The following is a 42537-nucleotide window of genomic DNA, read 5'->3' as shown; positions in this document are numbered from 1 at the left end:
CGCGCCGTTGCCGGCCGGCGCCGTGCTGTTCTCGCCGTGGACCGACCTGGCCGCCACCGGCGCGACGCTCGTGACCAACGACGGCGCCGATCCGATGTTCGCGGGCGCCGCGCTGGGCCGCGCCGCGCGCCTCTACGTGGGCGACGCGAGCGCGACCGATCCCTACGTTTCACCGCTTTACGCCGACGCGGCCGGTTTGCCGCCGCTGCTGATCCAGGCGGGCAGCACCGAAGTGCTGCTCGACGATTCGCGCCGTTTCGCCGAGCGCGCGCAGGCGGCCGGCGTCGACGTCGAACTGCAGGTGTGGCCGCGCATGCCGCACGTCTGGCAGATGGCCGTGCCGTTCGTGCCCGAGGCGCGCCGCGCGCTCGACGACGCGGCCGCGTTCGTGCGCCGCGTCACGGCCCGGCAAACGCAGGCTCAGATCGCGATCGCCTGATAGGCGGCCTCGATCGCCGGTTGCCCATACTTGCGTTCGAGCCTGCGCACCGCGAAGTGGCCGTGCGCGGCCTGTTGGAAGTGATCGATGAACAGCGTGTTGACGGTCGCGCCGAGCACCGCGCCGAGCGCCGGAATCGACTTGGCGGCGATCTGCTCCGTGACCTGCGCCGAGAAGCGCGAGGCGATCGCCTGCACGAGCCGCAGCAGCGCGGCCGAGCCGTGCGTCGCGAAGCCCTTCGACGCGATCTCCGACGACGCCTTCGACACCGCCTGCGCCAGCGCGCCGCGCAGCACGAAATAGCCGAAATCGGCGTCGCGCTCGGCGTCCGGATCGATCTCGCCGCCTTGCCGGCCGGCCGCCGAACCGGCGTTCGCGAAACCGCCGCCCATGCCGAGCACGGCCAGACACTGCAACTGCGCGTCGATCGAGTTCAGATCCTCGCCCTCGCTGCGCGCGATGTCGCAGATCGAGCGGAACATCAGCGTGGTGGTGACGGGCAGCTCCACCGGCAGCGCGAACAGCCCGAACGCGCCGCCCGCCGCGCCGGTGGTGGCCACGGCCAGCTTGTGCAGGAGGTTGCTGGGCTTGTCGGGCGCGTCGCCCGCGCTCGCCACGCCGCCCGACTTGCCGAGCGTGCGCAGCGCCAGATGCAGGCACTTGCGCAGCGCCAGCTCGGTTGCGTCGTTGATCTTGTCGGTGGCGAAGCCGGGCAGCCGAGCGATCATCTTCTCGATGGGCGCGCCCACCACGCTGGTCAGCTTCATCGTCAGCGACGGGCTTTCGAGCGCCAGCTTCGCGCGCTGCAGCGTGTCGAGATCCTCGGGCGACAGCGTCGCGTCGACGGGGTGAAAAATCGGTTCCATATCCCTCCAGCCGGGTTCCGGATGCGTTCGCGGGGGCCATCCAAGCCTGTGTAGCGTACCGCATGCATGGTACTATCTCGCAATTGTTGACTCATCAAACGTTGCGTGAGCAAAAGATGGCCGTCCATACCCGAGCCCACCATTCGAGCGGGCAAGTCCTGCCGTTTCGCGAATCCCTGCTGGCCATGCTTGGCGTGTCGTTCGTCACGATGCTGGTCGCCTTCGATCAGACCGTGGTGGGCACCGCGTTGCCGACCATCGTCGCCGAGCTGCGCGGGTTCGATCTCTATGCGTGGGTCGCCACGTCGTACCTGCTGACCTCGGTGATCACCGTGCCGATCTTCGGCCGGCTCGGCGATTACTATGGCCGCAAGCCGTTCGTGATCGCCTCGATCGTGGTGTTCACGGCGGCCTCGATGCTGTGCGGGATGGCCGGCAGCATGACGTTCCTCGTGTTCGCGCGCGTGCTGCAGGGCGTCGGCGGCGGCATGCTGGTGGGCACCGCGTTCGCCTGCGTGCCCGACCTGTTCCCCGATTCGATGGTGCGGCTGCGCTGGCAGGTGCTGATGAGCACGGCGTTCGGCATCGCCAACGCGATCGGCCCGTCGCTCGGCGGGTTCCTGACGCAGTTCTGGGGCTGGCGCTCGGTGTTCTACGTGAATCTGCCGTTCGGGCTGCTGTCGCTGTATTTCGTGATCCGCTACCTGCCGCACCTGCGCCACGCCAAGCACGAGGGCAAGATGCGGCTCGACTGGCCCGGCGCGCTGCTGATCGCGGCGGTGCTCGGCTCGCTGCAACTGTTCGTGGAATGGCTGCCCAAGCGCGGCTTCCTCGGCTGGCCGGCCGTGCTGCTGCTGATCGCGGTGGCCGGCGGCTTCGCGCTGTGGCGCTGGGAGAAGCGCAGCCCGCACGCGCTGCTGCCGCTCGACATGTTCGCGAACCGTTCGCTCGCGATGCTGTTCTCGCTGGCGATCCTGGCCGGCTTCTCGATGTTCTCGCTGCTGTTCTTCGCGCCGCTGCTGTTCCAGGGCGGCTTCGGGATGTCGCCGAAGGCGGCCGGCGTGGTGATCACGCCGCTGGTGGTGTTCATCACGATCGGCAGCATTCTGAACGGCCGCATCGTGACGCGCATTCCGAGCCCGAACGCGATGCTGCCGGCCGGCTTCGCGCTGCTCGCGGTGGCCTGCGCGGGCGTGGCGCTGTCGTCGCACACCACGCCGCAGGGGCTGCTGCTGGCCGTGATGGTGGCGGGCGGCATCGGCCTGGGCTTCGTGCTGCCAAACCTGACCGTGTTCGCGCAGCAGACGGCCGGCCGCGAGCATCTGGGCATCGCCACCGCCTTGCTGCAATCGCTGCGCATGGTTGGCGGTATGATCGGCACCGCGCTGACCGGCACGCTGGTCAATCAGATGTACGCCGGCGGCGTGCGCGACGCGCTCGGCAGCGATCGCGCGATGCAGTGGTTCGGGCGGCTGTCCGATCCGCAGATCCTGATCGACCGCGACGCGCAAACGCGCGTGGTGGCCGAACTCGTGCAGCAGGGCCATCCGGGCCCGTTGCTGCTCGAGACCGCGCGCACCTCGCTGGTCGGGGCGATCCATCTCGGCATCGCCGTCGCGGCCGTGGTGGCCGTGCTGTCCGTTTGGCAGAGTTGCCGCGTGCCGCCGATCCGGCTGCGCGGCAAGATCGAGCCGACCGTCGTCGCCGAATGAGCGGCGCGGTCGACGAATCAACCGTTACCGTCGTTCGAAACATGGAAGCCCAAGACCGCGTCGCGATTCTTCAACAATTCGGCCGCACCTATCGCGCGTTCCTCTCCGCCTTCGAGGCGCACGTCGGCCAGCCGATGCCGCGCTGGCGGATCCTGCTCGCGCTGAATAACGAAAGCGGCATGGCCTCGCAGAAGCGGCTCGTCGAGCTGGTGCGCACCGATCCGGGCGCGCTGACGCGTCAATTGAAATCGATGGAGGCGCTCGGCTGGATCGCGCGCGCGCCGGACCCGCGCGACAACCGCGTGACCAACGTCACGCTGACGGCGGACGGGCGTGCCGCGTTCGACGCCTGCATGCCGCGCCGTGTGGCGTTTCTCGACGAAACGATGTCGGCGCTGCCCGACGAGGCGCTCAACGCGCTGTCGGGCGCGCTGGCGATGCTGGAGGCGCGGATCGCCGAAGTGGGCGCCGCACCGGCCGAGGCGCCGGACGCGGCCGACGTGCCGGCCGCGCGCCGCGGCGCGAATCGCTCGGCGGCCTGAGCGGAGCGGGTTCGTGGCGCGCCGATTACGCGCGCCGCGCTTCACGCCGCCGCATCAAAGCTCGATGCGCGTGCCGAGCAGCTTGAGGAATTGCGCGAGCCAGGCCGGATGCGCGGGCCAGGCCGGCGCGGTGACGAACGGCGCATCGGTCACGGCCGCATCGACCGGAATGTCGGCATATTCGCCGCCCGCCATCCGCACTTCGGGCGCGCAGGCCGGATATGCCGAAATCTTCTTGCCGCGGATCACGTCGGCGGCCGCCAGCAGTTGCGCCGCATGGCAGATCGCCGCCACGGGCTTGCCCGCCTCGACGAACGCGCGCACCAGCGCAATCACCTTGGGCTCGAGACGCAGATATTCGGGCGCACGGCCGCCCGCGATCGCGATGGCGTCGTAGCGCGCCGCGTCGATCTCGTCGAAGCTCGCGTTCAGCGTGAAGTGGTGGCCGGGCTTTTCGGTGTAGGTCTGGTCGCCCTCGAAATCGTGGATCGCCGTCTTGATCTTGTCGCCGGCGCGCTTGCCGGGACACACCGCATGCACGGTATGGCCGACGGCCTGCAGCGCCTGGAACGGCACCATGGTTTCGTAGTCTTCGGCGAAATCGCCGGTGAGGAAGAGGATCTGCTTGGCTGCCATCATCTGCTCCGCAGGTTGAAGACGAGCGGGCAGTGTACGCCTCGCGCCGGGATGGCGTCGTGACGGGCAGCGGCCCCGGCGCGCGCCCGATGCGGACGCGGGCGCCGGGGCGGCCGGGCCGGGCTCAGAAGTACGTTTCGATCACTTCGGTCACGCGGTACTCGCCGTCCACCACCAGGATCTGCCGCCATTTGTCGAACGTCAGGCACGGGTGCGAGATGTCGAACGCGATCATGTCGCCCACCTTCACGTCCGCGCCCGGCGCGATCTTCAGGTAGGCGTGCTGATCCATCATGCCCGTCACTTCCCAGCCGTCGGCCGGCGTGACGGCGCGCGGCGCGGTTTCCGTGCCGGGGCGGTAATGGCGCGCCGGCTCGGGGTAGCCCGCGTCGAACGCCGCGTCGCGCTTGCCGAGCGCGACGATCGCGCGATCCGGCTCGGGAATCGACTGCACGTAGGCCCACAGCTGCAGCGCCGGCTTCAGCGCCTCGCCCATCCGCTTGGCCACCGGATTGCGCGCGAGGATGTCGGTCTGCGCCTTGCGGTAGATGCCGACGTCGTGCGTCAGATAGCAGCCCGGGCGCAGCACCACGTCGATCACGCCGTCGGCCTGGGCCTGCGCGAATTCGTCGGCCACCACGTCGTACCAGGCCGAACCCGCGCCCGACAGCACCGCCGGCGAGCGCGCGAAACGGCCCTCGGCCGCGAAGCCGCGCGCGAGCGCCACGGCGTCCCGCAGGAACGCGCGCACCTCGCCTTCTTCCTTGAGCACCCCTTCGTACACTTCGATGCCGGCCAGCTTGATCGTGTCGGCATGGCGCGCGATCGCGTCGAGCACGGCGGCGCGCTGCGCTTCGTCGCGCACGCCGGTGCGCCCGCCCGGCACGCCGAGTTCGAGCAGCACCTGCAGCGGCCGGTTGGCGGCGGCGAAGAAGCGGCCCAGTTGCTCGACGTTCTCGGCCGAATCGACGATGCAGAAGAATTCGAAATCGGGATCGGACAGCAGCTCGGCGACGATCGCCATGTTGTGCTTGCCGACCAGCTGATTGGCCATCAGCACGCGGTTGATGCCGCCGTGATACGCGGCGCGCGTCTGATGCGCGGTGGCGAGCGTGATGCCCCAGGCGCCCGTTTCGATCTGGCGGCGGAACAATTGCGGCGCCATGGTGGTCTTGCCGTGGGGGGCGAGCTTGACGCCGTATTCGGCGACGAACGCCTGCATCCACTTCAGGTTGTGCTCGACGAGATCGGCGTACAGCACCGCGGCGGGCAGGCTGACGTCTTCCGCGAGCAGGTTCCATTCGAGCCGCGCCGCGTCCGACAACTGCACGCTCGCGCTCGGCACGCGGCCCAGGCCCTTGCCGGTCGGTTGGATCGTGGCTTCCTGATAGTTTGTAACTTTCATCTTCGAGTGCTCCATCGTCTCGTCATGTTTGTATCGAAGTTGACGGCAGGATAGTACAGAAAGTAGCATCCGCCCGGTGATGTTATTTATTAACACGAACCGACCGTGCGATTGATCCGATGAATGCCGATTCGAGCAACGACGCTCGCCATTTCGCTGCGCCGAACGATGCCGCCGAGCCGACGGCCGGGCAAGCCGCGCCGGCCACGGCCCAGCTCGCGTTCGACATCGTGGCACGGATCGCCGAATGCGCGCCCGCACTGCGCGACGCCGAACGCAAGGTGGCCGCGCGCATCCTCGACGATCTGGCCGCCGCCGCGCATGCCAGCATCGGCGAGATCGCCGCGCAGGCCGTCACATACCAATAGAAATACTGTTCGTGGCCGCTCGCCTTGAACCGCAGCGCGACGAACTCCGTCGTGCCGCCGAGGATCGCCGTGGTCAGCGCATACGGCAGTCCCACCGCGAGCGCGCGAATCCGCACCGGGAACAGTTCGGTCTTCGCCAGCATGTGCACGGACGTGAAGCCGCTCAGCATCACCAGCCCCGCGAACGACAGCAGGAACGCGATCAACGGGCTGTGCGTGCGGCTCAGCGCCGTGAAGAGCGGCACCGAGAACAGCGTCGTCGACAACCCGAACACGATCAGCACGGCGCGCCGCCCGAACACGTCGGACGCAAGCCCGAACAGCGGCTGCAACGGCATGTAGAGCAGCAGCGCGGCGGTCGATACCAGCGTGGCGGTTTCCTTCGTCAGGCCCACCGTGTTCACGAGGTATTTCTGCATATAGACGGTGAACGTGTAGAAGCCCACCGTACCGCCGATCGTGATGCCGATCGCGAGCAGGATCTGCGGCCAGTGCACGAACAACTGGCGCGCGACCGACGGGCCGTCCTCGCGCGCGGCGCGGCGGAACGCGTCCGATTCGGTCACGTTGCGGCGCATGTACAGCGCGAACAGCGCGAGCGCGCCGCCGATCAGGAACGGCAGGCGCCAGCCCCAGCGCTCGATCTGCGCGCCGCTCATCAGCAGGTTCTGCATGACGAGCATCAGCGCGAGCGCCACCAGTTGCCCCGCCACCACGCTGACCTGAAGAAAGCCCAGATAGAAGCCGCGCCGGTTCGGCGGCGCGATTTCGCTCAGGTACGTGGCGCTGGTGCCGTATTCGCCGCCCATGTTGAGCCCTTGCAGCAGCCGCGCCGCGATCAGCACGATCGGCGCGAGCACGCCGATGGTCGCGTAGTCGGGCGTCACGGCAATCATCAGCGACCCCACGCACATCGCCGTCACCGACCAGGTCAGCGCCTTCTTGCGCCCGTGCCGGTCGGCGTACAACCCCACCAGCCAACTGCCGAGCGGCCGCGCCACATAGCCCACCGCCGCGATCGCCGCCGTATTCATCAGTTGTACGGTCGGCTTGTCGCTCGGGAAGAACGCCTTCGCGAAGTAGATCGAAAAGATGCTGTAGGCGAGAAAGTCGTACCACTCGATCAGGTTGCCGGCCAGGCCGCCGACGATCGAGCGGATGGTCGGCGCCGGCACCGGCCCGGCCGCCGCCGCGCCCCGCGCGGCGTCGATCTCCAGGTCGCGCATGTCCGTCATGGTGTCTCCTCGTATTGATGTGTTCTGGATGGACGGGCTCAGCCCTTCGCGGCGTAGTCGCGATCGAGCTGGTCGTAGAACGGCTTGTTGACGAGCCGCTGGCGCTCGGCGAACGGCGCCACGATCGACGGATCCTCGTCGAGCCGGCCGTTGGCGCTCAACTGGCCGAGCGCGCGCTGCATGCCGACCAGCGCGCCCTGCAGCGCCGCGTTCGCGTACAGCACGAGCGCGTAGCCGAGGCCCGCGAGCGTGTCGCGCGACTGCACCGGCGTCTTGCCGCCGATCACGATGTTGATCAGTTGCGGGGCGTCGATCAGTTTCGGCAGGCGCTCGATGTCCTCCAACCGCTCGGTCGCCTCGATGAACAGGATGTCCGCGCCGGCCTCGATCAGCGCATGGCCGCGCTCGATCGCATCCTCGATGCCGTGCACGGCCGCCGCGTCGGTGCGCGCCATGATCAGCAGGTTGGCGTCGTCGCGCGCATCCACCGCCGCACGGATCTTGCCGACCATCTCGCCGCGGCCGATCACCTCCTTGTTGTTGAAGTGGCCGCACTTCTTCGGCATGACCTGATCCTCGAACTGGATCGCGTCCGCGCCGCTGCGCTCCAGCGTGCGCACCGTGTGACGCACGTTCAGCGCGTTGCCGAAGCCGGTATCGGCATCGACGATCAGCGGCAGATCCACCGCGTCGCGCACCCGCGCAGTGTGTTCGGCGATGTCGCTCAGGCCGATGAAGCCGAGATCCGGCAGGCCGAACGACATGTTGGTGACGCCGGCGCCCGTCAGGTACAGCGCCTCGAAGCCGGCGTCCTCGATGACGCGCGCGCTCATCGCGTTGAAGGCGCCCGGCACGAGCAGGCCGCGGCGTTCGTTGACCTTGGCGCGGAATGCGGCGCGTCGCAGGCTGGCAGAGGAAGACATGGCGATTTCCTGATGAGGGGTTGGAGGTGTGCGGCCCTGTGATTGCGAAAAGCGTGCCAATCGCCGGATTTGGCGCGCAACACGGCGGAACGCGGCCGGGAGGACGTCCGGCTGGGCCGAATGCCGGGCGGATTTTTCGCGATGCGTTTCATGGCAGAATCCACGGAACACTTTCGAACGCATCGAAACGTTTCAACATCGTTCCATCCTCATCCGGCCGCCACGCCCATGTCCTCGCCCAACCCGTCGCCGCGCCAGGGCCGCCCCGCCATCGCGCTCGTCAGCATCAGCCGCCTGCAGCACCTGTTCGCGACCGTCGCGCCGCGCTACGACGACCGGGCCCGCCTGATCTATATCCGCGAGGGCTACGGCAACGCGGTGGCCGCCCTGCAGCCGGCGATCGAGGCGGGCACCGTGGACGTCGTGCTGGCCGCCGGCTCGAACGGCGCGTATCTGCGCGACAACCTGAACGTGCCGGTGGTGGTGGTGCGCGTGAACGGCTTCGACGTGCTCGCGGCCATCACGCACGCCAACGCCACCTGGCCCGGCGACGCGATCGGGCTGGTGCTGCACGAAAGCGTGTCGCACGAGCTGGCCGACCTCGGCGCGTGGCTCAAGCTGCGCCTCACGCAGCGCGCCTACCGCACCGTCGACGAGGTGCGCACCGCCGTCGAGACGCTGGCCGCGTCGGGCTGCCGCGTGATCATCGGGCCGGGCATGGCCTGCGATCTGGCGCAGGCGGCGGGCCTCGAAAGCGTGTTCCTGTACTCGATCGGCGCGGTGGGCGAAGCGTTCGAGCGCTCGGTCGAACTGGCGCGCGTGAGCCGCCAGAAGGAATCGAAACGCGTGCGCCTGAACACCATCGTGTCGCACCTGCGCGACGGCGTGGCCGCGTTCGACGACGCCGGGCAGCTCGAGGCCGTGAACCCGGCGATGCTGAATCTGCTGAACCTCGACCGCGGCGCCGACCTGGCCGCCCAGCTGGAGCGCGCGGTCGGCCCGCTGTTGCGCGAAGTGGCGAGCAGCGACGCGCCCGTGGACGAGCGGATCCAGCAGATCGGCGGACGTTCGCTGATCGTCGGCGGCGTGCCGATCGTCGAGCAGGGCGTGCGTTCGGGCACGGTCGTGACGGTGCAGGACGCGCTCGTCGCGCAGCGCATCGACCGGTCGCTGCGCACCACGCAGCGCCCGCGCCATCTGGTGGCGCGCTACGAGCTGACCGACCTGGTGGGCGATTCCGCCGCCATGACGCGCGTGCGCCGGCTCGCGACGATCGGCGCCCGGCACGACGCCACGGTGCTGCTGACTGGAGAAAGCGGCACCGGCAAGGAGCTGGTCGCGCAGGGCATCCACAACGCGAGCCAGCGGCGCGGCAATCCGTTCGTCGCGTTCAATTGCGCCGCGCTGCCCGACGGGCTGATCGAAAGCGAGCTGTTCGGCCACGAGGAAGGGGCGTTTACGGGCGCGCGGCGCGGCGGCAAGCCCGGCCTGATCGAGACGGCCCACACCGGCACGCTGTTCCTCGACGAGATCGGCGAGATGCCGCCCGCGCTGCAAAGCCGGCTGCTGCGCGTGCTGCAGGAGCGCGAGGTGATGAAGCTCGGCGCGAGCCGCGCGACGCCGGTGGATATTCGCGTGATCGCGGCGACGCACCGCGATTTGCGCGCGATGGTGGCGGAGGGCAGCTTCCGGGCCGATCTGTATTTCCGGCTCAACCTGCTCAATATCGCGCTGCCGGCGCTGCGCGAGCGGCGCGAGGATATTGCGGCGCTGGCGCGGCACCTGTTGCGGGCGACGGCCGCGCGCTACGCGCTGGCGCCGGATTCGGCCGAGCGCGTGCTGGCGTGGTTCGCGCCGTATTTCGCGGGTTATGCGTGGCCGGGGAATGTCCGGGAGCTGGAGAATCTGCTGACGCGGGCGGCGCTGTTTGCCGCGGGGGATGAGGGCGAGGTGTCGGTGCCCGCGCTGTTGGCCGGGATTTTTCCGGAGTTCGCGGCGGATGACGGGCTAGGCGACAGGCTGGGCGCCGAGCCGGGCAATGGCGACGATCGGCCGTTATCGGCGGCGCAAGGCGAGGATGCGGCGCGCGATCGCCGCCAGGCACCCCCTGCGCCGGTCACACGCGCGGACATCGAACGCGCGCTTGCGACACACGGCGGCAATCGCGCCGCGGCGAGCCGGGCGCTCGGCATCGGGCGCACGACGCTGTGGCGGATCATGAAGACGCCGCCGTCGGCTTGAGGCTGCCGCCGCGGCTTCCGCGCGGCAGATAAAAAAAGACCTCGACGCACGGTCGAGGTCTTTTTGAGCAGAGGGCGTGTTGCCGATCAGAACGGGATATCGTCGTCCATCTCGTCGAAACCGCCGCCCGACGGCTGCTGGTTCTGACGGCTCGCACCGCCGCCGCCGCCCGATGCACGGCCACCACCGCCGCCGCCACCGCCGCGTTCCATGTCGCCGCCGCGGCTGCCGCCGCCGCTACCGCCACGGTTGCCGCCGCCGTAACCACCGCCGCTGTAACCACCACCACCGCCACCGCCGTAGCCATCGTCGCCGCCGCCGCCGCCACCGCCCGCGCCGCCACGGCCGCCGAGCATCTGCATCTGGTCGGCGACGATTTCGGTCGAGTAGCGATCCTGGCCGTCCTGGCCTTGCCACTTGCGGGTACGCAGGCGTCCTTCGATGTACACCGCCGAGCCCTTCTTCAGGTACTCGTTGACGATCTCGGCCAGACGGCCGAAGAACGCCACGCGATGCCACTCGGTCACTTCCTTGAATTCGTTGCTTGCCTTGTCCTTGTAGCGGTCGGTGGTGGCGAGGCGAATGTTCGCCACGGCATCGCCGCTCGGCAGGTAACGCACTTCGGGATCGGCGCCGAGGTTGCCGACGAGAATGACCTTGTTGACGGATGCCATGTATTTCTCCAAAAAATTCGAAAGCGCCGCGGCGCGCGGCCTGTCAAGCCTTGCGCGGGGGCGCTTTCATGCTGGCGGCGATTATAAGCCACACCGCCACCAAGCCAGAGCAGGTATAGAACACCTCGTTCGCGCCGCCCGTCTTCAGCAGCCAGCCGCCCACCACGCCGCCCAGCGCCAGGCCGATCGACTGCGTGGTGTTGTAGACGCCGGTGGCCGCGCCCTTGCGCGAACCCGGTGCGAGCTTCGAAACGAGCGACGGCTGCGAGGCCTCGAGAATGTTGAAGCCAAGGAAGTACACGAACAGCACCGCCGCGACGATCACTATCGTATGCGGCGTGGAGCCGAGCAACAATTGGCCGATCAGGATAGACGCGATGCCGCCAAGCAGCACGGGTTTCATCTTGCCGCGCTTCTCGGCCACGATGATGGCCGGCACCATCGCCACGAACGCCAGCCCCATCACCGGCAGATACACCTGCCAGTGCGACGCCACCGGCAGCCCGGCGTCCACCAGCAGGCGCGGCACGACGAGGAACAGCGCGGTTTGCGTGGCATGCAGCACCAGCACGCCGAAATTCAGGCGCAGCAGTTCGGTGTTGCGCAGCACCTCGGCGAACGGCGCCTTCACGTGCACCGGCGGCTTCGGCGCGTCGGGCACGACCCAGAACACCACGCCGATCGCGAGCAGCGACAGCACGCCGACGATCGTGAACAGCCCGTTCATGCCGACCCAGTGGAACACGATCGGCGCGCCCACGATCGCCACCGCGAACGACACGCCGATCGAGCCGCCGACCATCGCCATCGCCTTGGTGCGGTTGCGCTCCGAGGTCAGATCGGCGATGAACGCCAGCACCGCCGACGATACCGCCCCCATTCCCTGCACGACCCGGCCGACGATGATCCACGTGATGTCGTGGGCGAACGCCGCGATGAACGCGCCGAGCGCGAACACCAGCAGGCCGAACGCGATCACCGGCTTGCGGCCGAAACGGTCGGACGCCCAGCCGTAGAAGATATAGAGCAGCGATTGCGTCACGCCGTAGGCGCCGAGCGCAATGCCGACGAGCAGCACGTTGTCGCCGCCGGGGATCGTTTTCGCGTAGACGGAAAACACCGGCATGATCATGAACAGGCCCAGCATGCGCAGCGCGAAGATGGCGGCAAGCGAGGCGGTCGCGCGCATTTCGGGCGCACTCATGCGAGCAGAAGAAGCGGACGGATTGGACATCGGGGGAAGCGGGTCGATTTGAGCGGGCATCCGCCCGATTGCGGGCGGCGGGGGATAAGGCCGGCTCCGAGTTGCGCCGCCAGACTGCCTCGCCTGCGCCGCAATGTACGCAGCGCGTGCCCCGAAACTGCCTGCGCAGCAGGCGGAATCGAGAGCCGGGAGCCCGAAACGACGGTCTCGAAAAGCCGTTATAGTAGCAGGTTTGGTTTCCTCCTCTTTCGCCAGGTTCATGGAACAGATCCGTATCCGTGGGGCACGCACCCACAACCTGAAGAACGTCAATCTCGACCTGCCGCGCCACAAGCTGGTGGTGATCACGGGGCTGTCGGGGTCGGGCAAATCGTCGTTGGCGTTCGACACCCTTTATGCGGAAGGGCAGCGGCGCTACGTCGAAAGCCTGTCCGCCTACGCGCGGCAGTTTCTTCAGTTGATGGAGAAGCCCGACGTCGACCTGATCGAGGGCTTGTCCCCGGCGATTTCGATCGAACAGAAGGCCACGTCGCACAACCCGCGTTCGACCGTCGGCACCGTCACGGAAATCCACGATTACCTGCGACTTTTGTACGCACGTGTCGGCACACCGCATTGCCCCGACCACGAGATCCCGCTGCAGGCGCAAAGCGTCTCGCAGATGGTCGACGCCGCGCTGGCGCTGCCGGAGGACACCAAGCTGATGATCCTCGCGCCGGTGGTCGCCAACCGCAAGGGCGAGCACGCCGAGCTGTTCGAGGAGATGCAGGCCCACGGTTTCGTGCGGTTCCGGGTGCGCTCGGGCGGCGGCACGGCCAACGAGGGCGTGGCGAAGATCTACGAGGTCGAATCGCTGCCGAAGCTCAAGAAGAACGACAAGCACACCATCGACGTAGTGGTCGACCGCCTGAAGGTGCGCGCGGACATGAAGCAGCGCCTGGCCGAATCGTTCGAAACGGCGCTGCGCCTGGCCGACGGCCGCGCGATCGCGCTCGAGATGGATACCGATCAGGAACACCTGTTCAGCTCGAAGTTCGCCTGCCCGATCTGCTCGTATTCGCTGCAGGAGCTCGAACCGCGCCTGTTCTCGTTCAACAACCCGATGGGCGCCTGCCCGGAATGCGACGGCCTCGGCCAGATCACGTTCTTCGATCCGAAGCGGGTGGTGGCGCATCCGTCGCTGTCGCTGGCCGCCGGCGCCGTGAAGGGCTGGGACCGGCGCAACCAGTTCTACTTCCAGATGCTGCAGAGCCTCGCGGCGTTCTACGAGTTCGACATCGACGCCGCCTTCGAGGATCTGCCCGAAAAGGTGCGCAAGATCCTGCTGTACGGCTCGGGCAAGCAGGAAATCCCGTTCTCGTACATCAACGAGCGCGGCCGCACGACGATTCGCGAGCACGTGTTCGAGGGGATCATCCCGAACCTGGAGCGCCGCTACCGCGAGACCGATTCGGCCGCGGTGCGCGAGGAGCTCGCCAAATACCAGAACAACCAGCCCTGCCCGGCCTGCGACGGCACGCGCCTGCGCCGCGAGGCGCGTTTCGTGCGCATCGGCACCGGCGAGCAGGCGCGCGCCATCTATGAAGTGAGCGGCTTGCCGCTGCGCGATACGCTCGGCTATTTCGACAAGCTTCAGCTCGACGGCTCGAAGGCGGAGATCGCCGACAAGGTCATCAAGGAAATCGTCGCCCGGCTGACGTTCCTCAATAACGTGGGCCTCGATTACCTGTCGCTCGACCGCAGCGCCGAAACGCTGTCGGGCGGCGAGGCGCAGCGCATCCGGCTCGCCTCGCAGATCGGCTCGGGCCTCACGGGCGTCATGTACGTGCTCGACGAGCCGTCGATCGGCCTGCACCAGCGCGACAACGACCGCCTGATCGCCACGCTCAAGCACCTGCGCGATCTCGGCAACTCGGTGATCGTGGTCGAGCACGACGAGGACATGATCCGCACGGCCGATTACGTGGTCGACATGGGCCCGGGCGCCGGCGAACACGGCGGCGTGGTGATCGCCGAAGGCACGCCGAAGCAGGTGCAGGCCAACGCGACCTCGCTGACGGGCCAGTACCTGGCCGGCAAGAAGTTCATCGAATATCCCGACGAACGCATGGCGCCCGACGAGGATCGGATGCTGCGGATCGGCGACGCGCACGGCAACAACCTCAAGCACGTCTCGCTCGACCTGCCGGTCGGCCTGCTGACCTGCATCACCGGCGTGTCGGGTTCCGGCAAATCCACGCTGATCAACGACACGCTCTATCAGGCCGTGGCGCGCCACCTGTACGGCTCGTCGGCCGAACCGGCGCCGTACGAATCGATCGAGGGCCTCGAGCATTTCGACAAGGTCATCAACGTCGATCAGTCGCCGATCGGCCGCACGCCGCGCTCGAACCCGGCCACCTACACGGGCCTGTTCACGCCGATCCGCGAGCTGTTCTCGGGCGTGCCGGCCTCGAAGGAGCGCGGCTACGATCCGGGCCGCTTCTCGTTCAACGTCAAGGGCGGCCGCTGCGAGGCCTGCCAGGGCGACGGCGTGCTGAAGGTCGAGATGCACTTCCTGCCCGACGTGTACGTGCCGTGCGACGTCTGCCACGGCAAGCGCTACAACCGCGAAACGCTCGAGGTGCTGTACAAGGGCAAGAACATCAGCGAAGTGCTCGACATGACGGTCGAGCACGCCTATGCGTTCTTCAGCGCGGTGCCGGTGGTGGCGCGCAAGCTCAAGACGCTGCTCGACGTGGGCCTCGGCTACATCCGGCTCGGCCAGTCGGCCACCACGCTGTCGGGCGGCGAGGCGCAGCGCGTCAAGCTCTCGCTGGAACTGTCCAAGCGCGACACCGGCCGCACGCTCTACATCCTCGACGAGCCGACCACCGGCCTGCACTTCCACGACATCGCGCTGCTGCTCGAAGTGATCCACCGGCTGCGCGACCAGGGCAACACGGTCGTCATCATCGAGCACAACCTCGACGTCATCAAAACCTCCGACTGGGTCATCGACCTCGGGCCGGAGGGCGGCGCCGGCGGCGGGCAGATCATCGCCCAGGGCACGCCCGAGCAGGTCGCGAAAACCAAGGCCAGCTTCACCGGCAAATACCTCGCGCCGCTGCTCAAGCGTCCCAAGCAGTAAACCCGCAGCCGCCGCGGCCTCCCCGGCCCGGCGGCGCGTTCATCGCTCCCCTGTTCTCGGTAACCGCACCGGCATTTTCTGCCGTCAATCGTTGCTATACTCGCGCGATGCGGGCGGCGTGCGCCTTGTCCACGAGCGCGCGAACCGTACCGACCGAACAGGAACCGTCATGGAGAAGCACACCGAGTCGACGCGCGACGCCCCGTCGCGCGAGCCTCATCTGCGCAGTGTCAGGCTGACGAGCGATTTCAGCCTGCCGAAGCTGTCGGCGATCGAGATCGGCAGCTACCTCCTCGCCGCGCTGGGCCTGTTCCTGGTGCTCCATCTGAAGCTGCTCTCGGGCCTGCTGGCCGGGCTGCTCGTCTATCAACTCGTCCACACCATTGCGCCGGCCATCGAGCGGCACATGTCGAGCGGGCGGGCGCGCTGGCTCGCCGTGGTGCTGCTGTCGGTGGTGATCGTCGGCGGGCTGGCCGGCCTCACGGCCGCGATCATCGAGCACGTCGAGCACACGGTGCCGAACCTGCAGGGCCTGATGGGCCAGATGATGCAACTGATCGATCAGGCGCGCGGGCGCGTGCCGGGCTGGCTCGCGAATGTGCTGCCGGTGGATGCCGCGCAAATGAAGGTGAAGGCCACCGGCCTGATGTCGAAGCACATGGACCAGCTCCAGCAAGGCGGCAAGAGCGCCGCGCGGATCTTCGGTCATGTGCTGTTCGGGATGATCATCGGCGCGATGATCGCGATCGGCGTGGATCGCAACAAGGCGCGCCGCCCGCTCTCCACGGCGCTGCTGGCGCGCGCCGGGCTGTTCGCCGATTCGTTCCGCCGCATCGTGTTCGCGCAGATCAAGATCTCGGCGATCAACGCGGCGTTCACCGCCGTCTATCTGCTGGCCGTGCTGCCGATCGCGCACGTGAAGATGCCGCTGTCGAAAACGCTGGTGCTGATCACGTTCATCGTCGGGCTGATGCCGGTGATCGGCAATCTGATCTCGAACACGCTGATCGTGGCCGTGTCGCTGTCGGTGGGCGTGGGCACGGCGATCGCGTCGCTCGCGTTCCTGATCGTGATCCACAAGCTCGAATACTTCCTGAACGCGCGCATCATCGGCGGCCAGATCGAATCGCGCGCATGGGAATTGCTGCTGGCGATGCTCGTGATGGAAGCGGCGTTCGGCGTGCCGGGCGTGATCGCCGCGCCGATCTTCTATGCCTACATCAAGCGCGAGCTGTCGACGCTGCGCCTGATCTGACGGCGCGGGGCCGCGCGTTACCGCCGCCGCCCCGCCCGCTTCCCCGAATCAGCGGAACACCACCGTCTTGGTGCCGTTCAACAGGATCCGATGCTCGACGTGCCACTTCACGGCACGCGCGAGCGTCACGCATTCCACGTCGCGGCCGATCGCCGTCAGTTGCTCGGGCGTCATGCTGTGGTCCACGCGCTCCACTTCCTGCTCGATGATCGGGCCTTCGTCGAGGTCGGTCGTCACGTAGTGGGCGGTCGCGCCGATCAGCTTCACACCGCGGTCGAACGCCTGGTAATACGGCTTCGCGCCCTTGAAGCTCGGCAGGAACGAGTGATGGATATTGATCGCGCGCCCGGCGAGCTGCTCGCACATGTTCGGCGACAGGATCTGCATGTAGCGCGCGAGCACCACCAGGTCCGCCGAATGCTCGCCGATCACGTCCAGCACGCGCGCTTCCTGCGCGGCCTTCGCCTCGGCCGAGGCGCCGGCCATCAGCGGGAAGTGATGGAACGGCACGTCGTAGCTGGCCGCCAGCTGATAAAAATCCTTGTGATTCGACACGATCGCGACGATATCGATCGGCAACTGGCCGGTGCGATAGCGGAACAGCAGGTCGTTCAGGCAGTGGCCGATCTTCGACACGAGGATCACGACGCGCGGCTTGGCCCGCGCATCGTGCATTTCCCAACGCATGTCGAAACGCTCGGCGAGCGGCGCGAAATCGTTGCGCAGCGCCTCGAGCGTGGCCTCGACATCGCTGCCGGTGGTCTGGTCGAAATGCACGCGCATGAAGAATTCGCTGGTGCGGCTGTCGCCGAACTGCGCGGAATCGACGATGTTGGTATCGCGTTCGAACAGGAAACCCGAGACGGCATGCACGATGCCGTGCTTGTCGGGGCACGACAGTTTCAGGATAAAGCTATGGTCGGTCGACATGACCGCACCTCCATCGTTTGAATCGGTTGAATCCATGCAGCGCCCGCAGCGACGTGCGGGCGCCGGTTGTTTCGGTGTGCGAAGCCCGGCAAGCCCTCCGGCCTCACGCCTCGCGCGGCGGCGCGAACAGCGCGTCGATGCCGGGCGCGGCGTCGGCCGCCAGCGCGCGGTGGCGCAGCAGGCTGTCGAGGATCGCCAGGCTCGCGTCCATCGTCGCCTCGCCGGCCGCGAGCCAGCCGATCACCTCGGCCGCATCGGCCAGCCGGTGCTCGGCCACTTCGCCATCCTGGTTGTGCGGCACGAAATCGTGCGGCAGCGGCAGGTCGTAGACGAAGATCTGCTCGGCCTGGGTGCCTTCCGGAATCTCGCAAAGCACATGCACGGTGCGGCCCGCGATCGCGCGCGCGGCCAGCGCGGCCTCGATCCCCGCCTCTTCCCAGCATTCCTTGGCCAGCGTGTCCTCGACGCCGAGGCCCCAGCCGATCCCGCCCGCCACGACGTTGTCGAGCATGCCCGGATCGGTCGCCTTGGTGTCGCTGCGCCGCCCGATCCACATCCGCAGCGGCTGCGCGGCTGCGTATTCTACGATGCCGTTCAGGTGCACCGCGTACGTCATCGTGCCGAAGAAGCGCGACGCGGCGCGCTCGATATAGGCGACCGGCGGCGCATCGAAGTGATTGCGGATCGCGTAGATCTCGTTGCGCCAGCCCGGAATCCGCCCTTCGGCGGCCAGCGCGCCGATCACGCCGGCGAGCGCCATGCTGCGCGTGTCGGGCGTATCGAGCGCGGCCGACAGCGCAACGCGCGCGGCGTCGATCTCGAACACGTCGGGCCAGCGGCGCAGCGCGTCGAGATCGGCGCGGCGGATCCAGCCGAAGCGCTCGCCGGCGATCGTGAACGGCACATGCGCGGCCGCATCGAAGCGGCGCGCGGCGGCAATGCAGGAAAACGTCATGAGGCGGCTCAATCCTTGAACGCGATGCGCAGGCCGAGCCCGATGAACGTCGCGCCCGCCAGCCGGTCGAGCCAGACGCCCGCGCGCGGCCGGCGCTTGAGCCAGGCGCCGAGCAGGCCGGCGCACAGGCCGAACACCGAGAACACCACGGCCGCCTGCGCCATGAACAGCAGGCCCAGCTCGAACATCTGCAGCGACACCGGCTGCGCGCCGCCCACGTCGACGAACTGCGGCAGAAACACCACGAAGAACAGCGTCACCTTCGGGTTCAGCATGTTGCCGATCACGCTCTGCCGGAAGATCGTCAGCAGCGGCTGCGGCGCGCGCGCGTCGGCCGTGGCCAGGCCCTGGCTGCGCAGCGCCTTGATGCCGATCCAGATCAGATAGGCCGCGCCTGCGAACTTCAGGATATGGAACGCCACCGGCGACGAGCGCAGCAGCGCCGCCACGCCGAACGCGGCGAGCGTGGTGTGAAAGATCACGCCGGCCGCGAAGCCGAGCGCCGACACGAGGCCGGCCGCGCGCCCTTGCGAGATGCCGCGCGCGAGCACCTGGAGGTTGTCGGGGCCCGGCGCGACCGTGATCGCGATCGAGGTGGCGAGGAACAGCAGGAAGTTCGGCATGACCGGGCTAGCTCGCTGAAGGGAATCGGGAAAAGGGCAAAACGGAAAACCGGCGCGCGCCGCGCTCAGTGGCCCGCGAACTCCGTGACCGTGTAGAGCGGCAGGCCGGCGCCGCGCAGCAGCGCCGAGCCGCCGAGATCGGGCAGATCGATGATCGCCGCACCCTCCACCACCGTCGCGCCGAGCCGTTCGAGCAGCTTCTTGCCGGCCATCATGGTGCCGCCCGTCGCGATCAGGTCGTCGACGATGATCACGCGGTCGCCCGGCTTGCAGGCATCCTCGTGGATCTCGACGGTCGCGCTGCCGTATTCGAGTTCGTACGATTCGGATTGGGTCTTGTACGGCAGCTTGCCGAGCTTGCGGATCGGCACGAAGCCGATGTTCAGTTCATAGGCGACGATCGGCGCGATGATGAAGCCACGTGCGTCGAGCCCGGCCACGTAATCGAGCTTGGCGCCCACATAGCGCTCGACCAGCAGGTCGACCAGCACGCGCAGCGCCTTCGCGCTCTGCAGGATCGGGGTGATGTCGCGGAACTGCACGCCCGGCTGCGGCCAGTCCGGCACCGTGCGCACATGGCGGCGGACGAACTCGGCGGGATCGGGCGACACGCCCGACGGCTGGTGGCTCATGAACTTCTCCGAAGCAACGGCGGGCGAACGCGCGCGCCGTTCAGGCAAATGGGGTTGAGTGAATCGAGGGCCGGATCGACGAGCGGGAAACCGGCAGGCTCAGGCGGCCTGGCCGCCCTCCCGGCGCGTGCGCGACAGCCGTTCCTCGGCCATCGACAGCGCTTCCGGCAGGCCGCGCAGCACGAGAATGTCGGCCGCGCGCAGCTTGGTGTCCGGATCCGGCTCGACGCCGCGAATGCCGTGCCGCCGGATCGCCGTCACCTCCAGCCCGAGCGCGTACAGCCCGACCTCCTCGAGGGAGCGGCCGACCGCATCCGAGCGCGCGTCGACCGGCACCGATTGTAGCCGCACCTGCTCGTGGTCGTCGTCGTCCGCGTCGTCCGCGCCGCGGAAATAGCCGCGCAGCAGGCTGTAGCGCGCGTCGCGCATCTCCTCGACGCGCCGCACCACGCGCCGCATCGGCACGCCCATCAGCACCAGCGTATGCGACGCCAGCATCAGGCTGCCCTCGACGATCTCCGGGATCACCTCGGTCGCGCCCGACGCGAGCAGCTTTTCGAGATCGGCGTCGTCGACGGTGCGCACGATCGCCGGCAAGGTGGGTTCGAGTTCGTGGACGTGATGCAGCACGCGCAGCGCCGACGGCGTGTTCGCATAGGTGATCGCCACCGCCGCCGCGCGGTGGATACCGGCCGCGAGCAGCGATTCGCGTCGCGCGGCGTCGCCGAACACCACCGATTCGCCGGCCGCCGCGGCCGCCGTCACGCGATCCGGGTCGAGGTCGAGCGCGACGTAGGCCAGGCCTTCCTGTTCGAGCATGCGCGCCAGGTTCTGGCCCGCGCGGCCGTAGCCGCAGATGATCACGTGGCCCTGCTGCTTGAGGCTCTGCGTGGCGATGCGGGTCATTTGCAGCGATTGCTGCATCCATTCGGTCGACGACACGCGCATCACGATCCGGTCGGCGTTCTGGATCAGGAACGGCGCGGCCAGCATCGACAGCAGCATCGAGGCGAGGATCGCCTGCAGCAGCGTGGAATCGACCAGATGGCGGTCGAGAATCAGGTTCAGCATCACGAAGCCGAACTCGCCGGCCTGCGCGAGCCCGAGCCCGGTGCGGATCGCCACGCCCGGCGCGGCGCCGAACAGCCGCGCGAGCCCGGTGATGGTGGCCGCCTTCAGCAGCACCTGACCGAAGAAAAAGCCGATCACGAGGAACGGATGCTCCCAGATCACGCGCGGGTCGAGCAGCATCCCGGTGGTCACGAAGAACAGGCCGAGCAGCACGTCGCGGAACGGCTTGATGTCTTCTTCCACCTGATGGCGGTACGGCGTCTCGGAAATCAGCATGCCGGCGATGAACGCGCCGAGCGCGAGCGACAGCCCGAACTTGTCGGTGATGAACGCCGCGCCGAGCGTGACGAGCAGCAGGTTCAGCACGAACAGTTCCTGCGAACGCCGCCGCGCGACCACGTTGAACCAGCGCGTCATGAATTTCTGGCCGACGAACAGCAGCAGCGTCAGCGCCACCACGATCTTGACCGCCGCCAGGCCCAGCGTGACCGCCAGATCCTTCGATGATTCGCCGCCGAACGCCGAAATCACGATCAGCAGCGGCACCACGGCCAGATCCTGGAACAGCAGCACGCCGAAGATGTTGCGGCCGTGCGCGGTTTCGATTTCGAGCCGCTCGGCCAGCATCTTCGAGACGATCGCCGTCGACGACATCGCCAGCGCGCCGCCCAGCGCGATGCTGCCCTGCCAGGTGATATGGACCCAATGCTCGAACGCGAACCCCAGCAGCACCGCCACCGCGAGCGTCACCACCACCTGCATCAATCCGAGCCCGAACACCAGCCGCTGCATCGCGCGCAGCTTGGCCAGCGAGAATTCCAGGCCGATCGAGAACATCAGGAACACCACGCCGAATTCGGCGAGATGCTCGGCCCGCTCGAGATCGCCGGCAAAGCCGAGCGCATGCGGGCCGACGACGATGCCCACGGTCAGATAGCCGAGCATCGGCGGCAGGTTCAGCGAGCGGAACACGACGACACCCACCACTGAAGCCAGCAGCAGCAGGAGCGTCATTTCGAGCGGGGAAATCACGTGCGAAGAATCCTCGTTCGTCAGGGCGTCGCAACAGGCGGACGCGGGTGGGGCCGCCACGGGGGCGGCTCGATGGGCGAGGACAGGGCTCCGTCGGGAGCGCAGTCCCGGCGCCCGGCGCGGCGAACAAACGCCTTTGTTATACTCCGCGCATGATAGCGAAAATCAATGATGACCGGGCGCTCGCGCTCGCCCGCGACGTCCTCGACATCGAGGCGGACGCGGTACGCGCATTGCGCGACCAGCTCGACGGCCAGTTCGTCGGCGCCGTCGACCTGCTGCTGAATTGTCGCGGCCGCGTGGTCGTGTCCGGCATCGGCAAATCCGGGCATATCGCCCGCAAGATCGCCGCCACGCTGGCCAGCACCGGCACGCCGGCGTTCTTCGTCCATCCGGCCGAAGCGAGCCATGGCGACCTCGGCATGGTAACCGCCGACGACGTTTTCATCGCAATCTCGAATTCCGGCGAGTCGGAAGAACTCGTCGCGATCCTGCCGCTGATCAAGCGGCTCGGCGCCAAGCTGATCGCCATGACGGGCCGGCCGCAATCGAGCCTCGGCCAATTGTCGGACATCCATTTGTATGCCGGCGTCGAGAAGGAAGCCTGCTCGCTGAACCTCGCCCCCACCGCCAGCACCACCGCCGCGCTCGCGCTCGGCGATGCGCTCGCCGTGGTCGTGCTCGACGCGCGCGGCTTCGGCCCGAACGATTTCGCGCGCTCGCACCCGGGCGGCTCGCTGGGCCGGCGCCTGCTGACCCACGTCCGCGACGTGATGCGCACCGGCGACGAAGTGCCGACCGTGCGGCTCGACGCGACGCTGTCCGACGCGCTGTTCCAGATCACCGCCAAGCGCATGGGCATGACCGTGGTGGTCGACCAGCACGACCGCGTGGCCGGCATCTTCACCGACGGCGACCTGCGCCGCGTGCTCGAACGCGACGGCGATTTCCGCCGCCTGCCGATCGGCGACGTGATGACCCGCCACCCGCGCACCATCGCGCCCGACCATCTGGCCGTCGAAGCCGTGGAACTGATGGAGCGCCACCGGATCAACCAGATGCTGGTGACCGATTCCGACGGCGTGCTGATCGGCGCGCTCAACATGCACGACCTGTTCTCGAAAAAGGTGATCTGATGTCCGCTGCTTCCGCCACGGCCGCCGAACGCGCGAGCCGCGTCAAGCTGATGATTTTCGACGTCGACGGCGTGCTGACCGACGGCGGCCTGCACTTCACGGCCGCCGGCGACACCATGAAATCGTTCAATTCGCAGGACGGCCACGGCCTGAAGCTGCTGCGCGAAGCCGGCATCGACACGGCCATCATCACCGGCCGCCGTTCCGAGATCGTCGCCGCGCGCGCCAAGGAACTGCGCATCAGCCATCTGTATCAGGGCGTCGAGCACAAGCTGACGGCCTTCGCCGAACTGCTGCAGGCCACCGGTGTTTCGTCTGACGAATGCGGCTACATGGGCGACGACTGGCCCGACCTCGGCGTGATGACGCGCTGCGGCTTCGTGGCCGCGCCGGCCAACGCGCACCCGGACGTGCTCGCGCGCGCGCATTTCGTTTCCGCCACGCAAGGCGGCCACGGCGCCGCGCGCGAAGTGGTCGACACCATCCTGCGCGCCCAGGGCCGCTACGACGCGCTGCTCGCCGCCGCGCTGGGGGCCTGATTCATGTCGCAGCGGCTGCACCTGAGCTCGTTCCTGCCGATCGCGGCGCTCGCCCTGCTGGCGGCCGTCACCTACTGGCTGCTGCAGGCCACGCTGCCGCCGCCGGGCGAGAGCGTCGTGCATCCGAAGACGCACACGCCCGATTACTTCGCCGACAACTTCTCGGTCACCGAACTCGATCAATCGGGTGCGACGCAATACCGGCTGACGGCCGTCAAGCTCGTGCACTACGAGGACGACGAAACCAGCCTGCTCACCACGCCGGCCATGCGCGCGTTCCAGCCCGGCAAGCCGGTGGTCACGGCCACGGCGCAGCGCGGCACGGTGAATGGCGACGTCTCGATCGTCGATCTGTACGACAACGCGAAGATCCTGCGCGCGGCCGGCGCCGGCGACCCGCCGATGGAAGCCGATTCCCAACATTTCCGGGTGCTCGTCAACGACGATGTGATCGAGACCGAAAAGCCGGTTAAACTTCAGCGCGGTTTGTCGGTCGCCAACGCGACCAACGGCATGAAGTACAACAATGTCACCCGGGTCATCGACCTTTACGGCAACGTCCGCGGCACGATCGCCGCGTCCGACACCGCCGGCGGCCAATCCCGCCAATCCAAGTAACCCAGCTTGCGTGACTGCATGAACGAATCGTTCCCTTGTTTTTCCTCCGGCAGCGCGCGCCGCGCTGTCCGCGCCGGGCTCGCCGCGGCGCTCGTCGCGCTGACGCTCCCGGGCGTCGCGCCGCTCGCGCACGCGGAAAAAGCGGACCAGAACAAACCGATCCAGGTCGAGGCCGACAACCTCACCTATGACGACCTCAAGCAGGTCACGGTCGCCACCGGCAATGTCGTGATCACCAAAGGCACGATCCTGATCAAGGGCGATCGCGTCGAGGTGCGCCAGGATCCGCAGGGCTACCAGTACGCCACGGCCACCATGTCCGCCGGTAGCAAGAAGCATGCGTCGTTCCGCCAGAAGCGCGAAGGGCTCGACGAATACATCGATGGCGACGCCGAGCGCATCGATTACGACGGCAAGCAGGATCTGACCACGCTCACGCGCAACGCCACCGTGCGCCGCCTGCAGGGCCTGACCACCGTGGCCGATACGGTGCACGGCAGCGTCATCACGTACGACGGCCAGCGCGATTTCTACACCGCCAAGGGCGGCAGCGACGTCGCCGCGCCGGGCAACCCGAGCGGCCGCGTGCGCGCGATGCTGTCGCCGAAGAACGGCGGCCCGGCGCCGCTGAACGGCGCGAGCGCCACGCTCGTGCCGTCGAACACCATGCAGGGAGAGCCGAACCCGTGACCGCCCTGCCGAATCGCCAGCCTGCCGGCACCACGAGCTCGCTCGTGGTTCGCAACCTGAAGAAGCGCTACGGCTCGCGCACCGTCGTGAAAGACGTTTCGCTCGACGTGAAAAGCGGCGAAGTGGTCGGCCTGCTCGGCCCGAACGGCGCCGGCAAGACCACCTCGTTCTACATGATCGTCGGCCTGGTGCCGCTCGATGCCGGCGACATCTCGCTGAACGGCAGCCCGATCAGCCTGCTGCCGATCCACAAGCGCGCATCGCTCGGCCTGTCGTACCTGCCGCAGGAAGCGTCGGTGTTCCGCAAGCTGACCGTCGAGGAGAACATCCGCGCCGTGCTCGAGCTGCAGCACGGCGACAACGGCAAGCTGCTGTCGAAGGACGAGATCGCCTCGCGCACCGAGGCGCTGCTCGACGAGCTGCAGATCGGCCACCTGCGCGAGAACCCGGCGCTGTCGCTGTCGGGCGGCGAGCGCCGCCGCGTGGAAATCGCCCGCGCGCTGGCCAGCAACCCGAGCTTCATCCTGCTCGACGAACCGTTCGCCGGCGTCGATCCGATCGCGGTGCTGGAAATCCAGAAGATCGTCCGGTTCCTGAAGGAGCGCAACATCGGCGTGCTGATCACCGATCACAACGTCCGCGAAACGCTTGGCATCTGCGATCACGCCTACATCATCAGCGACGGCTCCGTGCTCGCGTCCGGCGCGCCGCAGGACATCATCGAGAACGAGAACGTCCGCCGCGTCTATCTCGGCGAGCATTTCCGCATGTAAGCGGGTGCTGCGGCGCCGCCCGGCGCCCAGCCCGCCCACCCGCGGCACCCCGGCATGTCCGGCGCGGCGCGATCGGCCCCGCGGCCCAGCCCTGTGCCCGCACGACGGCGCGCAGGCGTGCCGCTCGCGACCTTCGTGTCATCCCGCCTCCCGCAACGCGCCGCCTACGTGGCAAACTTCAGGTAACGATTCCTTTTTGCCATGAAAGCCAGCCTCCAACTTCGCCTGTCGCAGCACCTCGCGCTCACGCCCCAGCTCCAGCAGTCGATCCGGCTGCTGCAGCTGTCGACGCTCGAATTGCAGCAGGAAGTCGCGATGGCCATCGCCCAGAACCCGCTGCTCGAGAACGACGAGTGGATCGCGAGCCCGCTGCGCGTGGCCGCCGACGGCTCGCTGATCGCGCAGGCCCCGCCCTCCGCCACGCCCGAGCCGATGCACGGCAACGGCTCGTCGAGCAGCAGTTCGGACAGCTCGGGCGAGCGCTCCGACCGCGACGAGCGCAACGGCGACGATTACGATTCCTATGGATCCGACAGCAGCGATTCGAGCCAGTGGAATCTGGAAGATTACGGCCGCTCGTCGGGCGCCTCCGACGACGACGATCTCCCCCCGCTGCAGGTACACGAAGCGTCGACCTCGCTGCGCGAGCATCTGAGCGCGCAGTTGCGCGTCACGCAGGCCGGCCATCGCGACCGCGCGCTCGTCACGTTCCTGATCGAATCGCTCGACGACGACGGCTATCTCGGCGCGGCGCTCGACGAGGTCCTGACCGATCTGCCCGAGGAACTGGAAGTCGACATCGACGAGTTGACCGCCGCGCTCGCGCTGCTGCACAGCTTCGATCCGGCCGGCGTCGGCGCGCGCTCGGCGTCCGAATGCCTGCGCCTGCAACTGCTGCGGCTCGATCCGTCCCCCACGCGCGCGCTGTCGCTCGATATCGTCTCGCAGCATCTCGAACTGCTGGCCGCGCGCGACTTCACGCGGCTGCGCAAACACCTGAAGGCCAACGACGACGAGCTGCGCGACGCGCATGCGCTGATCCGCTCGCTCGAACCGTTCCCGGGTGCGGCCTACGGCAAAGCCGAAGCCGATTACGTGGTGCCCGACATCATGGTTCGCAAGAGCGGCCAGAACTGGATCGCCGAGCTCAATCCCGAGGTCGTTCCGAAGCTGCGCATCAACCATCTGTACGCCAATATCCTGCGCAACAGCCGCGGCGATCCGAGCACCGGATCGCTGAAGCAACAGCTCCAGGAAGCACGCTGGCTGATCAAGAATATCCAGCAGCGTTTCGAGACGATCCTGCGTGTCGCGCAGGCCATCGTGGAGCGTCAGAAGAACTTTTTCGCGCACGGCGAAATTGCCATGCGCCCCTTGGTTTTGCGGGAAATAGCTGATACGCTGGGCCTACACGAGTCGACTGTCTCCCGTGTGACAACCGGCAAATACATGCTGACCCCGTTCGGTACGCTTGAATTCAAGTACTTCTTCGGATCGCATGTTTCGACAGACACGGGGGGCGCTGCCTCTTCCACGGCAATCCGCGCCCTCATCAAGCAACTGATAGGAGCCGAAGACCAGAAATCTCCTCTATCGGACAGCCGAATAGCCGAACTGCTGGCGGAACAAGGGTTCGTGGTCGCGCGCCGTACGGTTGCGAAATATCGCGAAGCCCTCAAGATCCCGGCAGTCAATCTGCGCAAGTCTCTGTAGCCCGCTGCTCGCGGCGGGCGTTTTCCGGCCGCCGCGCTGTCGAAGGCATAGTCCGCCCAAGGCCCGCTCCGTCATCTATCCGATCCACGGAGATCGTCCTGCCGGCAGACATAGCCTCTACATGCACCGGGGTCATCTGCATGGAGAAGCACTATGAACTTGAAGATCAGTGGACACCATCTCGACGTAACGCCTGCCATTCGCGAATACGTGATCACCAAGCTCGACAGGGTGCTACGGCATAGCGACCAGGTGATCGATGGCACTGTGATCCTCTCGGTCGACAACCATAAGGAAAAGGACAAGCAGCAGCGCGCGGAAATCAATCTGCATCTGAAGGGCAAGGATATCTTCGTCGAAAGCGCCAACGGCAGCCTGTATGCGGCGATCGATCTGTTGATCGACAAGCTCGACCGGCAAGTCGTCAAGCACATGGAACGTCTGCAGACGCATGCACACGAGCCGATCAAGCATCAGCATCAACCGGTACTCGATCAGATCGAACTGCCGCCGCAGTAAACCCGGCGCCTCGTGCGCCAGCGAAACCGCCCGTCCCGACGGGCGGTTTTTTTGTTCCACGCATCGTCGGTATTGCGTACGAACCGGATCGATCACGCCACACCACGCGAACGTCCGTGCTCTATAATGTTCGGGTTATTACCGGGATGTGCCGGCAACCCGTTTCCCGACTGGGAGCATTCGTCTACCGCCGCGAGGAGACCCCAGGCCACCCCCTTGCCTGCCAACATGAATCGCCTAGCCAAAATCCTGCCACTGGAGAACGTCGTCATCGACCTCTCCGTCACCAGCAAGAAACGCGTGTTCGAACAAGCCGGTCTGATCTTCGAAAATCAGAACGGCATCGGCCGCAGCATCGTCACCGACAACCTGTTCGCGCGTGAGCGTCTTGGCTCGACTGGCCTCGGCGAAGGCGTCGCCATTCCGCACGGCCGCATCAAGGGTCTCAAGCAACCGCTCGCCGGCTTCGTCCGGCTGGCCGAAGCGATCCCGTTCGAAGCCCCGGATGGCCAGCCCGTCTCGCTCCTGATCTTCCTGCTGGTGCCCGAACAGGCCACCCAGCAGCACCTCGAGATCCTGTCCGAAATCGCACAGCTGCTGTCCGATCGCGACGCCCGCGAACGTCTGCACACCGAACCGGATCGTCACGAGTTGCATCGTCTCCTCACTCAATGGCAACCTTGAGCTGATTCGGGCGGAAGGCTTCCCCGCGACGGGCGGCGCGTACCGCCCGGCCCTGCCGCCCGCAGCCGGTCCGGCGCCGCAGAGCGTCCGGCTCCTTGCCGCACCGGCCATTTGGAGTGACGCACTCAATGGATACGTCCAGCATCAACGCCCAGAGCATCTTCGACGACAACGCAGCCATGCTCAAGCTGAGCTGGCTGACGGGGCATGAAGGCTGGGAGCGCGGCTTTTCCGCCGAGACGGTCGGCAACGCCACCTCGAGCGCCGATCTCGTCGGCCACTTGAACCTGATCCACCCGAACCGGATCCAGGTGCTCGGCGAAGCGGAAATCGAGTACTACCAACGGCAAACCGACGAAGACCGCTCCCGCCACATGGCCGAGCTGATCGCGCTCGAACCGCCGTTCCTGGTGGTCGCGGGCGGTGCCGCCGCGCCGCCCGAGCTGGTGCTGCGCTGCACGCGCTCGTCCACGCCGCTGTTCACCACGCCGATGTCGGCCGCGGCCGTGATCGACAGCCTGCGCCTCTACATGTCGCGCATCCTCGCGCCGCGCGCGACGCTGCACGGCGTGTTCCTCGACATCCTCGGCATGGGCGTGCTGCTGACCGGCGATTCGGGCCTCGGCAAGAGCGAGCTCGGCCTCGAGCTGATCAGCCGCGGCCACGGCCTCGTGGCCGACGACGCCGTCGATTTCGTGCGACTTGGCCCCGATTTCGTGGAAGGCCGCTGCCCGCCGCTGCTGCAGAACCTGCTCGAAGTGCGCGGCCTCGGCCTGCTCGACATCAAGACGATCTTCGGCGAAACGGCCGTGCGCCGGAAAATGAAGCTGAAGCTGATCGTCCAACTCGTGCGCCGCCCCGACGGCGAATTCCAGCGCCTGCCGCTCGAAAGCCAGACCGTCGACGTGCTCGGCCTGCCGATCAGCAAGGTCACGATCCAGGTGGCGGCCGGCCGCAACCTCGCCGTGCTGGTCGAAGCCGCCGTGCGCAACACGATCCTGCAACTGCGCGGCATCGACACGCTGCGCGATTTCATGGATCGCCAGCGCCTCGCCATGCAGGACCCCGACAGCCAATTCCCCGGCAAGCTCGTCTGATCGCACGCCGCCGCGCCCTTACGGGCCGGCGCACCGGTGCTATGATGCAGCGTCTGGTTTCCCGCTTCCCCATGCGCATCGTCCTCATCACCGGCATCTCCGGCTCCGGCAAATCCGTCGCGCTCAATGCGCTCGAGGATTCAGGCTATTACTGCGTCGACAATCTGCCGCCGCGCGTGCTGCCCGAACTCGTGCGCCATGTCGGCGACGACGGCCAGCAGCGGCTCGCGGTCGCGATCGACGCGCGCTCGAGCGCCTCGCTCGACGATATGCCGAACCTGATCCGCGAGCTGTCGCAACACCACGATGTGCGCGTGCTGTTCCTCAACGCCAGCACCCAGGCGCTGATCCAGCGCTTCTCCGAAACGCGCCGCCGCCATCCGCTGTCCGGTTCCCCCTCGCACGACGCCGACGTCGGCCTGCTGTCGTCGCTGGCCGAGGCGATCGAGCGCGAGCGCGAGCTGGTGTCGCCGCTGGCCGGCTTCGGTCACGAGATCGACACCAGCAACCTGCGCGCGAACGTGCTGCGCACCTGGGTCAAGCGCTTCATCGAGCAGCCGGACGGCGATCTCGTCGTGATGTTCGAATCGTTCGGCTTCAAGCGCGGCGTGCCGCTCGACGGTGATTTCATGTTCGACGTGCGCGCGCTGCCGAATCCGTACTACGACCGCGAGTTGCGGCCGCTGACCGGGCTCGATCAGCCCGTCATTGCGTTCCTCGATGCGCTGCCGATCGTGCACCAGATGATCGACGACATCGAGAGCTTCCTCGTCAAATGGCTGCCGCATTTCCGCGACGACAACCGCAGTTATCTGACGGTCGCGATCGGCTGCACGGGTGGCCAGCATCGCTCGGTGTTCATTGCGGAGACGCTCGCCGCGCGTCTGTCGCGGCAGGCGAACGTGATAGTGCGGCATCGTGACGCACCGGTCGATCCCGAGGCGTCATCGCGGCTCGTCAAGTAGCCCGTCGAGCCGCTCCTCGCCAGGGGTGCGCGCCATGTCTTCGCTTTCGACCCAGCTCGTCGATTTGCCGTTGTTCCCGTTGCATACCGTGCTGTTTCCGGGCGGCCTGCTGCCATTGAAGGTGTTCGAGGCGCGCTACGTCGACATGGCGCGTAGCTGCCTGCGCGACAGCGCACCGTTCGGCGTCTGCCTGCTCAAGAGCGGCCCCGAGGTTGCCCAGGACGATCAGGTGGCCGTGCCCGAAGCTGTCGGCTGCATGGCCGAGATCGTCGAGTGCGACACCGGCGAATTCGGCATGCTGTTCTTGCGCACCGTCGGCACGCGGCGCTTCACGGTGCTCTCGCACCGCGTGGAATCGAATGGCTTGCTGGTTGGCATCGCCGAACCGCTGCCCGAGGATCGCCCGCTCGACGGCGAACAGGCGATCGCCCAGTTCGGCGCGTGCGCGGAGGTGCTCGAACGCATCATCGCGGCGCTGCGCAACGTGAAAAACGCCGCGCTGCCGTTCCTCGAACCGTTCCATTTCGACGACCCGACCTGGGTGTCGAACCGCCTCGCCGAAGTGCTGCCGCTCGACCTGCGGATGCGGCAAAAGCTGATGGAGCTTCCCGACGCGGCCGCGCGCATCGACGCCGTGCATCAGGTGCTCAAGCGCCACGACTGGCTGTAGCGCCGCCGCGCACCGTTACCGCGCACCACGCACATCTCAGATCAACGGCCCGCTCAGGCTGTCGAGCAGCTTGCGCACCGGCGCCGGCACGCCGTACGCATCGAGCCGCGCGAGCGGCACCCATTCGCTGTCGGCATCGGCCGCCGTGGACTGCACGCCCACCTCGGCGATGCGCGGTTCGATCTGGAGCCGGAAATGCGTGAAGGCGTGCACGAACGGCGCGAGCGCGCTGACCGCCTCGCCGCCGAAATCGCGCACGCGCTGCAGCGCCGACTCATCGCCGTCGGCTTCGGGCAGGCTCCAGAGTCCGCCCCAGATGCCGCTCGGCGGGCGCCGCTCCAGCAACACCGCGTCGCCGTCGCGCAGCACCAGCATCCAGGTGCGGCGCGTCGGCACCGCCTTCTTCGGCCGCGCGGCCGGCAGCTCGCGCTGGCGGCCCGTCACGTTCGCGACGCAATCGGCGGCATACGGGCAGCGCCGGCATTCCGGCTTGCCGCGCCCGCACAGCGTCGCGCCGAGATCCATCAAGCCCTGCGTGTACGCGCTGATGCCGGCGTCGTCCTCGTCGCGCGGGAACAGGCGCTCGGCCAGCGCCCACATTTCGTTCTCGACGCGCTTCTCGCCCGGAAAGCCTTCCACGCCGAACACGCGCGCCAGCACGCGCTTGACGTTGCCGTCGAGGATCGGCGCCCGCGCGCCGAACGCGAACGATGCGATCGCGGCGGCCGTCGAACGGCCGATGCCGGGCAATTCGGCCAGCGCGTCCGGCGACGCGGGAAACCGGCCGCCGTGCTGTTCGACCACCACCTGCGCGCAACGATGCAGATTGCGCGCCCGCGTGTAGTAGCCGAGGCCGGCCCACAACGCCATCACGTCGTCGGACGGCGCGGCCGCGAGCGCGGCGACATCGGGAAAGCGGTCGAGAAAGCGCAGGTAATACGGGATGACGGTCGACACCTGCGTCTGCTGCAGCATGATTTCCGACAGCCAGATCCGGTACGGATCGCGCGTGTTCTGCCAGGGCAGGTCGTGGCGACCATGGTCGCGCTGCCAGGCGATGAGGCGGCCGGCGAAGCCGGCTTCGAGCGGGGTGGCCGGTGCGGCCGGCGCCGGGGGATTGCGTGGGGGTTTCAACTTGTTTTCAACGCTGACAATTCGGACAGAAATAGGTCGACCGCTGGCCCTGCACGATCTGGCGGATCGGCGTGCCGCACACGCGGCACGGTTCGCCCGCGCGATCGTAGACAAAGCAGTCGAGCTGGAAGTAGCCGCTTTCGCCGTTGCTGCCGACGAAATCGCGCAAGGTGCTGCCGCCGCGCTCGATCGCGTCGGCGAGCGTGGCGCGCACCGCCTCGGCCAGCCGCTCGTAGCGCGGCAGCGAAACCTTGCCGGCGGCCGTGGTCGGGCGGATGCCGGCGCGAAACAGGCTCTCCGAGGCATAGATGTTGCCGACGCCGACCACGATGTCGCCGGCCAGCAGCGCCTGCTTCACCGAAACGGTGCGCCCGCGCGTGCGCCGGTACAGCAGCGCCGGCGTGAAGGCCGCCGAGAACGGCTCGACGCCGAGCGTCGTCAGCAGATGATGCTCGTGGATGTCGCCCTGCTCGCGCGGGTGCCAGAGCACGGCGCCGAACCGGCGCGGATCGCGAAAGCGCAGCACACATTCGTCGAAGATCCAATCGATGTGATCGTGCTTGGCGGCGGCCGGCGGTTCCCCGCCCGGCAGCACGCGCAGCGTGCCCGTCATCCCGAGATGGACGATGAACCAGCCGGCATCCACCTCGAACAGCAGGTACTTGCCGCGCCGCTCGACGCGCAGCACTTCGCGCGATTCGAGCGCGGCGGCAAGATTTTCGGGGACGGGCCAGCGCAGCATCGCGGTGCGCACGTCGACGCGCTTGACGCGTCGACCGGCGACGAAAGGTTCGATTCCGCGACGTGTAACCTCGACTTCCGGCAACTCTGGCATGGTTTTGTGGTCTGTGTGTGGCTAGTAGCGATCGTGCGCGTATTGTAGCGAGCGCGTTACAATCGTCCGAAACCTCGAACGGATTTCCATGACCTTGTCCTCGACGCTGTCTTCGAAGCGCCCCGCCGCCCGTGCGCGCCGCGCGTTCGCCTTCCCGGTCCGCCGCGCACTCGGCGCCGCGCTTCTCGCCGCATGGACGTTCGGCGCGCTGCCCGCTCACGCGCAAACGCCCGCCTCGGGCGCCGCCGCGTCGCCCGCCGCCGCAACCGACGACGACTCCGCACCGCAGAGCGCGTTCTCGCAGGGCTTCCCGGACGAAAAGAAGGATCTGCCGGGCCTCCAGCTGACGGCGCAGATCGTCTATCAGGTGCTGGCCGCCGAGGTCGCGCTGCAACGTTCCCAGCCCGCGCCCGCCTACCAGACCTACCTCGCGCTCTCGCGGGACACGAAGGATCCGCGCATGGCGCAGCGTGCGACGGAAATCGCACTGGCCGCGCAAAGCCCGGCCGACGCGCTGACCGCCGCCAATCTGTGGCGCGAGTATGCACCCGATTCGAACCGCGCGTCGCAGGTCGATGCCGCGCTGCTCGTGCTGTCCGGCAAGCCGATCGACGCCAAGCCGCTGCTCGCGCGCGAACTGGCCCGCACCACCGGCGACAACCGCGGCGATGCGATCCTCGCGCTGCAGGCGCTGATCGCGCGCGGCCCGAACCGCACCGACGGCCTGACGGTCCTCCAGGATCTGCTCAAGGACGACCTGATCCGCCCCGAAGCCCGCCTCGCGATCGCCCGCCAGCAGTTGGCGACCGACGACAAGGCCGGCGCCGTCACTTCGCTGAAGCAGGCGCTCGAACTGAAGCCCGATTACCTGCCGGCCGCACTGATGCTGGCGCAGATGGGCCCGCAAGAGCGCGCGATCGGCGTGGCCTCGTTCGAGAAATTCGTCCGGCAGAACCCGAAATCGCGCGAGGGCCGCCTCGCGCTGGCCCAGCTCTATCTCGCCGACAACCGCCTCGACGACGCGCAGAAGCAGTTCGAGACGATGCATCGCAACGATCCGAAGGAGCCGGCGCCGCTGATGGCGCTCGCGCTGATCAAGATCCAGGAAAAACAGCTCGGCGACGCGCAGAAATACCTGAAGCAGTACATCGACGTGGCGCAAAAGCGGCCCGACGCCGACGTCGGCCAGGCGTATGTCTATCTGGCGCAGTTGTCGGTCGAGCAGAACGACGACGCCCAGGCCTCGCAATGGCTCGACAAGATCGATCCGGCCAGCCCGCACTACATCCCGGCGCAAGTCACGCGCGCACAGATCCTCGCCAAACAGGGCAAGGTCGACGACGCACGCAAGGTGCTGGCCGGCCTGCAGATCAGCGATCCGCGCGATGCCGCCGTGATCGCGCGCACCGACGCCTCGCTGCTGTTCTCGGCCAAGCGCTACCGCGAAGCCGCCGACCGCCTCGCACAGGCCGTCGATGCGTTCCCGGACGATCCCGACCTGCGCTACGACTACGCGATGGCCAACGAGAAGATCGGCCAGTACACGACGATGGAGCAGCAGTTGCGCGTGCTGATGCGCATGCAGCCGGACAATCCGCAGGCCTACAACGCGCTCGGCTATTCGCTGGCCGACCGCAACCAGCGCCTGCCGGAAGCGAGCCAACTGGTCGAGAAGGCGGTCGCGCTGGCGCCGAAGGATGCGTTCATCATGGACAGCCTCGGCTGGGTCAAGTATCGGATGGGCGACAACGCCGCCGCCGAGAAAATCCTCACGACGGCTTACACGCTGCAGCCGAACGCCGAAATCGGCGCGCACCTCGGCGAAGTGCTCTGGAAGAGCGGCCAGCAGGACAAGGCGCGCGACGCCTGGCGCGCCGCGCAGAAGCTCGAGCCGGACAACGACACGCTGCTCAACACGCTCAAGCGTTTTCAGGTGAACGGGCTGTGAGCGTATCGATCCGCACGATGGCGCCGCTCGCGCCCGCTTTCCGCTACGCCGCCGCCGCGCTGGCCACGGGCGCGCTGCTCGCCGGCTGCGCGACGCAGCCGGCCGGCCCCGCCGCTGCCGGCTCGGCCGCCGCGCCTACCGCCGACGCGATCACGACGCAGGCCGCCCACGCGTACACGGGCCGCTTCGCGGTGCGCTACAACGATCGCCTGGGCAGGGAACAGAACGCCTACGGCAATTTCAACTGGCAGGAAACCGGCAACGTCATCACGCTCGAGCTGCGCAGCCCACTGGGCCAGACGCTCGCCGTGGTGCGCTCGTCGCCGCAGCGCGCCTCGCTTGAAATGCCGGGCCGCGCACCGCGATTCGCGGCCGATGTCGGCCAGTTGATGCAGGACACGCTCGGTTTCGCGCTGCCGCTCGACGGCCTGCGCTACTGGATGCTGCCGCAGCCGTCGCCCGGCTCGCCGGCCGACGTCGAGCGCGAGGACGCCACGCGCCTGAAGCAGATCCGCCAGGACGGCTGGACCATCGACTACCTGGCCTATGCCGATGCGCCGGCCACCGGCGTCAAGCGGCTGAACCTGACGCGCGCGGAACCGCCGCTCGACATCAAGCTCGTGCTCGACCGCTGATTCCCGTTTTCTTGCCAAGAAGTCCCGCCAGCATGACCGATACCCCCCGCGCCCTGCGCGACTGCCTCGCCCCGGCGAAGCTCAACCTGTTCCTGCACATCACCGGCCGCCGCCCGGACGGCTATCACGCGCTGCAAACCGTGTTCCAGCTGCTCGACTGGGGCGACACGCTGCACTACACGCTGCGCGAGGATGGCGTCGTCCACCGCGTCACCGAGGTCGACGGCGTGCCCGAGGCGAGCGATCTCGTGGTGCGTGCCGCGCGCCTGCTGCAGGCGCATACGGGCACCTCGCTCGGCGTCGATATCGAAATCGACAAGGTGCTGCCGATGGGCGCCGGCCTCGGCGGCGGCAGCTCGGATGCGGCCACCACGCTGCTTGCGCTGAACCGCCTGTGGCAGCTCGATCTGCCGCGTACCGAACTGCAGGCGCTGGCCGTCAAGCTCGGCGCCGATGTGCCGTTCTTCGTTTTCGGAAAAAATGCGTTCGCCGAGGGTATCGGAGAAGCGCTGGAGCAGGTAGAATTGCCGCCTCGCTGGTTCCTGGTTGTGACGCCTCGGGCTCACGTACCGACCGCTGAAATATTTTCAGATGAGTCGTTGACAAGAGATTCGAAACCCATCACAATTACGGACTTTCTTGCACAGCAAACCAGCAAGGGTTGGCCGGACAGTTTCGGTCAAAACGACATGCAGGCAGTTGTGACAAAGAAGTACGCGGAAGTTGCAAAGGTAGTCAAAGCGTTGTATGATTTGACCCCTTCGCGTATGACCGGCTCTGGAGCCAGTGTCTACGCGGCGTTCGGCAGCAAAGCGCAAGCGGAAGCAGCACAAGCCGCTCTGCCAGCTGACTGGAACAGCGCAGTTACCGGAAGTTTGGGTGAACATCCACTCTTTGCTTTCGCGTCATAAGTTTTGCTGCATCGGATGTCCTACACTTCCGGTGAAGCTCATAGTTGAGTGTAGGGGAGTCGCCAAGTTGGTCAAGGCACCGGATTTTGATTCCGGCATGCGAGGGTTCGAGTCCTTCCTCCCCTGCCATAGTTTCCTCAGTTATTCCCGCCCCCAGCCCGAAGCAGGTTCATGATGAGCAGCCATGACGGCCTGATGGTTTTCACTGGCAACGCGAACCCCGCGCTTGCGCAGAAAGTCGTCGACAAACTCGGTATTCCTCTTGGCAAGGCCATGGTCAGCCGTTTTTCCGACGGTGAAATCCAGGTCGAAATCCAGGAAAACGTGCGCGGCAAGGACATTTTCGTCCTGCAATCCACCTGCGCACCGACGAACGACAACCTGATGGAACTGATGATCATGGTCGATGCGCTCAAGCGCGCATCCGCCGGCCGGATCACCGCTGCCATCCCCTACTTCGGCTATGCGCGTCAGGATCGCCGCCCGCGTTCGGCGCGCGTCGCGATCTCGGCGAAGATCGTCGCGAATATGCTGGAAATCGCCGGCGTCGAGCGGATCATCACGATGGATCTGCACGCCGACCAGATTCAGGGCTTCTTCGATATTCCCGTCGACAACATCTACGCCACGCCGATCCTGCTGGGCGACCTGCGCAAGCAGAATCACCCGGATCTGCTGGTCGTGTCGCCGGACGTTGGCGGCGTGGTTCGCGCCCGCGCACTGGCCAAGCAACTGAATTGCGATCTCGCGATCATCGACAAGCGTCGTCCGAAGGCGAACGTCGCCGAAGTGATGAACATCATCGGTGAAGTCGAAGGCCGCACCTGCGTGATCATGGACGACATGGTCGATACGGCCGGCACGCTCTGCAAGGCGGCGCAAGTGCTGAAGCAACGCGGCGCGAAGCGCGTGTTCGCCTACGCCACGCACCCGGTGCTGTCGGGTGGCGCGGCAGCGCGTATCGATGCATCGGAACTCGACGAACTCGTCGTGACCGACACGATCCCGCTGAGCGCCGAATCGCTCGGCAGCTCGAAGATCCGCGCCCTGTCGAGCGCCGATCTGCTCGCCGAAACGTTCGCGCGCATCCGCCGCGGCGATTCGGTGATGTCGCTGTTCGCCGAGTCCTGATCCCGGCTCGGATCGCAGCGGGCCTGCCCCGCCGGCGATCCGCACGAATTCGGTAGTTCGCGAAAAGCGAAGCGTCCACGCTTCGCTTTTTGCACAATCGGCCCGGAAGGACGAAACCCGGGCCGCGTTTTTGGGCCGCATGGCCTGTTCAAACTGCCTGGTCGCGGGCAGCAATGGAGAATCACATGAAAGTTGTCGCTTTCGAGCGTACTCTGCAAGGTACGGGTGCGAGCCGCCGCCTGCGTAACGCCGGTAAGACCACGGGTATCGTGTACGGTGGTGAAGCAGCTCCCCAAATGATCGAACTCGATCACAACGCCCTGTGGCACGCCCTGAAGAAGGAAACGTTCCACGCTTCGATCCTCGAGCTCGAAGTGGCAGGCAAGACGGAAAGCGTCCTGCTGCGCGACGTGCAATACCACCCGTTCCGCCAGCTCGTTCTGCACGTCGACTTCCAACGCGTCGACGCGAAGAAGAAGCTGCACACGAAGGTGCCGGTTCACTTCCTGAACGCAGAAACCAGCCCGGCAGTGAAGCTGTCGAGCGCGGTCATCTCGCACGTCATCGCTGAACTGGACATCGAGTGCCTGCCGTCGGCCCTGCCGGAATTCGTCGAAGTCGATCTGTCGAAGCTGGAAGCCGGCCAATCGATCCACGCGAAGGACATCACGCTGCCGAACGGCGTGGCGCTGGTCGCTCACCTCGACGCAGAAAACCCGGTGGTCGCAACCGCGACGATCCCGGCTGCTGTCGTGTCGGACGAAGCCGCTGCTGGCGAAGGCGAAACGCCGGCTGCCTAAGCCCGCTTTCGCACCGTTTCGATAACGGTAGAAGCAACCCGCCGCGGCCTGCCCGGCGGGTTTTTTCATTTTTGCGGCTCACACATCATGATCAAACTGATCGTCGGTCTCGGCAATCCGGGCGCCGAATACACGGCGACGCGCCACAACGCGGGCTTCTGGCTCGTCGATCAACTCGCGCGCGAAGCCGGCGCCACGCTGCGCGACGAACGGCGCTTCCACGGCCATTACGCAAAGGCGCGGCTCTACGGCGAGGAAATCCACCTGCTCGAGCCGCAAACCTATATGAACCGTTCCGGTCAGTCGGTCGTGGCGGTCGCGCAATTCTTCAAGATCCTGCCCGACGAGATCCTCGTCGCACACGACGAACTCGACCTGCCGCCCGGCTCGACGAAGTTCAAGCTCGGCGGCGGCAGCGGCGGCCACAACGGCCTGAAGGATATTTCCGCGCATCTGTCGTCCCAGCAATATTGGCGGCTGCGGATCGGCATCGGCCATCCGCGCGACCTGATTCCCGAAGGCTCGCGCGCCGGCGCCAAGCCCGACGTGGCGAACTTCGTGCTGAAGCCGCCGCGCCGCGAGGAACAGGACGTCATCGATGCGTCGATCGAGCGCGCGCTCGCCGTGATGTCGATCTTCGCCAAGGGCGAAACCGAGCGCGCCGTGATGCAACTGCATCGCAACAGCGCCTGAACCGCGCCCGCAAGTCCGGTCACGCCGGTGCGCCCGAGGCGCGCGGCGTGCGTTAAGCTGCACGTTTTCAGTCAGGAGTCCGTGGTGAGCCGTTATTGGAGCAATATCGTTCAGCAGCTCGTTCCCTACGTGCCGGGCGAACAGCCGGCGCTGGCGAACCCCGTCAAGCTGAACACCAACGAGAATCCATATCCGCCGTCGCCGCGCGCCGTCGCCGCGATCGCGCGCGAACTGGGCGCCGACGGCGAATCGCTGCGCCGCTACCCCGATCCGCTCGCACGCAGCCTGCGCGAAACCGTCGCCGCGCATCACGGGCTGACGCCGGATCAGGTGTTCGTCGGCAACGGCTCCGACGAGGTGCTCGCGCATACGTTCCAGGCCCTGCTCCAGCACGACCGCCCGATCCGCTTCCCGGACATCACCTACAGCTTCTATCCGACCTACGCGCGCCTGTACGGCGTGGCGTACGACGCCGTGCCGCTGGCCGACGATTTCTCGATCCGCGTCGAGGATTATCTTGGCGGCAACGGCGGCGTGCTGTTCCCGAACCCGAACGCACCGACCGGCCGCGCCCTGCCGCTGGCCGACGTCGAGCGCATCGTCGCCGGCAACCCGGACGCCGTGGTGGTGGTGGACGAAGCCTATGTCGATTTCGGCGCCGAATCGGCGATCTCGCTGATCGCGCGCTATCCGAACCTGCTGGTCGTGCATACGGCGTCGAAGGCGCGCTCGCTCGCGGGCATGCGCGTGGGCTTCGCGTTCGGCGACGCGGCGCTGATCGAGGCGCTCAATCGCGTCAAGGACAGCTTCAACTCCTATCCGCTCGACCGGCTCGCCCAGGTGGCGGCGCAGGCGGCCTACGAGGATCGCGATTACTTCGATGCGACCTGCGCGCGCGTGATCGACAGCCGCACGCGCCTGACGGCCGCGCTGACGCAACTCGGCTTCGAGATCGTGCCGTCGGCGGCGAACTTCGTGTTCGCGCGCCATCCGGGCCACGACGCGGGCCAACTCGCGGCCGCGCTGAAGGCGCGCGAGATCTTCGTGCGCCACTTCCGGCTGCCGCGCATCGATCAATACCTGCGCATCACGGTCGGCACCGACGCGGAATGCGACACGCTGGTCGCCGCGCTGCGCGAATTGATCGGCTGAATACGAGGCGACGCACGCTTATCCACGCACAGGCACAGCGGGCGCCTGTGCGCCCGTTGTGCTGCGGTCGGATCGTTCTGGAAGCGCCGAATCGCGCCGAAGACGTGCATCGAGCCGGCGCCGGGCCGGCTCGATGTCAGGATGCGCCGTTCTCGCCCGTGGCGGCGGTCAGCGCGTGGTATTTCACCATCAACTGTTCCTGCGTTTCCGCATGCTGCGGATCGCGCGGAATGCATTCGACGGGGCAGACCTGCTGGCACTGCGGTTCGTCGAAGTGGCCGACGCATTCGGTGCACTTGCCCGGATCGATCACGTAGATGTCCGGGCCCATCGAAATCGCACCGTTCGGGCACTCGGGCTCGCACACGTCGCAATTGATGCACTCGTCGGTAATCATCAAAGCCATACTGATCTCGCTTCCGCCGGCGTCGCGCCGGCACATGCTGCTGGGCCGGTCACGACGCTCGCGCGTCAGGCAGCCGGCCCCTGGCCCATCGCGGCCACTTTTTCCGTCAGCCATTTCTCGACCGACGGGAACACGAATTTGCTGACGTCGCCGCCCAGTTGCGCAATCTCGCGCACGATCGTGCCCGAGATGAACTGGTATTGATCGGACGGCGTCATGAACATGGTTTCGACGTCGGGCAGCAGATAGCGGTTCATGCCGGCCATCTGGAACTCGTACTCGAAATCGGACACGGCGCGCAGGCCCCTGACGATCACGCGCGCATTGTTGGCGCGCACGAAATCCTTGAGCAGCCCGGTGAAACCCATCACCTTCACGTTCGGATAATGTCCGAGCACTTCGTTCGCGATCTTCAGGCGCTCTTCGAGCGAGAAGAACGGCTTCTTCGCCCGGCTGTCGGCCACGCCGACGACCAGCGTATCAAAAATGCTCGATGCGCGCCGCACGAGATCCTCGTGCCCGCGCGTCAGCGGATCGAACGTACCCGGGTACACGGCGACTACCATGTCGCTCCTCCTGTGAACTTTCAATAAGGGCCGCAGCAATAGCGATCGCGCGCCGCCGCCATCATGGGCACGCGTCGCGGAACCCGCGCGGCGCCTCGTTGGGAACGCGCATTATTCATCATTTTCGCGTTGCAGCAAATGATAGTGGACGGCGCCGGCCTTGCCGCCGCGCTCGACCGCCCAGCCCGCCAGCGCATCGTGCCCGGCCGGATCGAGCGGCTCGCCGGCCTCCACGTACAGATGGCCGCCGGGAGCGACCAGCTTGATGGCCAGCGCGAGCGCGCGCTCGAACAGCGCGGCGTCGCCGAACGGCGGATCGAGGAACACCACGTCGAACGCGCCCGGCGCAAGGCCGGCCGCGAGGCGCAGCGCATCGGCTTCGGCCACTTCCACGGTGCGCGCCGCCAGCTTGTCGCGCGTGGCGCGCAGTTGCTCGGCCGCGCGCGAATTGCGCTCGACCATGACCACGCTGGCCGCGCCGCGCGAAGCGGCTTCGAAACCGAGCGCGCCGGTGCCGGCGAACAGGTCGAGACAGCGGCGGCCGCTCATGTCCTGGCCGAGCCAGTTGAACAGCGTTTCGCGCACGCGGTCGGGCGTGGGGCGCAGGCCGTCGAGATCGAGCACCGGCAGCGGCGTGCGCTTCCACTCGCCGCCGATGATGCGAACCGCATGCGGCTTGCCGCGATTGGCGCTGGAGGACGGGCGGGCGGAGGGCGAACGAGGCATGTGAAACCGGCAGAAACAGGTGATCGGGACGGGCCGCTGGCCCGGAACAGGCGCACGTTACCACAGCCGGCCGCGCGCCTCGCCGCTGCCCGCGCGGCGCGCCTGATAAAATCACGCGTTTCGAGCCACCGGCCGCAGCCGGGCCTCCCCGCTTCCCTTCCCCCAAGCCAGCAGACCATGTTCAGCTTCTTCAAACGATTGATCGGCTCGAAGGCCGACGACGCGTCGCAGGACGCGCCGGCCGACGAGCAGACCGGTGCCGGCGCGCCGGGAGCCGAAGCCGCGCCCGACGCGCCGCGGCTCGCCGAGCCGAGCACCAGCGC

At 67.2% G+C, this 42537-nt stretch carries 40 protein-coding genes, 1 tRNA gene and 2 pseudogenes; 26 read left to right on the top strand and 17 right to left on the bottom strand.

The annotated features are described in order from the left end of the window. On the top strand, positions 1 to 439 hold a 439-nt coding region (locus G3N92_RS06010; protein ID WP_206126541.1), incomplete at its 5' end, for an alpha/beta hydrolase fold domain-containing protein. On the opposite strand, the gene G3N92_RS06005 is transcribed toward G3N92_RS06010, so the two are convergent. After that, on the bottom strand, positions 421 to 1305 hold the full coding sequence (locus tag G3N92_RS06005; RefSeq protein WP_206126540.1) for an EcsC family protein: 885 nt from the start codon (positions 1303 to 1305) through the stop codon (positions 421 to 423). The two genes, G3N92_RS06010 and G3N92_RS06005, sit on opposite strands and share 19 nt — an antisense overlap. 116 nt (positions 1306 to 1421) lie before the next feature. Here G3N92_RS06005 and G3N92_RS06000 point away from each other — a divergent pair, with 116 nt between their 5' ends. Continuing rightward, on the top strand, positions 1422 to 3017 hold the full coding sequence (locus G3N92_RS06000) for an MFS transporter (protein ID WP_206126539.1): 1596 nt from the start codon (positions 1422 to 1424) through the stop codon (positions 3015 to 3017). A gap of 41 nt (positions 3018 to 3058) precedes the next feature. Continuing rightward, positions 3059 to 3559, top strand: a complete 501-nt coding sequence (locus tag G3N92_RS05995) for a MarR family transcriptional regulator (protein WP_206126538.1) — start codon at positions 3059 to 3061, stop codon at positions 3557 to 3559. Positions 3560 to 3613: 54 nt separating this feature from the next. On the opposite strand, the gene G3N92_RS05990 is transcribed toward G3N92_RS05995, so the two are convergent. Beyond that, on the bottom strand, positions 3614 to 4195 hold the full coding sequence (locus tag G3N92_RS05990) for a DJ-1/PfpI family protein (RefSeq protein ID WP_206126546.1): 582 nt from the start codon (positions 4193 to 4195) through the stop codon (positions 3614 to 3616). Positions 4196 to 4319: 124 nt separating this feature from the next. After that, a complete protein-coding gene (locus G3N92_RS05985) occupies positions 4320 to 5600 on the bottom strand; it encodes an amino acid deaminase (RefSeq protein ID WP_206126537.1) in 1281 nt (426 codons plus the stop codon). A 119-nt stretch (positions 5601 to 5719) separates the two neighbouring features. On the opposite strand from G3N92_RS05985, the pseudogene G3N92_RS35465 reads away from it, so the two are divergent. After that, a pseudogene (locus tag G3N92_RS35465) lies at positions 5720 to 5953 on the top strand (hypothetical protein); the annotation flags it as partial. Here the strand turns inward: G3N92_RS35465 and G3N92_RS05980 are convergent. Together G3N92_RS05980 and G3N92_RS05975 are read right to left on the bottom strand one after the other, a co-directional pair. Then, a pseudogene (locus G3N92_RS05980) lies at positions 5935 to 7203 on the bottom strand (MFS transporter); the annotation flags it as partial. The pseudogenes G3N92_RS35465 and G3N92_RS05980 overlap by 19 nt on opposite strands. Positions 7204 to 7241: 38 nt before the next feature. After that, a complete protein-coding gene (locus G3N92_RS05975) occupies positions 7242 to 8126 on the bottom strand; it encodes an oxaloacetate decarboxylase (protein WP_206126535.1) in 885 nt (294 codons plus the stop codon). A 228-nt stretch (positions 8127 to 8354) separates the two neighbouring features. On the opposite strand from G3N92_RS05975, the gene prpR reads away from it, so the two are divergent. Beyond that, complete coding sequence (prpR, locus tag G3N92_RS05970; protein WP_206126534.1) at positions 8355 to 10367, top strand: propionate catabolism operon regulatory protein PrpR; 2013 nt, start codon at positions 8355 to 8357, stop codon at positions 10365 to 10367. Positions 10368 to 10453: 86 nt separating this feature from the next. Here the strand turns inward: prpR and G3N92_RS05965 are convergent, their stop codons facing one another. Both G3N92_RS05965 and G3N92_RS05960 read right to left on the bottom strand, forming a co-directional pair. Next, positions 10454 to 11041 (bottom strand): single-stranded DNA-binding protein, encoded by a 588-nt coding sequence (locus G3N92_RS05965; protein ID WP_206126533.1) that lies wholly within the window; start codon positions 11039 to 11041, stop codon positions 10454 to 10456. 43 nt (positions 11042 to 11084) lie between these two features. Next, a complete protein-coding gene (locus G3N92_RS05960) occupies positions 11085 to 12275 on the bottom strand; it encodes an MFS transporter (protein ID WP_206126532.1) in 1191 nt (396 codons plus the stop codon). Between the two features lie 229 nt (positions 12276 to 12504). On the opposite strand from G3N92_RS05960, the gene uvrA reads away from it, so the two are divergent. Further along, positions 12505 to 15375 carry an excinuclease ABC subunit UvrA gene (gene uvrA, locus G3N92_RS05955; protein ID WP_206126531.1) on the top strand — a complete coding sequence of 957 codons (2871 nt, stop codon included), beginning with the start codon at positions 12505 to 12507 and terminating at the stop codon, positions 15373 to 15375. Between the two features lie 169 nt (positions 15376 to 15544). Then, the gene (locus G3N92_RS05950; RefSeq protein WP_206126530.1) at positions 15545 to 16630 is read left to right on the top strand and encodes an AI-2E family transporter; all 1086 of its coding nucleotides are present in this window, start codon (positions 15545 to 15547) and stop codon (positions 16628 to 16630) included. 48 nt (positions 16631 to 16678) lie between these two features. Here G3N92_RS05950 and purU read toward each other — a convergent pair whose 3' ends face one another. The 5 genes from purU to G3N92_RS05925 form a co-directional block, all read right to left on the bottom strand. Then, positions 16679 to 17560 carry a formyltetrahydrofolate deformylase gene (purU, locus tag G3N92_RS05945; protein WP_206126529.1) on the bottom strand — a complete coding sequence of 294 codons (882 nt, stop codon included), beginning with the start codon at positions 17558 to 17560 and terminating at the stop codon, positions 16679 to 16681. A gap of 103 nt (positions 17561 to 17663) precedes the next feature. Beyond that, positions 17664 to 18515 (bottom strand): NUDIX hydrolase family protein, encoded by an 852-nt coding sequence (locus G3N92_RS05940; protein WP_206126528.1) that lies wholly within the window; start codon positions 18513 to 18515, stop codon positions 17664 to 17666. 8 nt (positions 18516 to 18523) lie between these two features. Next, entirely contained in the window at positions 18524 to 19138 is a 615-nt protein-coding gene (locus G3N92_RS05935; RefSeq protein ID WP_206126527.1) for a LysE family translocator, read from the bottom strand. Between the two features lie 65 nt (positions 19139 to 19203). Then, positions 19204 to 19770, bottom strand: a complete 567-nt coding sequence (locus G3N92_RS05930) for an adenine phosphoribosyltransferase (RefSeq protein ID WP_206126526.1) — start codon at positions 19768 to 19770, stop codon at positions 19204 to 19206. A gap of 99 nt (positions 19771 to 19869) precedes the next feature. Next, on the bottom strand, positions 19870 to 21873 hold the full coding sequence (locus tag G3N92_RS05925) for a monovalent cation:proton antiporter family protein (protein WP_206126525.1): 2004 nt from the start codon (positions 21871 to 21873) through the stop codon (positions 19870 to 19872). Positions 21874 to 22025: 152 nt separating this feature from the next. On the opposite strand from G3N92_RS05925, the gene kdsD reads away from it, so the two are divergent. The 11 genes from kdsD (at position 22026) to G3N92_RS05870 (ending at position 31277) form a co-directional block, all read left to right on the top strand. After that, the gene (kdsD, locus tag G3N92_RS05920; RefSeq protein WP_206126524.1) at positions 22026 to 23009 is read left to right on the top strand and encodes an arabinose 5-phosphate isomerase KdsD; all 984 of its coding nucleotides are present in this window, start codon (positions 22026 to 22028) and stop codon (positions 23007 to 23009) included. After that, positions 23009 to 23548: an HAD hydrolase family protein gene (locus G3N92_RS05915; RefSeq protein ID WP_206126523.1), complete on the top strand. Its 540-nt coding sequence runs from the start codon at positions 23009 to 23011 to the stop codon at positions 23546 to 23548. Before kdsD ends, G3N92_RS05915 begins: the two co-directional genes overlap by 1 nt. A gap of 3 nt (positions 23549 to 23551) precedes the next feature. Continuing rightward, positions 23552 to 24166: an LPS export ABC transporter periplasmic protein LptC gene (lptC, locus tag G3N92_RS05910; RefSeq protein ID WP_206126522.1), complete on the top strand. Its 615-nt coding sequence runs from the start codon at positions 23552 to 23554 to the stop codon at positions 24164 to 24166. Between the two features lie 18 nt (positions 24167 to 24184). Next, positions 24185 to 24856: a lipopolysaccharide transport periplasmic protein LptA gene (gene lptA, locus G3N92_RS05905; RefSeq protein ID WP_206126521.1), complete on the top strand. Its 672-nt coding sequence runs from the start codon at positions 24185 to 24187 to the stop codon at positions 24854 to 24856. Further along, a complete protein-coding gene (gene lptB / locus G3N92_RS05900) occupies positions 24853 to 25629 on the top strand; it encodes an LPS export ABC transporter ATP-binding protein (protein WP_206126520.1) in 777 nt (258 codons plus the stop codon). Before lptA ends, lptB begins: the two co-directional genes overlap by 4 nt. 201 nt (positions 25630 to 25830) lie before the next feature. Then, positions 25831 to 27342: an RNA polymerase factor sigma-54 gene (locus tag G3N92_RS05895; RefSeq protein WP_206126519.1), complete on the top strand. Its 1512-nt coding sequence runs from the start codon at positions 25831 to 25833 to the stop codon at positions 27340 to 27342. A gap of 153 nt (positions 27343 to 27495) precedes the next feature. Further along, complete coding sequence (raiA, locus tag G3N92_RS05890) at positions 27496 to 27861, top strand: ribosome-associated translation inhibitor RaiA (RefSeq protein WP_206126518.1); 366 nt, start codon at positions 27496 to 27498, stop codon at positions 27859 to 27861. A 126-nt stretch (positions 27862 to 27987) separates the two neighbouring features. After that, on the top strand, positions 27988 to 28545 hold the full coding sequence (locus G3N92_RS05885) for a PTS sugar transporter subunit IIA (protein ID WP_206126545.1): 558 nt from the start codon (positions 27988 to 27990) through the stop codon (positions 28543 to 28545). Between the two features lie 128 nt (positions 28546 to 28673). After that, positions 28674 to 29642, top strand: a complete 969-nt coding sequence (gene hprK, locus G3N92_RS05880) for an HPr(Ser) kinase/phosphatase (protein WP_013699410.1) — start codon at positions 28674 to 28676, stop codon at positions 29640 to 29642. Positions 29643 to 29713: 71 nt separating this feature from the next. Next, complete coding sequence (gene rapZ, locus G3N92_RS05875) at positions 29714 to 30607, top strand: RNase adapter RapZ (RefSeq protein ID WP_206126517.1); 894 nt, start codon at positions 29714 to 29716, stop codon at positions 30605 to 30607. Positions 30608 to 30641: 34 nt separating this feature from the next. Beyond that, positions 30642 to 31277, top strand: coding sequence for an LON peptidase substrate-binding domain-containing protein (locus G3N92_RS05870; RefSeq protein WP_206126516.1), 636 nt, complete (start codon positions 30642 to 30644; stop codon positions 31275 to 31277). A gap of 36 nt (positions 31278 to 31313) precedes the next feature. Here G3N92_RS05870 and mutY read toward each other — a convergent pair whose 3' ends face one another. Both mutY and mutM read right to left on the bottom strand, forming a co-directional pair. Continuing rightward, positions 31314 to 32411, bottom strand: a complete 1098-nt coding sequence (gene mutY / locus G3N92_RS05865; protein WP_206126515.1) for an A/G-specific adenine glycosylase — start codon at positions 32409 to 32411, stop codon at positions 31314 to 31316. A gap of 7 nt (positions 32412 to 32418) precedes the next feature. Further along, entirely contained in the window at positions 32419 to 33246 is an 828-nt protein-coding gene (mutM, locus tag G3N92_RS05860; RefSeq protein ID WP_206126514.1) for a bifunctional DNA-formamidopyrimidine glycosylase/DNA-(apurinic or apyrimidinic site) lyase, read from the bottom strand. 88 nt (positions 33247 to 33334) lie between these two features. Here mutM and G3N92_RS05855 point away from each other — a divergent pair, with 88 nt between their 5' ends. From G3N92_RS05855 to hisC, 8 genes are all read left to right on the top strand, one after another. Continuing rightward, positions 33335 to 35194: a tetratricopeptide repeat protein gene (locus G3N92_RS05855; protein WP_206126513.1), complete on the top strand. Its 1860-nt coding sequence runs from the start codon at positions 33335 to 33337 to the stop codon at positions 35192 to 35194. Between the two features lie 17 nt (positions 35195 to 35211). Then, on the top strand, positions 35212 to 35829 hold the full coding sequence (gene lolB, locus G3N92_RS05850; protein ID WP_206126544.1) for a lipoprotein insertase outer membrane protein LolB: 618 nt from the start codon (positions 35212 to 35214) through the stop codon (positions 35827 to 35829). Positions 35830 to 35861: 32 nt separating this feature from the next. Continuing rightward, positions 35862 to 36740 carry a 4-(cytidine 5'-diphospho)-2-C-methyl-D-erythritol kinase gene (gene ispE, locus G3N92_RS05845; protein ID WP_206126512.1) on the top strand — a complete coding sequence of 293 codons (879 nt, stop codon included), beginning with the start codon at positions 35862 to 35864 and terminating at the stop codon, positions 36738 to 36740. Positions 36741 to 36792: 52 nt separating this feature from the next. After that, positions 36793 to 36869, top strand: a tRNA-Gln gene (locus G3N92_RS05840). Between the two features lie 45 nt (positions 36870 to 36914). Next, a complete protein-coding gene (locus G3N92_RS05835; RefSeq protein WP_206126543.1) occupies positions 36915 to 37871 on the top strand; it encodes a ribose-phosphate pyrophosphokinase in 957 nt (318 codons plus the stop codon). Between the two features lie 185 nt (positions 37872 to 38056). Then, positions 38057 to 38671: a 50S ribosomal protein L25/general stress protein Ctc gene (locus G3N92_RS05830; RefSeq protein ID WP_206126542.1), complete on the top strand. Its 615-nt coding sequence runs from the start codon at positions 38057 to 38059 to the stop codon at positions 38669 to 38671. A gap of 87 nt (positions 38672 to 38758) precedes the next feature. Further along, entirely contained in the window at positions 38759 to 39364 is a 606-nt protein-coding gene (gene pth / locus G3N92_RS05825) for an aminoacyl-tRNA hydrolase (protein WP_206126511.1), read from the top strand. Positions 39365 to 39448: 84 nt separating this feature from the next. Beyond that, entirely contained in the window at positions 39449 to 40516 is a 1068-nt protein-coding gene (hisC, locus tag G3N92_RS05820) for a histidinol-phosphate transaminase (protein WP_206126510.1), read from the top strand. Positions 40517 to 40652: 136 nt separating this feature from the next. On the opposite strand, the gene G3N92_RS05815 is transcribed toward hisC, so the two are convergent. From G3N92_RS05815 to rsmD, 3 genes are all read right to left on the bottom strand, one after another. Further along, on the bottom strand, positions 40653 to 40922 hold the full coding sequence (locus G3N92_RS05815) for a YfhL family 4Fe-4S dicluster ferredoxin (RefSeq protein WP_206126509.1): 270 nt from the start codon (positions 40920 to 40922) through the stop codon (positions 40653 to 40655). A gap of 65 nt (positions 40923 to 40987) precedes the next feature. Beyond that, complete coding sequence (gene coaD, locus G3N92_RS05810; protein WP_206126508.1) at positions 40988 to 41488, bottom strand: pantetheine-phosphate adenylyltransferase; 501 nt, start codon at positions 41486 to 41488, stop codon at positions 40988 to 40990. 111 nt (positions 41489 to 41599) lie between these two features. Next, the gene (gene rsmD / locus G3N92_RS05805; RefSeq protein ID WP_206126507.1) at positions 41600 to 42214 is read right to left on the bottom strand and encodes a 16S rRNA (guanine(966)-N(2))-methyltransferase RsmD; all 615 of its coding nucleotides are present in this window, start codon (positions 42212 to 42214) and stop codon (positions 41600 to 41602) included. Between the last annotated feature and the right edge of the window lie 323 nt (positions 42215 to 42537).

Origin of the sequence: Burkholderia sp. Ac-20379 (assembly GCF_017104645.1) — a bacterium.
Lineage (GTDB): Bacteria > Pseudomonadota > Gammaproteobacteria > Burkholderiales > Burkholderiaceae > Burkholderia.
Note: the sequence above shows the minus strand (reverse complement) of the source record. Positions and strands in the feature narration are given on the sequence as shown.

Excerpts from the sequence above, each read along its gene's own strand:
- G3N92_RS06005 (WP_206126540.1), bottom strand. The coding sequence starts at position 1,305 with ATGGAACCGATTTTTCACCCCGTCGACGCGACGCTGTCGCCCGAGGAT.
- G3N92_RS06000 (WP_206126539.1), top strand. The coding sequence starts at position 1,422 with ATGGCCGTCCATACCCGAGCCCACCATTCGAGCGGGCAAGTCCTGCCG.
- G3N92_RS05995 (WP_206126538.1), top strand. The coding sequence starts at position 3,059 with ATGGAAGCCCAAGACCGCGTCGCGATTCTTCAACAATTCGGCCGCACC.
- G3N92_RS05990 (WP_206126546.1), bottom strand. The coding sequence starts at position 4,195 with ATGGCAGCCAAGCAGATCCTCTTCCTCACCGGCGATTTCGCCGAAGAC.
- G3N92_RS05985 (WP_206126537.1), bottom strand. The coding sequence starts at position 5,600 with ATGAAAGTTACAAACTATCAGGAAGCCACGATCCAACCGACCGGCAAG.
- G3N92_RS05975 (WP_206126535.1), bottom strand. The coding sequence starts at position 8,126 with ATGTCTTCCTCTGCCAGCCTGCGACGCGCCGCATTCCGCGCCAAGGTC.
- prpR (WP_206126534.1), top strand. The coding sequence starts at position 8,355 with ATGTCCTCGCCCAACCCGTCGCCGCGCCAGGGCCGCCCCGCCATCGCG.
- G3N92_RS05965 (WP_206126533.1), bottom strand. The coding sequence starts at position 11,041 with ATGGCATCCGTCAACAAGGTCATTCTCGTCGGCAACCTCGGCGCCGAT.
- G3N92_RS05960 (WP_206126532.1), bottom strand. The coding sequence starts at position 12,275 with ATGTCCAATCCGTCCGCTTCTTCTGCTCGCATGAGTGCGCCCGAAATG.
- uvrA (WP_206126531.1), top strand. The coding sequence starts at position 12,505 with ATGGAACAGATCCGTATCCGTGGGGCACGCACCCACAACCTGAAGAAC.
- G3N92_RS05950 (WP_206126530.1), top strand. The coding sequence starts at position 15,545 with ATGGAGAAGCACACCGAGTCGACGCGCGACGCCCCGTCGCGCGAGCCT.
- purU (WP_206126529.1), bottom strand. The coding sequence starts at position 17,560 with ATGTCGACCGACCATAGCTTTATCCTGAAACTGTCGTGCCCCGACAAG.
- G3N92_RS05940 (WP_206126528.1), bottom strand. The coding sequence starts at position 18,515 with ATGACGTTTTCCTGCATTGCCGCCGCGCGCCGCTTCGATGCGGCCGCG.
- G3N92_RS05935 (WP_206126527.1), bottom strand. The coding sequence starts at position 19,138 with ATGCCGAACTTCCTGCTGTTCCTCGCCACCTCGATCGCGATCACGGTC.
- G3N92_RS05930 (WP_206126526.1), bottom strand. The coding sequence starts at position 19,770 with ATGAGCCACCAGCCGTCGGGCGTGTCGCCCGATCCCGCCGAGTTCGTC.
- kdsD (WP_206126524.1), top strand. The coding sequence starts at position 22,026 with ATGATAGCGAAAATCAATGATGACCGGGCGCTCGCGCTCGCCCGCGAC.
- G3N92_RS05915 (WP_206126523.1), top strand. The coding sequence starts at position 23,009 with ATGTCCGCTGCTTCCGCCACGGCCGCCGAACGCGCGAGCCGCGTCAAG.
- lptC (WP_206126522.1), top strand. The coding sequence starts at position 23,552 with ATGTCGCAGCGGCTGCACCTGAGCTCGTTCCTGCCGATCGCGGCGCTC.
- lptA (WP_206126521.1), top strand. The coding sequence starts at position 24,185 with ATGAACGAATCGTTCCCTTGTTTTTCCTCCGGCAGCGCGCGCCGCGCT.
- G3N92_RS05895 (WP_206126519.1), top strand. The coding sequence starts at position 25,831 with ATGAAAGCCAGCCTCCAACTTCGCCTGTCGCAGCACCTCGCGCTCACG.
- raiA (WP_206126518.1), top strand. The coding sequence starts at position 27,496 with ATGAACTTGAAGATCAGTGGACACCATCTCGACGTAACGCCTGCCATT.
- G3N92_RS05885 (WP_206126545.1), top strand. The coding sequence starts at position 27,988 with ATGTTCGGGTTATTACCGGGATGTGCCGGCAACCCGTTTCCCGACTGG.
- hprK (WP_013699410.1), top strand. The coding sequence starts at position 28,674 with ATGGATACGTCCAGCATCAACGCCCAGAGCATCTTCGACGACAACGCA.
- rapZ (WP_206126517.1), top strand. The coding sequence starts at position 29,714 with ATGCGCATCGTCCTCATCACCGGCATCTCCGGCTCCGGCAAATCCGTC.
- G3N92_RS05870 (WP_206126516.1), top strand. The coding sequence starts at position 30,642 with ATGTCTTCGCTTTCGACCCAGCTCGTCGATTTGCCGTTGTTCCCGTTG.
- mutM (WP_206126514.1), bottom strand. The coding sequence starts at position 33,246 with ATGCCAGAGTTGCCGGAAGTCGAGGTTACACGTCGCGGAATCGAACCT.
- G3N92_RS05855 (WP_206126513.1), top strand. The coding sequence starts at position 33,335 with ATGACCTTGTCCTCGACGCTGTCTTCGAAGCGCCCCGCCGCCCGTGCG.
- lolB (WP_206126544.1), top strand. The coding sequence starts at position 35,212 with ATGGCGCCGCTCGCGCCCGCTTTCCGCTACGCCGCCGCCGCGCTGGCC.
- ispE (WP_206126512.1), top strand. The coding sequence starts at position 35,862 with ATGACCGATACCCCCCGCGCCCTGCGCGACTGCCTCGCCCCGGCGAAG.
- G3N92_RS05835 (WP_206126543.1), top strand. The coding sequence starts at position 36,915 with ATGAGCAGCCATGACGGCCTGATGGTTTTCACTGGCAACGCGAACCCC.
- G3N92_RS05830 (WP_206126542.1), top strand. The coding sequence starts at position 38,057 with ATGAAAGTTGTCGCTTTCGAGCGTACTCTGCAAGGTACGGGTGCGAGC.
- pth (WP_206126511.1), top strand. The coding sequence starts at position 38,759 with ATGATCAAACTGATCGTCGGTCTCGGCAATCCGGGCGCCGAATACACG.
- G3N92_RS05815 (WP_206126509.1), bottom strand. The coding sequence starts at position 40,922 with ATGGCTTTGATGATTACCGACGAGTGCATCAATTGCGACGTGTGCGAG.
- coaD (WP_206126508.1), bottom strand. The coding sequence starts at position 41,488 with ATGGTAGTCGCCGTGTACCCGGGTACGTTCGATCCGCTGACGCGCGGG.
- rsmD (WP_206126507.1), bottom strand. The coding sequence starts at position 42,214 with ATGCCTCGTTCGCCCTCCGCCCGCCCGTCCTCCAGCGCCAATCGCGGC.